A 55360-nucleotide genomic window follows, 5' to 3' on the forward strand; every position below is an offset into this window, starting at 1 on the left:
CCCGTCCTCGGCCATGCCGAAGCGGTCATGCAGGGCCTCGAAATGCGCCGCGAGCTCCCCGACCGCGCTTGGCGTCGCGGAGATCATGCCCTCGAGAGGCGCGCGAAGCTCGCGGGGCAGCGATGCCAGGAAGGCCTCCTGCGCGCCGTAGACGAACCTGTTCCGGTCGCGCCACATGAAGGAGTAGGAGGCGCGCATGCCGATGTCGCGATAGGCGCGCATGATGGCGTCGGGCGCAGCGAGCCAGCCCTCGCGCGGCCCCGTCGGCCCGCCATGGATGTGCTGGACGGCGGTGACGCCGGACTCGACCATCTCGATGGCCGAGTAGAGCGTATCGAGATAAGGGTCGACCGTTCGCCAGCCGATGAAGCGCGGCAGCCAGAGCTCGAGCGGCAGGAAGGGCGTGCCATGCTGGAGCGGGGTGAGCCCGGTATGGTGGTGGGCGTTCACCAGCCCCGGCATCACGATGTCGCCGGCCGATCCGAAGACCTGCGCCGCGGGATGGGCGGTCGACAGCTGCTCGAAGGAGCCGAACCCGGCAATGCGGCCCCCTGTGACCAGCAGCGCGCCGCCCGCATGCAGTTCCGCCCGGTCGTCGCCGTCGATACCGCACAGGATATGCCGCCCGCGCACGATCACCGGGCCGGCGTGGTCCGCCAGTTCCTGCGATGACATGCCCGTCATTCCCTACGAAAGGCCCGGCAATCGGCGGTTCGCCATCCGACCTGCACCGAAGCGTCGCGGGCGAGGCTGACCGGCACCTTCATCGGGTCGCCCTTCGCGATCAGCTCCTGGCCGCCGAGGCTGAAGACGACGCGCGTGGCTTCGCCGAGATAGACCAGCCGTTCGACCTTGAGCGTGAAGGTATTGTCTGCCGCCTCGGGAGCCAGGCTGATCCGCTCCGGACGCAGGCAGAGCACCGCGCGATCGCCGACCGCGAGCGGATCGATCGCGGTCGCCGTCACGAGGACCTCCGGGGCCAGGCGAACGGTGACCATGCGCTGCGCGCTCCCGACGATTTCCCCTTCCAGCGTGTTGTTCTCGCCGATGAAGCCGGCCACGAAAGCGTTTGCCGGGCTTTCGTAGAGTTCCTCGGGAGGGGCGAGCTGCTGGATCCGGCCCTGGTCGAAAACGGCGATCCGGTCGGACATGGTCAGGGCCTCTTCCTGATCATGCGTGACATAGACCATGGTGACGCCGAGCCGCTCATGGATCTGCTTGAGCTCGTACTGCATGCGCTCGCGCAACTGCTTGTCCAGCGCACCCAGGGGCTCGTCGAGCAGAATCAGCTCCGGTTCGAAGACGAGGGCGCGCGCCAGCGCGACGCGCTGCTGCTGGCCGCCGGAGAGCTGGGCCGGCATCCGTGCGCCGAACGGCCCGAGCTTGACCATATCGAGCGCCGCCGTGACCCGCTGCGCGATCTCGGCTTCGGCCATCTTCCGCGCCCGAAGCGGATAGGCGACGTTGTCGGAGACGGTCATGTGCGGAAAGAGCGCATAGTTCTGGAAGACCATGCCGATGCCCCGCTTATAGGGAGGCAAAGCAGTGATCTCGCGGCCCTGCAAGGTGATCCGGCCATTGGTCGGGGCCTCGAAGCCGGCGAGCATCATCAGGCTCGTGGTCTTTCCCGATCCGGACGGTCCCAGCAGCGTCAGGAACTCGCCGCGGGCGATGTCGAGATTGAGATCCTTAACGACCAGCGACTGGCCGTCATAGCTCTTCTGGACATGCGAGAAGCGAACCAGAGGCTCGCTGGCCGGCGCGGCGTCGGTCGCCATGGCTTGGATGCTCATGAGTTACTCCGCCCAGAGGGGCAAGGAAGGGGGGAAGCGCTCGGACACCGTCCGGCCGAGGATGTCGTGGCTGGGATGAGCGTCCCAGACCGCCCGGCTCGATGCGGCGACCTCGGCGAGAATCTCCGCCTCGTCGGCGACGAGCAGGCGCCCGTCTTCGACCAGGACCTTTCCGTCGACGATGACGCTGCTGACGCGATCGGGCCCGGCCAGATGGACCAGCGCCCTGATCGGGTCGGGATTGGCTCCGAACGAAAGCGAGCGCGGATCGACCAGGACGATATCGGCCTTCGCGCCCGGCTGCAGGCGGCCGAGATCGGGGCGGCCGAGCGCCGACGCGCCGGCGAGGTTGCTGGCCCGGAAGACATCGGCGGCAGCGCCCGCCTCGAAATTGCCATCGGCGAGCTTGTTCATCAGCGACGCCATCCGCATTTCCGCGAACATGTCGAGCGGATAGGTGTCGGTCGCGAGCGCGACATTCACACCGGCGCGGCGGAAGCGGTCGAAGCTCTCGAGGGCTATACCGCGGCGCGCGAAGGCCACCGGCGAATGCGCGACGTTGACGCCTGCCGCGCCGAGGATCGCGATGTCGTCCTCGACGGGATAGCCGATGGCGCTGTGCGTGGAGATGTAGACGCAGTGCGCGAGGATCGTGCCGGCGTCGAGGACGCCCTCCTGCGCGAGGCACTGCACCGGGGTCAGGCCGGTCTGGCCCATCGTCTCGTAGAATTCGCGGTGCTGCTCGACGAAATGCAGGGTGAAGGGGACACCAAGGGCGTTGGCGACCTTCTTGGCCTGCTTCCGCAGCTCCGGCGTCGAGAGGTAATATTCATCGAGCGCGACGAGCCCCGAGACGCGCGCGTCTGCCGTTTTCGGCAGGCGTTCGATGAAGCGAGCCGTGGCTTCGAGCGACTGGAAGCCGGCTTTCGTATCGAGCTCGCTCGAAACCTTGCCATCCTCTTCCAGCCAGTAGCGCCCGCCCGTCACGACAGGGCTCCAGACCAGCCGGATGCCGAATTCCCGAGCGGTCTCCAGCATCATCTCGCCATCCCGCGGACCGGCCGGGGCGAAGGCGACCACGGTCGTCACGCCATGGCGCAGCAGCGAGGCGAAACCGTAACGCAGCGAGGCCCGCGCATCCTGGGGCGCGAGAAAGCCGGGGCGGCCGACGCGGTTCTGGGGCAGGAAGTGCAGGAAGCTCGACCTGACGAACTCCCTGCGGCCGCCATCGACCAGAAGGCGCGGGCCCTCATGCGCGCCGATATGGGCATGCGTGCTGATCTGCCCGGGTATCGCGATCAGCCCGCGCGCATCGATCCTGCGCTTGGCCTGGCCCGCGAAATCCTTGCCGACAGCCAGGATCTTGTCGCCGGCGATGGCGATCGAGCCGGCTTCCAGATAGCGATGCTGCTCGCCGTCGAAGGCGACGACCAGGCCTCCGGAGATGACGAGGTCTGCGGTCTCTTCGGTCATTGCTCTGCTCCTGCCGGACGCCGCATCCGCTCCGAGCGGGCCCGGAGCCATTCCATCACCAGCATCAGGACGACCGAGACCAGCAGCAGCACGACGGCCGCAGCGGTGATCGTGGGGGAGATGTTCTCGCTGACGCCGCTGAAGATCTGCCGCGGCAGCGTGCGCTGTTGCGGGCTGGTAATGAACAGGGCGATGACGAGCTCGTCGAACGATGTGACGAAGGCGAAGACGCTGCCCGAGGCCACGCCGGGCGCGATGATCGGCAAGGTCACCGTCCGGAACGTGCGCAGAGGCGAGGCCCCCAGGCTCGCGGCGGCCCGCGGCAGATTGGGGTCGAAGCTCTGCAGCGTCGCCGAGACGGTGATCACCACGAAGGGCAGCGCCAGCGCGACATGGGCCAGGATCAGGCCGATATAGGTGCCGACGAGGTTGACCGCCGCGAAGAAATAGAAGGCCGAGACCGCGATGATGACGACCGGCACGGCGATCGGCGTGACCAGCAGCGCCATGACGAGGGGCTTGAGCCGGAACCGCGCGCCGTGAAGCCCGAGCGCCGCCATCGTGCCGAGCAAGGTCGCGACGATCGTCGTCACGATGCCGACGAACAGGCTGTTGAGCAGCGCGCCGGTCCAGAGCGGGCTGGTGAAGAACTCGCGGTACCATTGCAGGGACCAGCCCGGGAGCGGAAAGACCAGGAGCTGGCCCGCCGTGAAGGACAGCGGGAACACGACGAAGATCGGCGCGACCAGGAAGACCAGGACCGCGACGGCGAAGGCGCGAATCCCGCCGAGAGCCAGCCGCTCGATGAAGGGGGTGGAAGAACCGGATCTCATCTCAGCGCACCCGCAGACGGTTGAAGCCGACGAGCTTGCCCAGAGCCAGATAGATCGCTGCGACGACGATCAGCAGGAAGGCGCCGAGCGCCGAGGCGAGGCCCCAGTTCACCGCAGAATTGGTGAAGTAGGCGATGAAATAGCCGATCATCTGATCGCCCGGGCCGCCGACGAGCGCCGGCGTGACGTAGAAGCCGACGGACAGGACGAAGACCAGCGTCCCGCCGGCCGCCACGCCGGGCAGCGTCAAGGGCAGGTAGACCGTCCGGAAGACGCGCAGCGGCGAGGCGCCGAGCGAGGCGGCCGCGCGCAGATGGTTGCCGGAGATCCCCTTCATCACGCTGTAGATCGGCAGGATCGCATAGGGGAGCAGGACGTGGACCATGGCGATGATCACGCCCGCCCGGTTGAACACCAGCGGCAATGGCGAGCTGATGATGCCGAGCGCCATCAGCGTCTTGTTCACCAGCCCCTCGTTCTGGAGGAGGATGACCCAGGCGGTGCTGCGCACCAGCAGCGAGGTCCAGAACGGCACCAGGACGAGCATCAGCATCCAGCTGGCCGCACGCTTTCCGGCCCTCGCCATCACCGCCGCGACCGGAAAGCCGATGAGCAGGCACAGGGCGGTGACGGTCAGGCTGACCGACAAGGTCCGGCCGTAGAGGTCGATGAAGATGCGCTGGTCCGGGGCGACGCGCTGCAGCTCGCCCTCGGGCGATTTTCGCAGGTCGAGCGCCGTGAGGAGATAGAAGTCGGTCAGGCGCCCGGATTGCTGATGCAGCACGCCCCAGAGGGCCGGGTCGGCCCATTGCTTGTCGATCGCGATCAGCGCTTCCTTCGCGGACGCTCCTTCCGTGATCGGCAGGCGCCGGGCCGTCTTGGTGAGAAGGCCGCGCGCACCGGGCAGGGCGTAGTTGAGCCGCCGCCCGATCAGTCCGAGCGAAGGTTGGCCGCGGAGCGCGCCGAGATCCGCGGCGATGGCGGCGAAGGCCGCCTCGTCGGGCTCGCCCTTCCCCGACCAGCCCTGCATGACCTGCGCCGTACGCGGCAAATGGGTCTGGATCTCGGGATTGTCGACGCTCCTGAACATGAAGAGCGCGAGGGGCAGCACGAAGAACAGCGCGGTGAAGATCACGCTCGGAGCGAGCAGCGCCAGCATCTTGAGCCGATGCTTTCGCTCCGACGCGCTCACCTGGGCCGCGAGGCGCGCGTTGTCGACGGTCGCAACCGGCGCCAATCGGGGGGAAGCGGACGCCATGACCGTCATTGCGCGACGAAGGTCGCAAAGCGTTGACGGATGGCGTCGCCGTTATCGAGCCAGAAATTAATGTATTGCGAGCCGGCCTGCATCATCCCCTTGCGTGACTTTGGATCGGGCAGGCCGGCGCGGCGGCCCTCGCTCAGCAGCGGGTTCGCTTCGGCATTGGCCGGGGGGTTGCCGAGCACTTCCATGTACCGGGCCTGTACAGGGGCCGAGAGCTGATAGGCGATCAGACGGATCGCTTCCTCCTTCCGCGGCGAGCCCTTCAGGACCCCGAGAAAGATGACGGCGTTGGTGTAGCCGGCATCCCAGACGATGCGCAGCCGGCGGTCGTTGGAGCTGTTGGCGGCATTGACGCGGCCGAGCCAGCCATAGCCCATGGAGACCTCGCCGGTGAGGAGGAGCTGCATGGATTCATCGCCGCTCTTCCACCATTTGAGGTGCGGCTTGAGCTCGGCGAGCTTCCTGAAGGCGCGGTCGACCCCGCCCGGCCCGGTGAGGACCTTGACCACTTCGGATGGCGCGACGCCGTCGGCCATCAGCGCAATCTCGAGCGTCTGGTCGGGCTGGTACATCAGGGAGCGCTTGCCCGGGAATTTCTTCACATCCCAGAAATCGGCCCAGCTCTTCGGCGCGGCGTCGCCCTTCAGCCTGTCGGCATCGAAGACGAGGACGCCCGGCGAGGCGAGGTAGGGCGCTCCGCATTCGCCGAAGCCGCCCACGGCCTCGAAGGCCGCGGCCTTGGCATGTTTCGACCAGTCGATCTTCTCGAGCAGACCTTCCTCGCAGCCGGCGACCTCGTTGATGGGATTGAGGCTCGCCGCATCCCAGATGAGGTTGCCCGTCTCGATCTGCGTGCGCAGCCGCGCCAGTTCCTGGTTGAAGGTATCGACCCTGATCTGGATTCCGGTTTCGGCCGTGAAGGGCTCGAAGACCGTCTTCTTCTGGACATCCCCTGGTTGGCCGCCCTGGGTGACGATCGTCAGCGGTTCGGCGCCGAGAGCCGGCGCCTGTGAGAGGGTAAGGGCGATCGCAGTCGCGATCGCAGCATGAAGCGGCCGCATCGGTAACCTCCCTGGATCTCAGTGCTATTGCGCGGCGAAGGTGATGAAGCGCTGGAGCAGCGCATCGCCATTGTTGAGCCAGAAATCGAGATAGACCGTCCCGCTCTGCAGCGAGGCCAGCTTCATATGCCCGGCGGGCAGCGTGGCGCGTTCGGCTTCGGTCAGGAAGGCGTAAGCCTTGGCATTCACCGGGGCATAGTCGATGGCGCGCGCGAAATTCGCCTGCGGCTCCGGCGAGGATGCGAGCTTGATGAAATCGATCGCGACGTCCTTCTTCTTGGTGCCCTTCATGACCGCGATCATCTGGCTGCCGGAGACGTGGCCCGCGCCGAACTCGATCTTGAGCTGCCGGTTGTTGGCGCGGTTCGCCATGCCGACCCGGCCGTTCCAGGCGAAGGTCATGACGACCTCGCCGGTGAGAAGAGCCTGCATGGATTCGTCGCCGCTCTTCCACCATTTGATGTGCGGCTTGAGCTCGGCGAGCTTCTTGAAGGCCCGGTCGGCTCCCCCCGGCGCCGACAGCACCTTCATGACGTCGGCCGGGGGCACGCCGTCGGCCATGAGCGCGACTTCCAGGGTCTGCTCGGCGCGATAGAGCAGGCCGCGCTTGCCCGGGAATTTCTTCACATCCCAGAAATCGGCCCAGCTCTTCGGCGCGTCGCCGCCTTCATAGCGCTTCGAATCGTAGACCAGACCGCCGGAGACGAAATTATTGGGCAGGCCGCATTGGCCGAAGCCGCCGACATCGGCGAAATCCTTGGGGTCGAGATACTTCGACCAGTCGATGCGCTCGAGCAGGCCTTCGTCGCAGGCGGTGGCCTCGTTGATCGCGGTCACGCTGACGACGTCCCAGACGAGATTGCCCGTCTCGACCTGAGAGCGGATCTTCGCGAGCTCCTGGCTGAACTGATCGTCGACGATCGTGTGCCCGGTCTTGGCGGTGAAAGGCTTGTAATAGGCCTCGCGATAGCCGGCCCCGGCGGCGCCGCCATTATTGGCGACCGTGATCGAATCTGCGGATGCGATTTGCGGCGCGATCAGTCCGACCAGCGCCATGCCCAGGCCGAGCATGCTGCGGTTTGCCATGGCGACAACCTCCGTTCCCCGTTGGATTGGTTGCATTATTGGTTGCGATTTTGCTCACACCCAAATTATTGGCGCCTACTTGAATATCTGCAACAGCGGCTGTCAACCGTGAATCTTACGAAAGATTCTTGACTTTACGAACAAGTCTTGAGCATCTGATCTCGACCAAAGCAAATCATTGGTTGCAAATATGACTCGCCAGCGGATCACGAACGAGATTAGATCGGCCCTGGAAGAGGGCATTGAGGCGATGATGGCGGAGGCGGCAGATCGAACGGGGGCGAAGTTGCCCACGGAAAGGGATCTCGCCGAGCGCTTTCAGGTCAGCCGGCACGCCATAAGACAGGCCCTGGAGCGGCTCGAGGCGAAGGGCTCGCTCTGGCGCCATGTCGGCCGCGGCACGTTCCGCGGCCGACGCAGCGAGGCCGAGCCGCTCGCGGCCGACGTCACCGCCTTCTGCAGCCCGCGGCACATCCTGGATGCCCGCCGGATGATCGAGCCATCGCTCGCCTCGCTCGCGGCCGTGAACGCCACCCCCTCGCAGATCGCCGAGATCCAGGCCAGTTGCCGGCGCTGTGCCGCGGCCAGGAACATGGATGACTACGAGGTCTTCGACGAAGCCTTCCATCGGGCGATCGCCCAGGCCAGCGGGAATCCGCTCGCGACCGAGCTGTTCGAGACCGTCAACCAGGCCCGCAAGAAGATCGTCTGGGGAGCCATGCTCCGTGCGGTGCTGCGCCCCGATCGCAGGGCGTTCTTCAGCGAGCAGCACCGCGAGATCGTCGACGCGATCGCCCGGCGCGATGCGCATGCCGCCTGGCAGGCGGTGATGTCCCACATGGAAACGGTCGCGCAGACCTACGAGACCCTGCGGCCGGGTGAACCATTCATCGTCTAGTGTCGAGAGGGCCGAAAAAGTGGAGCTAGAGAGCGTTGACCTCGCGGTGCGCGGTCGCATCGTCACCATGGACAAGGACCGGACGGTCATCGATGACGGCATGGCCGTCTCGCGGGCCGGCCGCATCCTTGCCGTCGGTCCGCGGCAGGAGATCGCCTCGCGCTTCCGCTGCGACCAGGTCGTCGGCGACGCCCATTCCATCATCATGCCGGGCTTCATCGACGCCCATACGCATTGCACCCAGTGCTTCGTCCGCTCCCTGACCAGCGGCGAGCTGCCGATGATCCCGCGCATCTACAGCCCGGCCCAGCGCTCGCTGAACCCGGAGCAGGCCGCCACGACCGTCAGGCTCATCGCCGCGCAGCTGCTGCGATCCGGCATCACGACGATGTGCGAGGGAACCTTGAACCCCGCACATGAGCCGGCGATCGTCGAGGCGATCGAGGAGACCGGCATCCGTTGCGTGATGGCGCGCGGCGCGGCGGACCAGGATTTCCACCATGCGGCGCTCTACAGCCAGATCGCGGACCGCTCCTGGTACAAGGCGCGGGAAGGGCAGGCGGAAAAGGAGCTCATCGCGACCGAGGCGTTCCTGAAGCGGCACCCGGCGCGGGGCGACGGCCTGATCCGGGGGGCGGTCAACGTCTCCGCGCTGATGAATTTCTCCGAGACCTATTTCAAGGGCGGTGCCGAGCTGGCGCGCCGGCACGACGCGACCATCCAGGTCCATATCGGGCGGGATCGCGAGGAGGTCGAGTTCTGTCTCGCCACCTTCGGGCGCCGCCCGATCGAGCAGCTCGCCGAGTTCGGCGTCATCGACGAGCATCTGGTCGCGGTCCACGCCGTGCTGGCGAGCGAGAAGGAGATCGAGCTCCTGGCCCGCGGCAAGGCCGGCCTCGCCCATTCCCCGGTGGAATGCGTCGCCAATCTCAACGCGATCCCCAATCTGCCGCGCTTCCGGGCTTCGGGCATTCGCGTCGCGCTCGGCTGCGACAACCAGGCCAACGACATCTTCGTGAACATGCGGGCCGCCTGGCTCATCCACGGCGCCAAATGGGGCGTTTCAGGCTATGATGCGGAATTCCTGTCCGCTGGCGAGATCATCGACATGGCGACCATCGAGGCCGCCTCGGTGCTGAGATGCGACGATCTCATCGGTTCGCTGGAGGTCGGCAAGGCCGCCGACATGGTCGTGCTCGACGGCAGCGGACCGCATATGATGGCCTCGCAGCATTTGTCCAGCGAGCTGCTGCGCTATGCCTCGCGCGCCGAGGTCAAGACGACGATCGTCGCCGGCAAGATCCTCTATTCCGACGGCGCCTTCCCGACGATCGACATCGAGAGGCTCCGGGAGGAAGCCACGGCCGGCGCGCGCTTTGTGAGCGATGCCGTCGCCGACCGTCGTTACCGCCCGCTTCCGGCCTGGTGATCTGCCGGAGCGGACCCTGCGATCGCGGCCTTTGCCGCGATCGCAGGGCATGCCTCAGGAGCTGAAATGTATCTCGCGGTCGTGCTGATCGGCCTGAATCTCAGGCCCTTCCTCACCGGTGTGGCTCCCCTGGCTTCGGACATGCAGGCGGCGACGGGGCTCGGCGATCAGGGCTTGTCCCTGTTCGCCAGCCTGTCGATGGCCGCCATGGGATTGTGCGCCTTCCTCGGCCCCGCCCTTCAGAGAAACATCGCCGAGGATCGCTGGATCATCATCGGGGCGCTGCTCGCTCTCGGCCTGTTTTCCGGCGGGCGGATGCTGACCGACAGCGGCTGCGTCCTGATCGCCGCCACGATGCTCTGCGCCCTGTCCGTGGCGCTCATCCAGGCGGTCTTTCCGCGGCGCATCAAGGCGCATTTCCGCGACAGGACGCCCTTCGCCATGGGACTGTTCTCGGCCTGCCTGATGGGCGGAGGCGCCGTGGGCGCGCAATTATCGCCGCTGATCGCCGAGGCGAGCGGCAATTGGCGGCTCGGTCTCGGCTGGATGGCGCCCTTCGCCGTTCTGGCCGCGGCCGTCTCCTTCTTCCACCTGCCCTCGAGCATCGGAGGCCCGAGCGGCACGCTGGGACTCCGGGACCTGATGCCCCGGCCGCGAGCCTGGCTGCTGATGGTCGGCTTCGGCATCGTCAATGGCAGCTATGCCTCGATCGTCGCCTGGCTCGCGCCCTATTATCAGCGGATGGGCTGGAGCAGCACCGACAGCGGCAGCCTTCTCGCTGCGCTGGCGACCAGCCAGGCGATCGCCGCGCTCGCGATCCCCGTCCTGGCCTCCAGGAGATTGGATCGGCGCCCCTGGATCGTCCTGTCGCTCGGACTGCAGCTGCTGGGTTTCTGCGGGCTCGCATTCCGCCCCGAGCTCAACCCGGCCTTCTGGGCGATCGTGCTCGGCATCGGCATGGGCGGCGCGTTCTCGCTGTTCATGGTCGTGGCGCTGGACCATCTGGAGAACCCGGTCGACGCAGGCGCCCTTTCGGCCTTCATGCAGGGCGGTGGTTTCCTGATCGCCGGCAGCTTTCCGTGGATCATCGCCGTCCTGGGCGAACGAGCCGGCGGTCTTTCGTTCGGCTGGCTCGTTCACGCCGGGGCCATCGGCCTGGTCGCCATCCTCGCCTGCCGCTTCAGGCCGGCGGGCTATGCGCGTGCGCTGCGGCGGCCAGCATAAGCGATCACGATCCGGGCCTGCGGCGCCATTGCCGATGGCCATCCGATCATTGCGGGGAGCGGCTGGGTTTCATGGTCCGCGCCCTCGCGAAGAGCCGGGCCGAAAGCCAGGGCGGCTCAAAACATCCGCGCGTCCCGGCTCGGCGCCAGCCTCACCTTGAACGGGGTCGACGTGAAACGGCGTCGACCACCGCCCGGCTCACATCATGGTGACCAGCTTGATGAAGGCCGGGGTCATGATCACGATGAACAGCACCGGCAAGAAGAACAGGATCATCGGCACGGTCAGCTTCGGCGGCAGCGCCGCGGCCTTCTTCTCGGCCTCGTTCATGCGCTGGTCGCGGCCCTCCTGGGCCAGCGTCCGCAGGGCCGTACCGAGCGGCGTGCCGTAGCGCTCGGCCTGGATCAGGGCCGTGCAGACCGATTTCACCGTTTCGAGCCCGGTGCGCGCCGCCAGATTCTCATAGGCCTGGCGACGTTCGGCGAGATAGGAGAGCTCCGCCGTGCACAGCGCGAACTCCTCGGCCAGCGGCACCGACTGGCCTCCGATCTCGGTCGAGACCTTGCGAAAGGCGAGCTCGATCGACATGCCGGATTCGACGCAGATCAGCAGCAGGTCGAGCGCGTCCGGAAAGGCCCGCCGCATCGAGAACTGACGCTTGCTGGTCGCATTGGAGAGATAGATCTCCGGGGCCTTGATGCCGAGATAGGCCGCACCGATCGCAACCGCGATCCGGTTGACCTGCGACAGCCCGAAATCATTGACGAAGGAGATATAGAAGAGTGCGAACAGGAAGAGCCCTACCGGCGTGACAGCCCGGAAGAACAGGAAGCCGATCTCCGCCTGCTGGCCGCGAAAGCCGGCCATGGCGAGCTGCCTCTTGGCATGCTCCGTGCCGAGCCAATCGCCGAGCTTGAACTGCTCCACCGTGCGGCGCATGAACTCCTTCGGCTCCTGCCGCAGCGAGACCTTGTCGCCTTGGCGCGCCAGCCGATCGCGTTCGCGGGCCCGGATTTTGTCACGCTCGGTCGCGACACTCTTCATCCGCTTGCCCAGAGCATTGCCCTCGACCAGGGGGGTGCCGACCATGACGACCGTCGCGGCCACGGCGAGCCCGCCCAGCAGGGCCAGCATGAAGTTGAGGTCGGTGAGCTTTTCGATGAGGAGCGCAACCATGTTCTGTCGCCTCAGATGTCGAAATTGATCATTTTCTTCATCACCAGGATCCCGATCGTCATCCAGACCGCCGCACCGAGCAGCGCAACCTGGCCGGTCGAGGTCAGCCAGAGCTGCTCGATGTAACGGGGGCTCGTCACATAGACGAGCAGCGCGACGACGACAGGCAGGCTGCCGATGATCGCCGCCGAAGCCTTGGCCTCCATCGAGACCGCCGCGATCTTGTCGCGCATCTTGCGGCGCTCGCGAATGACGCGGGAGAGATTGGCCAGGGTCTCGGCAAGGTTGCCACCGGTCTTCTGCTGGATCGCCAGCACGATGCCGAAGAAGTTGGCCTCGGGGCAGGGCATGCGCTCGAACAGCTTGGCGGCGGCATCGCTCAGGGCGAGGCCCAGCGCCTGCGCCTCGACGATCAGGCGAAACTCGGTCTTGACCGGCTCCTGCGCTTCATTGGCGATGATGCGCAGGCAGTCGTTCAGAGGCAGGCCCGATTTGATGCCGCGCACGATGACGTCGATCGCATTGGGAAACTCGTTCGAGAAGCGTTTCAGGCGCTTCTTGCGACGCTGGCTCAGGAAGAAGGAAGGCACGCCGAAAAGGCCGACGAACAGGCCGACGACACCGAGCACCCCCTTGCCGGACGCGACCAGCGCGAGCAGGCCGCAGACAAGGCCCGTCACGGCGGCGAAGATGAAGTATTGCCGGCGCGACCAGCTCAGCCCTGCCTGCTGAATTCTGACTTCGAGCGTCGCCTTGTTGCGGGCTTTCTCGCGGTTTTCGATATCCTTCAGGCTCTGCGCCACCTGGCCGCGTTTGGCGCGATTCTGCGCTTCGCGCTCTGCTGCGCTGCGCGTGATCACCGGAGTCGTAAACTCCTTGAGCCGCCGCTCGACCCGGGCCTGGCCGCTGAGCGAGGGGTAGAACAACGCATAGGCGACGCCGCCCGCCGAGATGGCGGCGAGGATGACGGCAGCGATCAGCCCAAGATCCATGGCGTTGCCCCGCTCCCCCGGTTACGCCATGCCGGCGTCGTTCTGGCCCTCGAGTTCATCGAGGGCCGCGGCCAGGCGTTGCTCCTCGCCGAAATAGCGTGCCCTCTCCCAGAAGCGCGGCCGGCCGATCCCGGTCGAGCGGTGGCGGCCGATCAGCTTGCCGTTCGGGTCCTCGCCCAGCACGTCGAAGACCATGAGGTCCTGGGTGATGATGACATCGCCCTCCATGCCCATCACCTCGGTGATATGGGTGATCCGGCGTGAGCCGTCGCGCATGCGCTGCGCCTGGATGATCACGTCGATCGAGGAGCAAATCATTTCGCGCAGGGTCTTCGAGGGCAGGCTGAAGCCGCCCATGGTGATCATCGATTCGATACGGCTCAGGCATTCGCGCGGCGTGTTGGCGTGCAGCGTGCCCATCGAGCCGTCATGACCCGTGTTCATCGCCTGCAGCAGGTCGAAGGCCTCGGGCCCGCGCACCTCGCCGACGATGATGCGCTCGGGCCGCATGCGCAGGCAGTTCTTGACGAGATCGCGCATGGTGACCGCACCGGTGCCCTCGAGATTGGGCGGGCGGGTCTCGAGACGCACGACATGCGGCTGCTGCAATTGCAGCTCCGCCGCGTCCTCGCAGGTGATCACGCGCTCGTCATGCTCGATATAGTTGGTCAGGCAATTCAGCAGCGTCGTCTTGCCCGAGCCGGTGCCGCCCGAGATCACCAGATTGCAGCGGACCTTGCCGATGATCTTGAGAATCTCGGCGCCGGGCGGTGCGATCGCGCCGAAGCGGACCAGTTGGTCCAGGGTCAGCTTGTCCTTCTTGAACTTGCGGATCGTCAGCGCCGGCCCGTCAATGGCGAGCGGCGGTGCGATGACGTTGACGCGCGAGCCATCGGCGAGACGGGCGTCGCAGATCGGCGAGCTCTCGTCGACGCGCCGGCCGACCTGGCTGACGATGCGCTGGCAGATGTTCATCAACTGCGCATTGTCGCGAAAGCGGATATTGGTGAGCTGGATCTTGCCGTCGGTCTCGATGAAGGTCCGGCTCGCGCCATTGACCATGATGTCGGCGATGTCGTCGCGTGCCAGCAGCGGCTCCAGCGGCCCGTAGCCGAGGACGTCGTTGCAGATGTCGTCGAGCAGCTCCTCCTGCTCGGCGATGGAGAGCACGACATTCTTCAGCGAGATGATCTCGTTGATGATGTCGCGGATCTCCTCGCGCGCCGATTCGCCATCGAGCTTGGCGAGCTGGGAGAGATCGATCGCCTCGATGAGAGCACCGAAGATCATGCTCTTCATCTGGTAGTATTCGTCGGACTTGACCGACTCGACCGGGGCCGGCGGTGGCGGCCGGCGGGGCTCGACCGTCCCAGGCCGGGCTTCGGCCACCCGGACAGCCATCGCGGTGGGAGCCGCCTTGGCCGGGGTGACCGGCTGGATCGCGGTTCTCTTGCCGAACATCTCAGGCCTTCCGGCGCATCAGCTTGGCAACCAGCGGCTCGAGCAGGCTGCGCTTGCTGCGTTTGGCTTCGCCGCGCCCGGTCAGCGCCATCGCGATCTGGATGAAGGCCTCGGCGGCCTTGCCGCCGGACTGGACCTCCGCGACCATCTGGCCGTTATTGGCGGCGGTGCCGAAGAGCTGCGCGTCGAAGGGAATCGCATTCAGGACCTCGACGCCGAGCGCCTTGGCGAATTCGGCGGCATCGATCTCCGGCCGCTTGGCGATGCCGACCTGGTTGAGGATCAGCCGCGGCACGGAATCGTTCGGCCGTGCGGCGCGCAGCAGATCCATCATGTTCTTGGCGTTGCGCAGCGAAGCCAGCTCCGGAGCCGCGACGATCACGACCTCATCGGCCCCGATCAGGGTGCGTTTCGCCCAGCCCGTCCAGAGATGCGGCACATCGAGCACGATGCAGGGAACGCTCGCGCGCAGCAGGTCGAGCAACAGGTCGAGCGCATCCTCGCCGAGATCGACGGTGCGATCGAGCACGGCGGGCGCGGCGAGCAGAGCGAGATTCTCGCTGCAGCGCGAGAGCAGCCGGTCGAGCATGTTCGCGTCGAGGCGCTCGGGCGCGAACACCGCCTCGGCAACCCCCTGCGGCGGATCCTGATTGAAATCGAGCCCTGCCGTACCGAAGGCGATGTCGAGGTCGGCGATCACGGTCGAGGCGCCGAGATTGCGGCCGATCGCCCAGGCGAGGTTATGCGCCACGGTCGACGAGCCGACGCCGCCCTTGGCCCCGACCACGGCGATGGTGCGCCCGAGCGTCTGGGCGCCGGGCGTGGCGTAGAGCTCGGACAAGGTCCGCAGCACGTCGAGCACGCCGAGCGGGGCGATCAGATAGTCGCTGACGCCACGGCGGATCAGGTCGCGATAGAGCTGGACATCGTTGACATGGCCGATGACGACGACCTTGGTGCCCGGATCGCAGCTTTCGGCAAGCGCATCGAGGCTGGCGATCAGCCGCCCCGGCTCGGTGACCGTCTCCAGGACGATGACGTTCGGCGTGGGCGCGGCGCGGAACGCTTCCACGGCCGCAGCCGGCCCGCCCATCTGAATGCGGGTCTGCGCCTTGTCCATACGCCGGTCGGCCGTCACCGCCTGCATCGCGGCAGCGACTTCCTGCGTCTCGCAGAAGGCCTGCAAGGTGATGCGCGGCAGCGGTGCGATGATCTCCTCGCCGGGCATTTCCGTCTCGTGAAGCGGTCCAGCTGCCATCACTTGCCTCCGACGGCTGTGCTGATCGCAGTCTGCTCCTGGCGATAAAGGGTCGAGGGATCCTTGCCCTCGCGCAGCTTCTTGATCGCCTCCATGCGCTTCTGGGTGTCGAGCCGACCTTCGCCGCGGGCACGGACGAGGTCGAGCGGGTCGGCGACCTGCGCGGCGAGATTGGCCTGCGTCGAACAGCCGAAATTCCACAGCGGCTCGTTCGAGGCGTCGGTCTTGTAGCTCGAGACGCCGGCATCCTCCGGCCATTGCCCACAGGCATGCGGCAACCCGGCCTGCAGCGAGGCATAGGTCAGGCGGATCGGCGAGGCGAGGCCGGGATCGGCAACCGGATAAGTCCTGACCTGGAGCGCCCCCTGGGACACGCCGGCCTGCGCCAGCGAGCGGCGAATGCCGTCGAGCGTGTCACGCGCGGCGAGCTCGCGCCCGGAGCCGGTCGGCACCTCGGCGACCAGGCCGCCGCGGCCACTGCGGCGATAGTCCTGGCCGAAGCGGGTGACGTCATCGGCCTGACGCGGATCGAGCCCACCGCCGGCGCGGCCGACGAAGACATCGAGCGAGCGCGGAGCGTCGCGCAGCACGATCGGATGGCGCTCGCGCGTATCGAAAGGAGCGCCGCCCGCCGTCAGGTCGCCCTTGGCGCAGGCCCCGAGGGCGAGCACGGTCGCGAGCACGGGAAGCAGACCTGCCGGGCTGCGGCGGCACATCCTGGTTCTGTCCTCTGTCGTCACGCTCACCATCCCTTGCAGATGCATGGCCGCCGCCCTCAGTCGGCGATGAAGCCGACACGGCCGCGATAGGCCTGGGGCACAGGTCCGCCACTTGTCGTTCCGTAGATCTTGTTGAGCCGTCCCATCAGCACGGTCTGGGCATCGTGCGCCTCGACGAAGCCGTCGTCCGGCCGGTTGAGCTGCCCGGGGTCGACCGGCTTCACGATGTAGGGCGTCACCGCGATCATCAGCTCGGTCTCCTCGCGCTGATAGTCGCGCGAACGGAACAGCGTGCCGATGATCGGAATGTTCATCAGGCCGGGCAGGCCGTTGATCGCCTGGCGCGAAACCCGCTGAATCAGGCCCGCCGTCGCCAACGTGCCGCCGGAAGGCAGCTCGACCGTGGTGTCGGATTTGCGGACCCGGAAGCCCGGGGCGTTGACCGCGGTGGTCTCGGTCGGGTTGAGGCGAAGCTGGTTCTCGAAGTCGAGCTCGGTGACCTCGGTGGCGATCCGCATCGAAATCTTGCCTTCCGACATCACGATCGGCGTGAAGTTCAGGGAGACCCCGACCGGCTTGTAGGTGATGTTCAGAACGCAGCGATTGGTCGTGTCGCAGGAATAGCCGTTCGGTATCGGCACCTCGCCGCCCGCGGTGAACTTGGCACTCTCGCCCGAGATCGCCGTTACGGTCGGCTCGGCGAGCACGCGCGACAATCCGGCGCGCTCCAGCGCCCGCAGCGTGAAATTGGTGGAGTTGCCGACGCCGGCTCCGATCGCGGTCGCCGCGAGCTGCTGCGGCTGCAAGGAGAAAGGCGTGTCGATCGACGGCGTGATGCTGAACTTGCCGAGCTTCCATTCACCCGTCGAGTTGATGCCGAGCTGCTTGATCGCCTTGCGCGACACCTCGGAAACGACGACCTTGACCATGACCTGGTCGCGGCCGCGAATGGTCAGCGAATTGATGACCGCGCCCCTGGTGGCATTGGTGCCCTCGCCGGAGATGCCGACGAAGGCGTTGGCGATGTCCATGGCCTGCGTCGCTTCGGAGGCGCTGGCGACATTGCCGACGAGGAGGATCGAGTTGCCGGCCGGCTTCACCTGGATCTGCGCCTGCGGCATCGCCGAGCGCAGGGTCTGCCGCAGCACGTTGAGATCGCGCCCCACCTCGATCTCGAGCGCCGTGATCTGCCTGCCCTCGGCATCCATCACGAACATCGAGGTCGAGCCATCGGCCATCCCGATCACGAAGAGCTTGCGGGCCGAACGCACGACGGCGTTGGCGACCTTGGGATTGGCGACGAAGACTTCCTTGGCGTCGCGCGGCAGCTCCACGATCAGCGAACGCCCGATCGAAAGGTCGAGCCGGCGTGAGATCGCATGCTCGCTGGCCCCGACATTGAGCACCGGGGCGGCGCCCTTGTTCTGCGCCAGCGCCGCCGGGGCCGCGATCAGCGCGCCGAGCGGCAGCAAGGCCAGGGCGAAACGCCGCCGCGGCAAGGCGGGGCGACGGAGACGAAAATCGGTGCTGGCGGGGATCATGGCTTCACGCCCTTGCTGGTGACGCCGTAGCGCACGAGGGTCATCCCGCCTTCGGTGGTCGGGGGGCTCAGTTCGCCCGCATCCTGGAGGCTGCGCAGCGCCAGTGAGAGCGAACTCGTCTTCTGGGCGAGCGCGACGATGTCGACCTGATGCGGGTCGAGCTCCAGGGTCGCGGTCTCGCCCACCACAACCTTCTCGCCGTTCTTTTCCTGGACGTTCTGGCCGATCGCCAGAACACGGACATTGACCAGAACGGCCTCGCTGATGGGCGCCGAGCCGTCTCTGTTGTTGCTGTCGTCGCGGCTGGTGCGGATCACATCGACGCGATCATTGGGCAGGATGAAGCCGCCGGCGGTGTTGGCGCCGCTGCGCTCGGTGGTGATGGCGATGGCGCGCTTGCCGGCGGGGAGGATGGCGGAGAGAAAACCCGAGCCATCGGTGCGGATCAGCTTTTCGCGACGGATCGGCTCGGCGCCGAAGAGCTGTGCCCGCGCGACCTGGCCGACGAACTCCGCCTCGCCCTCGGGTGCATCCTGACGCCGGATCACGCCGGTCGGCAGACTGGCCAGCGGCCAGGCGATCCAGCGCAGATCGCTGGCGGCCAGCCGATTGCCGAGCGGAACATCCGCGGCTGCGACCAGAACCTCGACCGTCGGCGCCGGTTCGTATTTGGTCACCGACGGGCTGGTGATCTTGGGGGGGCGATTGATCAGCAGCGCAGCGCCCAGCCCGGCGACCAGCGCGACTGCGAGGATGACGATTCTGGCGGGACTCATGGCTGGCGATCCTCGGCCAGCACGAGCCAGCCCTCAGACCGATCGTGCCGCCGGAATCGTCAACTTATGGTTAACCCTACGTATCTTTTTGCCGACACCTTCCGCTGGAAGCCGTCGAGCCCCGGTCAAACACCGATCGCAGCCCGCCAGATCGCGGTTTGCGGGAGAACCGCGAGTGCGCCGAACGCCAGCGCCACGCCATAGGGCACGCCTTGCTGAACGCCGTGCAGTCGCTTCGCCCAGGCCCAGTTCTCGGCCCGGCCCGGCAGCGGCGCCTGCCGCAGCTGGTGCAGAAGGAGTGTCAGCACCCCCCCGGCGATCGCCGTCACCAGCAGATAGGACAGCAATGGTTCGAAGCCGAACCAGAGCGCCGTGGCGGCGACGAGCTTGGCGTCGCCGCCACCGACCCAGCCGGCCGCGAACAGGCCGATGCCGAACAAGAGTACGAGAAGCCCGGCGGCGACGTGCGAGCCGATCTGGGACCAGCTCAGACCGAGGCTGGCGGCGCAGAGCGCGAAGGCCGCGACCAGCAGCAGGCAGAGCCGGTTCGAGATCGTCATCGTGACGATGTCGCTAGCCGCGGCATAGGCCATCGCGGCGGGGAAAATGACGAGGATGGCGATCAGCGGCAGCGACATGGCATCCATCCGGTTTCAGCGTTCGGCTGGGATACTGCGGCAACGGGTTGACCAAAGGCTTACCGCCGGCGCAGCAGAGGTTCTTAAAATGAGAACGCCCCGGAATTTCTCCGGGGCGTCTCGACAGATCGTAACTGGCCGGACTTGTCAGCCCGACAGTGTCAGACGAGCTTGCCCGCGATTTCCTGGAACTTGGCGAGCAGGTTGGTACCGACCACTTCCATGCCGGCGATGGCGACGACGGCGATCAGGGCGGCGATCAGGCCGTACTCGATGGCGGTCGCGCCGGATTCGTCCTTGGCGAAGCGAGCGAAAAACTTGGTCATGGTAGTCTCCTTTTGCACCACGGTTTGACTGCTGCCTTGCTCTGGATCGGCTTCGGTCAGCGACAATTGCGAAGCTACACAGCTCGCATTGCTGATCGGTTAAAGTGACTCAAGAATTCGGCAAATTTTCCGGACGCTTCTTGGATGGTTAACACAGCCCTATCTCAACTCGACGGTTAAATATGCGTATAAATATTGCTATAGTTTTACTTATTACAGTATTTGCGTACCATCACTCAAGCTAACAACTTTATTTCTGCCTCCATTCGGGGGGCGTCTCTCCCAATTCTGGCACATTGTCCAAAGCCTTGCCTCAGGAATGGGGCCTATCCGCCCGCGCCAGATCGCCCTTTTAGGGATTGATTCATCATTTTCGGCTTTGCTCGACCCGTTGGAAACCTTGGGGCGCCACCATGTTGATTGCGATGACCGCCTCGCGGCTTGTCCTCATCGCCGCCATCGCGGCCGGCGGCGCCGTCTTCTCCACCGCGATCGCACAGACTCGTCCCGCCCCGGCCCCGGCCGCAGCCCCCGCCGAGAGCCAGCAGGGCGCGGTAGTCGTCACCGTCGATCACGCCAAAGTGGTCCGCCTGCCCGAAAAGGCGCAGACCGTGATCGTCGGCAATCCCGCGATCGCGGATGTCACGGTCCAGCGCAATGGCGTGATGGTGGTCACCGGCAAGAGCTTCGGCGTGACCAATCTGATCGCGCTCGATGCCAATGGCACCTTGCTGGCGGAATCCTTCGTGCGGGTCCGCGCGGCCTCGGATTCGATCCTGACCGTGCAGCGCGGCCTCGAGCGCGAAAGCTATTCCTGCACGCCGGAATGCCAGCCTGCGGCGCAACTCGGCGACGTCAAGCGCTTCTTCGACGAGGTCGGCGGTCAGAACAAGGCCCGCAACGCCGCGGCGACGGACGATAAGCGCTAGTGCGCCGCGCGTCCGTTCGGACGCGGTCACGGTGATCTATTTCAGTGTTGTCGCATCGGAGTTTTCCGAGAAGTGGAGTCCACTTTTCGGTCCGATCCTATAGGAATCCTCGGCTTCCGGGAGAGGCGCGTTCCCGAAGCACGTACCGGGCGGCGAGAGCCGCGCCAAGACATGTCCGCATCCGTTGAAGCGCTGGAATGCTCGGGTTCGTTATTCTAGCTCGGACGGGCTCGAAGGCCCGCCCGGTCGTAGCGCCGTGCCCGCAGACCGGCTTTTCAGCGGATCTGCGGGAGAGCAAGCGGCGAGGCCGCTCAGATCGTCTGGTTATAGGCGCCGACTTCCGGGTTCTCGCGCAGCACGCCGTCGATCGCCTTGAACATTTCGCGCATCCGCGCTTCCGAGACCGGGCTCTCACAGACGACGACCAGCTCGGGCTTGTTCGAGGAGGCGCGGATCAGGCCCCAGGTCCCGTCCTCGTTGACGACGCGAACGCCGTTGACGGTGACGACGTCGACGATCTTCTGCCCGGCGATCTTCTCGCCCGCCGCCTGCATCGCCTGGATTCGCTGGGTGATCTTGTCGCTGACGCCGTACTTGATCTCGTCGGCGCATTTCGCCGCCATGGTCGGCGTGCCCCAGGTCTTGGGCACGGCGGCGTAGAGCTCGGCCATCGACTTGCCCGGATTGCGGTCGAGCATGTCGATCACGGCGATGGCGGTGACGACGCCGTCGTCATAGCCGCGGCCGACCGGCGCGTTGAAGAAGAAGTGGCCCGACTTCTCGAAGCCGGCGAGTGCGTTGAGATCGCGGACCCGGCGCTTGATATAGGAGTGGCCGGTCTTCCAGTAATCGGTCTTGACGCCGAGCTTCTGCAGCTCCGGATCGGTCGAGAACAGGCCGGTCGACTTGACGTCGACGACGAATTGCGCGCCCGGATTGAGCTTGCCGAGATCGCGCGCCAGCATCACGCCGATCTTGTCGGCGAAGATTTCCTCGCCATGATTGTCGACGACGCCGCAGCGGTCGCCGTCGCCATCGAAGCCGAGCGCGACATCGGCGCCGTGCTGCTTCACGGCGTCGGCCATGGCGTGCAGCATCTTCATGTCTTCGGGGTTCGGATTATAGCGCGGGAAGGTGTGATCGAGCTCGGCATCCATCGGGATGACCTCGCAACCGAGCGCCTCCAGGATCTGCGGCGCGAAGGCGCCCGCGGTGCCGTTGCCGCAGGCGGCGATGACCTTGAGCTTGCGCTTGATCTTCGGACGGTTGGTCAGGTCGGCGATGTAGCGTGCCGGAAAATCCGGCACGAACTGGTAGGAGCCGCCGCCCGGCAGGTCGAAGTCGCCGGCGAGCACGATGTCGCGCAGCTGGCCCATCTCGTCCGGGCCGAAGGTGACAGGACGCTGGGCGCCCATCTTGATGCCGGTCCAGCCATTGTCGTTATGCGAGGCGGTGACCATGGCGACGCAGGGCACGTCGAGCTCGAACTGGGCGAAATAGGCCATGGGCGACATGGCGAGGCCGATATCATGGACCTTGCAGCCAGCCGCCATCAGGCCGGTGACCAGCGCCATCTTGATCGAGGAGGAATAGCTGCGGAAATCATGCGCGGTAACGATCTCGGGCTTGACGCCCATGCGCCTGATCAGCGTGCCGAGCCCCATGCCGACGGCCTGGACGCCCATCAGGTTGAGCTCTTTCCCGAAGAACCAGCGTGCATCGTATTCGCGGAAGCCGGTCGGCTTCACCATCGGCAGCGATTCATAGTCGAAGGTGTTCGGGAAAAGCTCGGGCAGCGGCTTCGGAAACATCGGGCCATCCATCTTCGAGGAAAGCGGGCCAGGCAGAGCCCGCAGGAGACATGCTGAGCGGAAAGGCCACAGGCTACATGAATGCAGCCTGAGCATGACAGGGCAGGGACGCAAGCCGGGCATAGCCTAACGGAATGGCGATGGAAACCGGTACTCTCAACCGCGCAGGACCATCCGGCCGCCCTGGACTTCGTAGCCCGAAAGCCTGCGGAGGAAGGAGGTGCCGAGCAGGCTCATGCGGAGCGCACCCGCCGGCAGCACCACCGCCTCGACATCGCGGACCATGATCTCGCCGAGCCGGACCTCGCGCAGCCTGACCTGCGCGCCCCGGACGACGCCATTGGCGGTGCTGAGAGCGTAGGTATAGGCCGAGCGCTCCGGCTTGACGCCCAGCGCCCGCGCATCGGCATCGGTCAGCGCGATGAAGCTCGCGCCGGTATCGACCATCATCTTGACGCGGTAGTTGTCGATCGAGGGATGGACGATGTAGTGGCCGCGATAATCGGCATTGATCGCCAGCGAGCGGCGCTCACCGGCGCCGGCAGCCGGGCGCTCCGGAGCGGCGGCGGCGAGCAGCGGCTCGGCCCGTGACATCTGGTCGAGATCACCGGCGTAGTTCAGCGCCAGCAATCCGGCGGCGCCGGCCATGCCCAGGGACCAGAAGATCGGCCGCGGCGCCATCCAACATCCTTTCGCGCGTTTCCCGGGCGAGATAGCCGCGCAGAGTGCTGACGAAGCATGAATCCGGCGCGCCACGGCACCCTTCAGGGCCCTTGACGGTGCGACAGGCTTAACCGTCGCGGAAGCCGATCGCGACGAATCTACAGGAAACCCTGCCCGACCAGCGCCTCGATCGCTTCGCGGCGCGGCACGCTGGGCTGCGCGCCGGCGACCGTACAGGCGAGCGAGCCGGCCGCGAGACCACGTTGCAATGCGCCCGAAAAGCCGAAGCCGGCCTGCAGCGCCGCGGCGAAGGCGCCGACGAAACTGTCCCCGGCGGCGACGGTGTCGACCACCGCGACCTCCGGCGCCGCAAGCCGGCGGCGAACCCCGCCATACCAGCCGACGGCGCCGTCGGCTCCGAGCGTGACGATACAGGCGATGCCGCGCTCGGCATCGAGCCGCTGCGCGATCGCGTCCGGCTCGCTCTCCTCCCAGCCGAGGCCCTGCGACAGCAGCGCCGCCTCGTGCTCGTTGACGATCAGGATATCGGTCAGGCCGAGCAGTTCCTGAGCCGGCACGCCGGCCGGGGCGAGATTGAGGATCACGCGCCCGCCGGCCGCGCGCATGGCCTGTGCCGCGCGAACACATTCCGGCTCGGGCACCTCGCGCTGGAGCAGCAGGAGGTCGTCCTCGCCCAATGCCATCGCCGCCACCGCGTCGGCGCTCGCCTGCGCGTTGGCCCCGGCAGCGACGACGATCTGGTTCTGGCCCTGCGCATCGACGGCGATGAAGGCGGCGCCGGTCGGCGCGGCGACGCGGGCGAGATAGGTCAGGTCGACGCCGTCGGCGGCGAGCAAGTCCACTGCGAGATCGGCGAAGGCGTCGCGGCCGACGGCACCGACGAGCACGACCGTGGAACCGGCCCGGCGCGCAGCCAGTGCCTGGTTGGCGCCCTTGCCGCCGGGATGGAGGGCATAGCCCGGGCCGAGCACGGTCTCGCCGGGGCCAGGCAGACGCTCGACCGGCGTCACCAGATCGAGATTGAGCGATCCGAAGACGACGATCACGCCGGCAGATCCGCAGCGAGGCGCGCGACGCCGGCGACGAAGGCGGCTTCCGGCGTGACGAGCTGATGATCGAGCCCCGCGGCTGCGAGCGCCCGGCCATAGCTCCGGGCAAGGACGCCGTCGGCGACGAGGTGCAGGTTGTCGAGGCCACCGAACAGGGCGCGGGCTCCGGCGATCTCCTGCGCGACCAGAAGCGCGGAGAGATAGGGGCCGACGGCGCCGCCACTCATCCGCCCGGCCAGCACCTCGGAGCGGGCGGCGAAGGCCGCGTTGAGCAGACCTCCCGGCCGCGCGGCGGCGGCGAGGCCGCGGCGTGCGCCTTCGACGGCGTCTTCCTCGGCTGGTTCCACCGCGAGCCGCGACAGGATCGAATGCTCGCGCAGCAGGCCATAGACCTCGCCGGTCATGAAGCTGGCGAAGCGGGTGATGCGGCCGCCCTCGACCTGCGCCCATTTCGAATGCGTGCCCGGCAGGCAGGCGATGCCGTCGCCGAGGCCGAGCCCGACGACCAGCGTCTCCTCGCCGCGCATCACGTCGAAGGCGCCCTCGTCACAGGAGAGGCCGGGCAGCACGGTCGCGGCGGTGCCGTCGTCGAGCGTCACGCGCAGGCCTGCGGTGGCGATCTCGGCCGGGCTCGCCGGGCAGGCGACATAGGGCGCCTCGATCCAGCCATTGCGGCTGCCGACCATGCCGGCGAGCAGAATGGCGGCCTCCGGGTTGGCCCGGCGCAGATCACCGGCGATCGCCTCGAAGGCGGCGGGGAAGCCGCCTGCCGGCACCGACTGGATACCGCGATCGGCGCTGCGCTTGTCCAGCACATCGCCGTCCTCGCCGATCAGGAAGGCGCGGGCGCGGGTCGTGCCCCAGTCGAGCGCGATCAGGGGTGAGGGCATGACAGGCTCCGGCATGAGCCCCCCGCATCATGGGATGGGCAGGGGTTAAGGCGAATGACCGTGTGAGCGATGCCCCAAGCAGGGCGCCGGATCAATCGTGATCCGTATGCGTCGATGGGCATGCAGGCTATTTCGCGACCAACCCTCGCCGGAGCAATGGTGGAGCGCCGGTCAGAGGTCGAAGAAGACCGTCTCGCCCTCACCCTGGAGCCGGATGTCGAAGCGGAAGACACCGCCGGGGCCACGCTTGGCGATCAAGGTCGCGCGCCGCGCTTCCGGCACCAGGGCCAGCACCGGATCCCCGGCATTGCCGGGCTCATCGTCGAAATAGATCCGTGTCGCCAACCGGATCAGCAGGCCGCGCGCGAAGACCGAAACCGCGAGATGCGGGGCCTGCATCGCGCCGTTCGGCCCCGGCAGGGCACCGGGACGCACGGTCTCGACGAAATAGGCGCCCTCGGCGCTGGTCTCGGCCCGGCCGAAGCCGGTGAAACCGGCATTGCCGGCGGCGTTGAAGCGCCCTTCGGCATCGGCCTGCCAGGTCTCGATCATGGCGTCTCCGACCGGTACGCCGTCGCCGTCATAGACGGTGCCCTCGATGCGGATGCGCTCGCCGGCGACGCCTTCGGCCGCGACCTGCTCGGTGGCGAGCTCCTTGCCGCCATAGGCGCGCGGCGTCAGGGCATAGGCGAAGAACGGCCCGATCGTCTGCGAGGGCGTGAGTGCGAGCGGGGCCTTGCGGTCAGTGCTCATGCGGCTCCTCCGTCGGCGTCATCTCGCGGCCGCGCAGCACGATGTCGAACTGGTAGCCGAGCGCCCATTCCGGCTCGGTGGTGTCGAGGTCGAAGCGCGAGATCAAACGCTCGCGCGCTTTCGCATCGGTGATCGACTGGAAGATCGGGTCGAAGGGGAAGAGCGGATCGCCGGGGAAATACATCTGGGTGATGACGCGCGACAGGAAGCTCGGTCCGAACAGCGAGAAATGGATATGGGCCGGGCGCCAGGCATTGTGGTGGTTGCGCCAGGGATAGGCGCCGGGCTTGATGGTGACGAAGCGATAGCGCCCTTCGGCATCGGTCAGGGCCCGGCCGGCGCCGGTGAAATTCGGGTCGAGCGGCGCCGGATGCTGGTCCTTGACGTGGACATAGCGCCCGCCGGCATTGGCCTGCCAGATCTCGATCAGCGTATGCGGCACCGGCCGGCCATCCTCGTCGAGCACGCGGCCGCTGACGATGATGCGCTCGCCGAGCGGCTCGCCGGCATGCTGGCGGGTGAGATCGGAATCGCCTTCGGCGACCGCCCTATGGCCGAAGACCGGCCCGCTGATCTCCGACAGCGTGTGCGGCAGCAGGATCAGCGGCTGCGAGGGCGCCCGCTTCAGTGTGCTCTTGTACTCCGGCGAGTTGTTGAGCGGATGGGCTTTCAGGCCGCTGCGCGGGAAGATCAGGCTCATGCCGCCACTCCATGGGCTTGCCTGGTGCGCGCATGCAGGCTGCGCAGCACCTCGAGCTCCTCGGCGCTCGGCGCCGGAGTCTCCGTGAGATCGGCGGCGAAGCGCAAGGGCCAGCCGCAGCCGGCCTGGACCTGCTCGCGGGTCACGCCGGGATGCAGCGAGATCACGCTGAGCTCCGCGGTCTCCGGATCCGGCGCCATGATGCAGAGATCGGTCATCACCCGGGCCGGCCCCTTGGTCCTGAGGCCGAGCTTCTCGCGGTCGCCCTTGCCGGTGCCGTGGCCGAAGGAGGTGATGAAGGGCAGCGTCTCGACGAAGGCGCGCGAACCCATCGCCATGGTGATGAAGATCTGCCCGCAATTGCTGGCGATCTCGGGGGCGCCGCCGCCGCCCGGCAGGCGGACCTTGGGCGCGTCATAGTCGCCGACCACGGTGGTGTTGAGATTGGCGAAGCGGTCGATCTGGGCTCCGCCGAGGAAGCCGATGGTGATCCGCCCGCCCTGCAGCCAGTAGCGGAACATCTCGGGCACCGGCACGGTGGTCAGCGCGGTGTCGCAGAGCTCGCCATCGCCGATCGAGAGCGGCAGCACGCTCGGCCGCGTCGAGAGCGTGCCGGATTCATAGATCAGCGTGATGCCGGGCGCATGGGTCAGCCGGGCGAGATTGCAGGCGGCCGAGGGGGCGCCGATGCCGACGAAGCAGATGTCGTCATTGGTCAGCAGCCGGGACGCAGCGATGGTCATCATCTCGGTTGGAGTATGATTCATGACGCTCACTCCGCCGCCTGACGCTGGGGCCGGGCGTATTGCGCGAACGCATCAGGGCCCTTTTCCAGGACGTTCGCCTTGATCCATGACAAGAAGCTGTCGCGCTCGCGCGCGATCTTGTCCCAGCCGATGTAGAACTCGTTGGCGCGCTTGTAGTAGCCATGCGCATAGGACGGGTAGGCGCCGCCCGGGACATGGGCGATGGCGGTGACCGTCCAGGACGGCAGGATCACCGCATTGGCATTGCGCGGCCCGAAATCCTCGACGATCTCCTCGACCGTGACCAGCGAGCGCTTCGCCGCCAGCACCGCCTCCTTCTGCACGCCGACAATGCCCTCGAGCAGGACATTGCCCTCGCGATCGGCGCGCAGCGCGTGGATCACCGCCGCATCCGGACGCAGCGCCGGCACGGTCGCCAGCACCTCGCCGGTATAGGGGCAGGTTACGGAACGGATGTTCGGATTGACCTTGGGCAGGTCGACACCCTTGTAGCCGCGGAACACGGCGAAGGGCAGGTTGGCGGCGCCCGCCTCATAGGCGTTGGCCATGGCGGCGTGACTGTGCTCCTCGATCTCCAGGCGATGCGGCCAGCCATTCTCGATCGCGTCGCGCAGGCGGTGCAGCGAGCCGACGCCGGGATTGCCGCCCCAGGAGAAGACGAGTTTCTCGGCGCAGCCCGTGCCGATCATCTGATCGTAGATCAGGTCCGGCGTCATCCGGATCAGCGTCAGCCGTTTGCGGCCCTGGCGGATCGCCTCATGGCCGGCGGCGTGGGGAATCAGATGGGTGAAGCCCTCCATCGACACCGAGTCGCCGTCGCGCAGGACCTCCTCGATCCCCTCCTGCAGGGAGACGAATTTCGCCACCTTGACATCTCCTCACTAGTTGTGCGTTTATCGCACATCGTTCTCATTTTCGAACTTTACGGATTGGTCTTGGCAGGGTCAAGCAGCGAAGCGGGTCGGCTGCCGCCCTCGCCCGATCACATGGCGGCGCTCGAAAAGGGCCTGGCGGTGATCGAGTGCTTCGATGCCGGGCATGACCGGCTGACCATCGCCGAAGTCGCCCGCGCCACCGATCTCTCGCGCGCCGCCGCCCGCCGCTGCCTGCTCACCCTGACACGCATCGGCTATGCCGAGTTCGACGGAAAATTCTTCCGGCTGACACCGCGCGTGTTGCGGCTCGGCTATGCCTGGCTGTCCTCGACGGCGCTGCCGAAGCTCGTTCAGCCCTTCCTCGAACGCCTCTCGGAAGAGACCCACGAATCCTGCTCGGCCAGCCTGCTCGACGGGCACGAGATCGTCTACATCGCCCGCTCGGCCCAGCGCCGGATCATGTCCGTCGGGCTTTCGACCGGCTCGCGCCTGCCAGCCTTCTGCACCTCGATGGGCCGCGTGCTGCTCGCCGCGCTCGATCCGGAGGAGGCACGCGCCCGCATCCTCGCCGGCAAGCCCAACGCGCTGACGCCGCATACGGTGACCGAAATCGGCAAGCTGATGGAGATTCTTGCGCAAGTGCGGACCGAAGGCCATGCGATCGTCGACCAGGAGCTCGAGCTCGGCCTGGTCTCGCTCGCCATGCCGCTGGTCAATGGCCGCGGTCAGGTCGCGGCCGCCTTCAACCTCTCGGTCCAGTCGCAGCGCGTCGCCGGCGACGAGATCGAGACCAATCTGCTGCCGCGCATGCGCGCCATGCAGAAGCTGCTGCAGCCCCTGATCGCCTGAACGGAGCCATCCCCATGCTCGCCCTCGCAGCCGGCCCCTATGCCGCCCGGATCTCGCCCGCGCATGGCGGCATCGTCGCCGCGCTGCAATGGCACGGCCCCGATGGCCGCTCGCATAGACTGCTGCATGCGCCGGAGGGGCTGGCGCCCTGGACGAACGCACCGAACAAGTTCGGCTGCTGGGCGATGCTGCCCTTCGCCAACCGGGCCTTCGACAGCCTCGTCGACGATGGCGAGAGCCGCTTCATCGTGCCGGCTAACGATCCTTCCGGCACGATTCATGGATTCGGCTGGCAGGCAGCCTGGGAGGTCGTGGAACAGAGCACCGGCCATACCGCGCTGCTCCACCGCCGTAGTGCCGGGGCCGACCCTTATCGTTACCTAGCAAGGCAGGAAATCCACCTCGACGACAGCGGTATGACCATCGTGCTTTCGCTCACCAACGAGTCGGACACGGCCCTACCCTTCGGCATGGGGCTGCATCCCTGGTTTCCCTGCGCGCCCGATACGCGGCTCGGTATGACCGCGACCGGCGCGCTGATCTTCGGCGAGAAATTCCGCGCGACCGGAACACAGACATTCCCGGCCGGCGGCCCCTATGCCGGCAAACCAGTCTTCGCGACCGGGGCCGAGACGGCCTGGAGCTTCCTCGGCTGGGACGGCTCGGCGCGGATCGAGACCCCCTCTGCCGGGCTTGCGATCACGATCAGCGCGAGCGAGAGTCTGCGCTGCCCGGTGGTCTGGGCGCCGGCCGGCGCCGATTTCCTCTGCGTCGAGCCGCAGAGCCACGCCGCCGGAGCCCCGAGCGAGACCGTCGTCCGCACCGCCTCGCCGCTCAGGCGGCTTCAGCCCGGCGAAACGCTCGAAGGCTGGATGCGGGTCTCGGCCGCGGCGCTCTGAGGAGGACCTCAGCGCCAGCCCGAGCCGCCATAGCCGCCGCCATAGGGCTGGTATCCATAGGCGCCCGGCGGCAGGCCCGGCCGCAGCAGGATCTGCTCGCGCGCCTCGCCCCAGCCCGGCGCATTGCGCTGCCTGGCCGCGAACTGCGCCTTCTCCGCCTTGGCCTTGGCCCGGACGATCTGGCTCTTGCTGCTCTTCAGCTTGGCCTTGGCGACCTTGCTGCCGCCCGAGGCGCTGGCGAAGCGCGAGTAGTTGTCGGTCACTGCACCGTTGAGTGCGATGCGGGTCGCGCCGGCGCCGTGCTTCTTGACCAGCGCGAAGAGCTTGGCGGCATTGGCCGGGTGGAGGCGGATGCAGCCATGCGAGGCCGGGCGGCCGAGCGCGCCGACGGCCGTCGTGCCATGGATGGCATAGCCGCCGCGGAAGAAGACCGAATGGGGCATCGCGCCGCCATATTTGCGCGAGTACCAGCTGCGTTCGAGCCGAGTCGGCCGATAGACGCCGTTCGGCGAGCGGAAACCCTTGCGGCCGGAGGAAATCGCCCAGTTGTGGACCTCGCCGTCGCTGGTTTTGACGGTCATGCGCTGGGTGGCGAGATCGATCCGGACATTGACGCCGGCCTGCGCCGTGCCGACGCCGGCGAGCGCGGCAAAGATGAAGGCTAAAATGCCGAGAAGGCGGGACATGACGCTACTCCCGAATGACGCTACCCGAGACGGCTCTCTGCTTGCCGCGCCAGACGGGTCGAACGACCTCATGCGGGCAGCTCCGGCCTTGACCTCAGGGAAAGCCGCGCGCGGGCGCTTGTAAAGAGCAAATCGGGAGAATGGTTTCCGCCGTCGCGCCGCGATCGGTTGGCGTCTCCGATGTTTTGACCGGGCTCCGCCGTCATTCCAGGGCTTCGCGCAAGCGAAGAGCCCGGAATGATGCGATGGTCCCGCCGAAAGCAGGCGCCCCGGGTGCGCTCAGGCCCGGCCGAGCCGAAAGCCGGTGGCGGCGTCGAAGACATGGACGCGATCGGGATCGACGGTGATCCAGAGCCGCCCGGCCTGCGCCGCGACATCGCCGGTCGCCGCCTGCATGACGAAGCCATGCTCGGCGAGCCGGCCGTGGAAGAGCTGGGTCGCGCCGAGCTCCTCGACGAAATCGACGTCGAAGGGCAGCGAGCCGGCGGCGCCTTCCGAGGCGATCTCGACATCCTCGGGCCGCAGGCCAACCTCGACAGCCGTACCGCTGGGCAGATCCTCGCGCAGGTCGCGGGCCTGCAGGATCGCCTCGCCGAGCGCGACGATGCCGGGGCCGTCGACCTTGCCGGGCAGAAGGTTCATCGGCGGCGAGCCGATGAAGGTCGCGACGAACCGGCTCGCCGGCTTGCGGTAGACCTCGGAGGGCACGCCGATCTGCTCGACCTGCCCGCCATTCATCACGACGAGCTTGTCGGAGAGCGTCATCGCCTCGACCTGGTCATGGGTGACGTAGATCGCGGTGACGCCCAGCGCCCGCTGCAGCTTCTTGATCTCAACGCGCATCTGGACGCGCAGTTTGGCGTCGAGATTGGAGAGCGGCTCGTCGAACAGGAAGACCTGCGGCTTGCGCACGATGGCGCGGCCCATGGCGACGCGCTGGCGCTGGCCGCCGGAGAGCTGGCGCGGCCGGCGCTGCAGGAAGGGCTCGATGGCGAGAATGCGGGCGGCCTCGGCGACGCGCTTCTCGATCTCGTCCTTGGGCGTGCCGCGATTGCGCAGGCCGTAGGCCATGTTGTCGTAGACGCTCATATGCGGATAGAGCGCGTAATTCTGGAAGACCATGGCGATGTCGCGGTCGGCCGGCTCGACCTGGTTGACGACACGCTCGCCGATCGCGACCTCGCCGGCCGAGATCGTCTCGAGCCCGGCGACCATGCGCAGAAGGGTCGACTTGCCGCAGCCTGAGGGGCCGACGAGGACGCAGAAGCCGCCATCCGGGATGTCGAAGGAGACGCCCTTAACCGCCTCGACGCCGCCGGCATAGACTTTCTTGACGTTGCTGAGCGTGACCTGAGCCATTGGCGGCTTACTTCTCGGTTTCCACGAGGCCCTTCACGAAGAGCCTCTGCATGGCGATGACGACGAGGACCGGCGGCAGCATGGCCAGCATGGCGGTGGCCATGGCGAGCTGCCATTCGGTCAGGGCGTCGGAGGTGACGATCATCTTGCGGATGCCGATGACGATGGTCTGCATCGAATCCTTGGTGGTGACCAAGAGCGGCCAGAGATACTGGTTCCAGCCATAGATGAACTGGATGACGAACAGCGCCGCGATGGTGGTCAGCGAGAGCGGCCAGACCGTGTCCTTGAAGAATTTGAACGGACCGGCACCGTCGATCTTCGAGGCTTCGAGCAATTCGTCGGGGATGGTCATGAAGAACTGGCGGAAGAGCAGCGTGCCGGTCGCCGAGGCGATCAGCGGCACGGCGAGGCCCTGATAGCTGTCGAGCATGCGCAGATCGGAGACGACCTTGAAGGTCGGGAAGATGCGGACCTCGACCGGCAGCATCAGCGTGACGAAAATGATCCAGAACGCCGCCATCCGGAACGGGAAGCGGTAATAGACGATGGCATAGGCCGAGAGCACGGAGATGAAGATCTTGCCGAGCGCGATCGCCATCGCCATCACGAAGGAGTTGAACATCATCCCGATCACCGGCTCGCGGGTCGTGCCCGACGTGCCGACGAAGAGGATCCGGTAATAGTTCTCGAACAGATGCGGGCCGGGATAGAGCGGCAACTGCCCGTTGATGATGGTGGCGTTGTCCCAGGTCGAGGCGACGAAGGTCAGCCAGACCGGGAAGGCGACGATCAGAACGCCGATCGTCAGGATCGTATAGGCGATCGCATCGCCCAGGCGGCGGTCCTCGACCATCAGGCGTGGTCTCCACGCTCGCGCAGCAGGCGCACCAGCGCGTCCGCCGCCGCATCCAGGAAGGCGCGGCCCTTTTCCGGCGTCGCCTTGCGGGCATCGCCGATCACCCCGGTCTCGGTCATCTCGCGGAAGGGCCGGTAGCGCGCCACCGTCGGCCGCATCAGCGCCGCCGGGTCGGCGTCGCGCATGCCGAAGGCCTCCGGCAGCCGCTCGTTGCGGACAAGGTCGGGGGCGATCGCCATCATCATCGCGCTTTCGACCTCGCAGGCGTGCATCACGCTGGTCTGGTCTTCCATGAACGGCGCCATCTCCTGCTGCGCCAGCAAGAAGTAGGTCGTCGCCCGGATCGAGAGCGAGGTCTCGCGGGCGAAATCCGGCAGGAAGGCCGAGAGCGCAGCGATGTTGCCGCCATGGCCGTTGACGATCACGACGCGGTGGAAGCCGTGCCGCTCCAGGCTCTTCAGCAGCGAGAGCAGCACGGCGCGATAGGTCGGGATGTCGAAGGTGAAGGTGCCGCCGAAGGCCATGTGGTGCTCGGCCATGCCGCACCAGAGCGTCGGCGCCACCACGACCTCGAGATCCCCGGCGCGCTCGGCCGCGAGCTTGCAGACGGCGCCGCAGAGCACGGTGTCGACGCCAACGGCGAGATGCGGCCCGTGCTGCTCCATCGAGGCGACGGGGAGCACGACGACGGCGTCGCTCGCCGCCTTGGCCCGCAATTCCTCGGCGGTGAGTTCCTGCCAGAGCACGGAGGCCATCAGCGCGCGCCTCCGCTCGTCCAGCCGTCATGCTCGCCCTTGCGGCGAGCATCCACGTCTTGAACACGGCCCTCGACCACCAAAGGCGTGGATGGTCGGGACAAGCCCGACCATGACGGGAGGGTGAGCACGGAGGCCATCAGTAGTTCACCTTGCGCTCGATGAAGCGGAACTGGAAGGCGGTCATCGCGATCACCATGATCAGCAGCACGACCGATTGCGCGGCCGAGCCGCCGAGATCGGAGCCGCCCTTGCCGTCGGAGAAGACCTTGTAGACCAGGGTGGTGGTGGCGCCCGAGGGGCCGCCGCCGGTGACGGTGTCGATGATGCCGAAGGTGTCGAAGAAGACGTAGACGAGGTTGACGACCAGCAGGAAGAAGGTGGTCGGCGAGAGCAGCGGGAAGATGATCGTCCAGAAGCGGCGCATCGGCCGGGCGCCGTCGATCACCGCCGCCTCGATCACGCTCTTCGGGATCGACTGCAGGCCGGCGAGGAAGAACAGGAAATTGTAGCTGATCTGCTTCCAGGTCGCGGCCATGATCACCAGCGTCATCGCGTCGGTGCCGTCGAGCTTGGGATTCCAGGCGATGCCCAGGCTGCGCAGGCCGCGCGCCAGCATGCCGAGCGAGGGATCGAACATGAAGATCCAGAGCACGCCGGCAATGGCTGGCGCCACCGCATAGGGCCAGATCAGCAGAGTCTTGTAGATCTCGGCGCCACGGATCGCCCGGTCGGCCATCACCGCGAAGAGCAGGGCGATCGACAGCGACAGGCCCGCGACGAAGACCGAGAAGATCGCGGTATTGATCAGCGCCTTGTAGTATTCCGGGCTGGAGAAGAGCAGGCGATAATTCTCGAACCAGACGAATTCGGTCGAGATGCCGAAAGCGTCCTGCAGCAGGAAGCTCTGCCAGACCGCCTGGCTCGCCGGCCAGTAAAAGAAGACGAGCGTGATCGCGAGCTGCGGCAAGAGCAGAAGCAGCGGGATCGTCAGGCCCTTGAAGTGAGCGTATTTCTGCATCGGCCGCCCTGGCAGGAAGAAGAAGGCCGGGACGGGCGTCCCGGCCTCCGGTCAGCGGCCTTACTTGGCCGTGCGCTCGAACTGGCGCAGCATCTGGTTGCCACGCTCGGCCGCGGCATCGAGCGCCGCCTGCGGCGACTTCTGGCCGTTCAGCGCCGCCTCCAGCTCCTCCGACCAGATGTCGCGGATCTGGACGAGGCTGCCATAGCGCAGGCCCTTGGAGTTGTCGGTCGGCTCCTTGTTGTTGAGCTCGAGGATCGGGGTCTCGAGATAGGGCTTGTCCTTGTAGAAGCCCGAAGCCTTGACCTTCTCATAGGCGGCCTTGGTGATCGGCAGATAGCCGGACTCGGTGTGCAGCTTCACCTGGCGGTCGACATTCGACAGGAAGGTGAAGAACTTGGCGACGCCCTTGTACTCCTCGGCCTTCTTGCCGCCCATCACCCAGAGCGAGGCGCCGCCGATGATCGAGTTCTGCGGGGCGCCGGCAGCCTCCGGATAATACGGCATCGGCGCATTGGCCCAGTCGAACTTGGCGTTCGCCTTGACGTTGCCGAAGAAGCCCGAGGAGGTCAGCATGATCGGGCATTCGCCCGAGGTGAAGCGGCCCTCGCCGGTATTGGTGCGGCCGGAATAATCGTAGGTCTTGTCCTTCTGCAGCTCGACCAGATTGGTCCAGTGCTTCAGGAAGATCGGGCTCTTGTTGAAGTTGAGGACGGCGTCGAAACCCTCCATGCCGTTGACCTTGGTCGACAGCGGAATGTTGTGCCAGGCGCCGAACTGCTCGATGTTCGCCCAGGTCGCCCAGGCATTGGTGAAGCCGCATTTGTCGAAGCCGGCGGCCTTCAGCTTCTTGCCGGCCTCGAAGACTTCCGGCCAGGTCTTGGGCGGCGCGTCGGGGTTGAGGCCGGCCTTCTTGAAGGCGTCCCTGTTGTACCACATCACCATGCTCGACGAATTGAACGGCATGGAGAGCATCTCGCCCTTGGGGGTCGAGTAATAGCCGGTGATCGCCGGCAGATAGGCCTTGGGATCGAAGGCTTCGCCGGCGTCCTTCATCAGCTCGTGCACGGGCTTAACCGCGCCCTTGGCCGACATCATCGTGCCGGTGCCGACCTCGAAGACCTGGAGGATGTGCGGGGCGTTGCCGGCGCGGAAGGCGGCGATGCCGGCGTTCAGCGTGTCCGGATAGGAGCCCTTATAGGCGACGACGACCTTGTAGTCCTTCTGCGAGGCGTTGAACTCCTCGGCGAGCTTGACGACCACGTCGTTATTGGCGCCGGTCAGCGCGTGCCACCACTGGATCTCGGTCTGGGCTAGGGCCGGCGAAGCCGCGGCCAGAGCAAAAGCAGCCACCGAGGCAAGCGTCGTCAGTTTCACGGTCATGGCATTCTCCCTTCCCGCCCTGCCACAGCGTGCAGGCGGCTCTTGTCGTTGGTGCGCAAGCTAGCATGAAGCCGGGGCGACGTTTCAATGACAAAACGATGACATCGCCGCCCTGCGATGGAAGCAGCCCCCAGGTCTTGCACAATCCTGCGGAAGCGGCTGTTCTGCCCGGCCAGTACGCCCTTCTCGATGGATCCGATCCCGATGCCGACGCTCTCGCTCACGCCCGCCAACACCTTGCCGGCCGATGCCGCCCGCGCCGCGCTGGCCGGCCGCGTCTGGCGGCCCGAACTCGGGGGGCCGTCGGTCGTCGTCCTGCGCGGCGACGACCTCGTCGACATCAGCTCGGCCTTCGCGACGATGCGCGATCTCTGCGAGAGCACGGATCCGGCAGCGGCGCTCGCCGCGGCGAAGGGCGAGCGGGTCGGCAGTCTCGCCGAGATCCTCGCCAACACCCCGGCCGAGGGCCGGGACGCGAGCAAGCCCTGGCTGCTTGCCCCGGTCGACCTGCAGGCGGTCAAGGCCGCCGGCGTCACCTTCGCGATCTCGATGCTGGAGCGGGTCATCGAGGAAAAGGCCCGCGGCAATCCGGCCGCCGCCGCCGCGATCCGCGGCGAGATCGGCAAGCTGATCGGCGACGACCTCTCCAAGCTGAAGCCGGGCTCGCCCGAGGCGATGCGGCTGAAGGAGGTGCTGATCGCCCAGAACGCCTGGAGCCAGTATCTCGAGGTCGGCATCGGCCCGGATGCCGAGATCTTCACCAAGGGCCAGCCGCTCTCGGCGGTCGGTACCGGCGCCGATGCCGGGCTGCATCCGGGCTCGACCTGGAACAATCCCGAGCCCGAGATCGTGCTGATCGTCGCCTCGGACGGCCGGATCGTCGGCGCCAGCCTCGGCAACGACGTCAACCTGCGCGATGTCGAGGGCCGCTCGGCCCTGCTGCTCGGCAAGGCCAAGGACAACAACGCCGCGGCGGCGATCGGCCCGTTCATCCGCTTCTTCGATGCCGGCTTCTCGCTCGATCATATCCGCCGGACCACGGTGACGCTGAGCGTCGCGGGCGATGACGGCTTCAAGCTCGAGGGCGCGTCCTCGATCGCCAAGATCAGCCGCGACCCGGCCGATCTCGCCGCGCAGATGCTCAACCCGCACCACCACTACCCGGACGGCGCGGCGCTCTATCTCGGCACGATGTTCGCTCCGATCCAGGACCGCGATGCGCCGGGCGGCGGCTTCACCCATAAATACGGTGACGTCGTCACCATCGCCGCCCCCGAGCTCGGCGCGCTGATCAACCGCATGCGCCGCACCGACGAATGCGAGCCCTGGCGCTTCGGCGCCTCGCATCTGATGCGCAACCTCGCCAAGCGCGGCCTGCTTTGAACGCTGGGCGACCACTGGCCATTGCCGACTTGGCGTCATCCCGGGCCTGCCCCGGAATCCATCGTAAAGCTCAGCAGCCCTACGATGGATCTCGGATCAGCGCCGCTTCGCGGCTTGTCCGGGATGACGCAGCGGTTTCCAGAGAATACGGCTGCGTTCAATAGCCGACGGTGAAGCGCTGGCGCGAATGCGCCGGCTTTTCCAACTCGTCGACCAGCGCGATCGCATAGTCCTCGGCAGAGATCGCGCTGTTTCCGTTCGCGTCGACGAGGAGCTGATCCTTGCCGAGGCGGAATTTGCCGGTGCGCTCGCCGGGCTGGATCAGCGCCGAAGGCGAGAGGAAGCTCCAGTCGAGCGCCGTCTCGGCCTTCAGCAGGTCGAGGAAGTCACCGCCCTTCCTTGCTTCGTCGAGATACATCGCCGGGAAGTCCGGCGTGTCGAACAGCTTCACGCCGGGCGCGACTTCGAGGCTGCCGGCACCGCCGACCACGAGATAGCGCTTCACGCCCGACTGCTTCACTGCCGCGAGCAGCCCGGCCGGGTCGCTGGCGGAAAAGTGAACGGCGCTGATCACGGCGTCATGGCCGGCGATCAGGGCCGCGAGCCCATCGCGATCGAAGACGTCACCCTTCCGCGCAGTGACGCTTGGGCCTGCCAGTACCTTCTCGGGATTGCGGACGATGGCGGTGACCTGGTGGCCGCGGCGGGTCAGTTCGGCGAGCAGGCGCGAGCCGATGAAGCCGGTCGCGCCGATCAAAGCGATATTCATGTCGATCTCCTGGTATCCATTGGGAACCTGCATCCCAGTGGACACCAGATGGCGCCTGTGCGATTTTCGCTCAAGAAGGCACTTTCGCCGCACAAGGTCACCTGCCGGAAACCGCCATGCTGCAGCGCCCCGATCCGTTCAACGCCCAATGCCCGACCCGGCGCGTGCTCGACCGGATCGGCGACAAATGGGCGGTTCTGATCCTGATCCTGCTTGAGAAGGAGACGCTGCGCTTCAATGAACTGCGCCGGCGGATCGACAGCATCTCGCAGAAAATGCTGTCGCAGACGCTGAAGAGCCTGGAACGCGACGGGCTGATCTCGCGCCGCGTCTTCGCGACGGTGCCGGTCACCGTCGAATATGCGCTGACGCCGCTCGGGCGGACGCTCGCCAGCACCGTGCAGGCGCTGACACACTGGGCCGAGGCCCATATCGGCGAGGTCGAGGAAGCCCAGCGGCGCTATGACCGTGGCGAGGTCGCGGCCTGATCGGCCTTGCTTCGGGTCAAGGGCACTGCCCAGCCGCCCTTTCCGGCGTACCGCTAGCCTTTCCGGCGTTTTCGTGTATATGCCGCTGCCAACCGGCCTCTGCTGCCGGCGGCGCATCCCCTCCGCGATGAGGCGATGCGGGCTTCGGACCCTGCTGGACGACATCCCGGCTAAGGCCCGCCAGATCAACATTCGAACCGAAGGAAAGCACGATGTCGATCACTGCTGAGCGCAAGACCGCGCTCGTGAAGGAACATGCCACCAAGCCGAACGACACCGGCTCGCCGGAAGTCCAGATCGCGATCCTGACTGAGCGCATCAACAATCTGACCGGCCACTTCAAGTCCCATCACAAGGACAACCATTCGCGTCGCGGCCTGCTCAAGATGGTCTCCCAGCGTCGTTCGCTGCTCGACTATCTCAAGGGCAAGAGCGAAGCGCGCTATCGCTCGCTGATCGAGAAGCTCGGCATCCGCCGCTGATCGCCGAATGAGTTCCCGCCCGGTGCCTCGCCGCTCCGGGCGGTTCTTCTAAGGGGGCCGCCGCAATGGTGCGGCATTGCCCTTCTCAATGCGGCGGCCGCATGGGGCGGCTTTCCGCATGATCCACCGGGCGTCGCCGACGCCCATGGCAGGATCGCCGAGCGCTCGGGCGCGGCTGCAATGTACGACCGAGCGTTTTGCCGTCTTGCCCATGGGCCAAAGGGCGCCGGGCGGGTCGCATCCGACCGAAAGAAAATCCATGTTCGACATCCAAACCGAAGAGCTGATCTGGGGCGGGCGCAAGCTCGTGCTCGAAACCGGCAAGATCGCCCGCCAGGCCGACGGCGCCGTGCTCGCCACCTATGGCGAGACCGTGGTTCTCGCCACCATCGTCTCGGCCAAGGAGCCGAAGCCGGGCTTCGACTTCTTCCCGCTGACGGTGAACTACCAGGAGAAGACCTTCGCGGCCGGCCGCATCCCCGGCGGCTACTTCAAGCGCGAGGGACGCCCGACCGAGAAGGAGACGCTGGTCTCGCGCCTGATCGACCGGCCGATCCGCCCGCTCTTCGCCGAAGGCTACAAGAACGACACCCAGGTGATCGTGACCGTGCTGCAGCACGATCTCGAGAATGATCCCGACATCGTCGCCATGGTCGCCGCCTCCGCCGCGCTGACGCTCTCCGGCGTGCCCTTCATGGGCCCGGTCGGCGCCGCCCGCGTCGGCTATGTCGACGGCGCCTACAAGCTCAACCCGCTGATCGACGAAGTGAAGGAATCGGCGCTCGATCTCGTCGTCGCCGGCACCCAGGACGCCGTCCTGATGGTCGAGTCGGAGGCCAAGGAGCTCTCCGAGGAGATCATGCTCGGCGCCGTGATGTTCGGCCACAAGCACTTCCAGCCAGTGATCGACGCGATCATCCGCCTGGCCGAGAAGGCCGCCAAGGAGCCGCGCGAGTTCAACCCGCCGGACGACCAGGCCGTGCTCGACGCGATCATGAAGATCGGCGAGGCCGAGCTGCGCGCCGCCTACAAGATCACCGCCAAGGCCGAGCGCTATGCCGCGGTCGACGCCGTCAAGGCCAAGGTCGTCGCCGCGCTGGTCTCGGACGCGCCGGATGGCGTTTCGACCTTCAGCAAGGAGAAGGTCGGGGCCCAGTTCAAGGAAGCCCAGGCCAAGATCGTGCGCTGGAACATCCTCGACGACGGCATCCGCATCGACGGGCGCGACGTCAAGACGGTGCGCAAGATCGTTGCGGAAGCCGGCGTCCTGCCGCGCACCCACGGCTCCTCGCTGTTCACCCGCGGCGAAACCCAGGCGCTGGTCGTGACCACGCTCGGCACGGGCGATGACGAGCAGTTCATCGACTCGCTGGAAGGCACCTACAAGGAGACCTTCCTGCTGCACTACAACTTCCCGCCCTATTCGGTCGGCGAGACCGGCCGCATGGGTTCGCCCGGCCGCCGCGAGATCGGCCATGGCAAGCTCGCCTGGCGCGCCATCCGCCCGATGCTGCCGGCCAAGGCGGAGTTCCCCTACACGATCCGCGTCGTCTCGGAGATCACCGAGTCGAACGGTTCCTCCTCGATGGCCACCGTCTGCGGCACCTCGCTGGCGCTGATGGATGCCGGCGTGCCGCTGAAGGCGCCGGTCGCGGGCATCGCCATGGGCCTGATCCTGGAAGGCGAGCGCTTCGCGGTGCTCTCCGACATTCTGGGCGACGAGGACCATCTCGGCGACATGGACTTCAAGGTCGCCGGCACCGCCGAGGGCATCACCTCGCTGCAGATGGACATCAAGATCGCCGGTATCACCGAGGAGATCATGAAGGTCGCCCTCGGCCAGGCCAAGGGCGGTCGCGACCACATCCTCGGCGAGATGGCCAAGGCCCTCTCGGCCTCGCGCACCCAGCTCGGCGAGTATGCGCCGCGCATCGAGACGATGAAGATTCCGGTCGACAAGATCCGCGAAGTCATCGGCTCCGGCGGCAAGGTCATCCGTGAGATCGTCGAGAAGACCGGCGCCAAGGTCAACATCGAGGACGACGGCACCATCAAGATCGCCTCGGCCGACGGCAAGTCGATCGAAGCGGCGATCAAGTGGATCAAGTCGATCGTCTCCGAGGCGGAGCCGGGCATGATCTATGACGGCACCGTCGTGAAGATCATGGAGTTCGGCGCCTTCGTGAACTTCTTCGGCGCCAAGGACGGGCTCGTCCACATCTCCGAGCTCGCCGCTCAGCGCGTCCAGAAGGTCTCGGACGTCGTCAAGGAAGGCGACAAGGTCAAGGTCAAGTTCCTCGGCCAGGATGATCGCGGCAAGATCCGCCTCTCGATGAAGGTTGTCGACCAGCAGACCGGCGAGGACATCACCGAGAAGCTGAAGGCCGCCCGCGACGCCGAGAAGAGCCGCGAGAAGCAGCAGGCCGAGTAAGGCCTGCAGCGCTCAGCGTTTCACGTGAATCAGGACGCCCCCCGCATCGCAGGATGCGGGGGGCGTTTTCTTTTGCCGATCCCTCTGGTGCGACGCAGCGAACTCAAATAGTCTAGACTTATCTGCCTCGGAGACCGGCATGACCGCCCATCGCATCACCTCGCTGGACCAGCTCGCCTCGCTCTATCCGAACCCCGTCGCACCGGCCTCGCTCCTCAAGGAGATCGACCATGTCGATGCGAACTATGCCGCGCTGATCGCCGCCTCGCCGTTTTTCGTGCTCGCGACCAACGGTCCGGACGGGCTGGATTGCTCGCCGCGCGGCGATCAGCCGGGCTTTGTCACGGTGAGCGACGCCAAAACGCTGCTGATTCCCGACCGAAGAGGCAACAACCGCCTGGATTCGCTCAAGAATATCCTGTTCGACAATCGAATCGGAATGCTCTTTCTGGTCCCGGGCTACGGCGAAACCCTGCGCGTCAACGGCACGGCGGTGCTTTCGAGCGATCCTGCGCTCTGCGCGCGCTTCGACATGGCCGGCAAGCTCCCCGCCTGCGTCATGGTCGTCTCGGTGGAGTCGGTCTACTTCCAGTGCTCGCGCGCCGTGGTCCGGGCCGATCTCTGGAATCCGGCGACCCAGGTCGACAAGCGCAGCCTGCCGAGCGCCGGCACGATCCTGCGTGAGATCACGGCGCGGGCGCCGGCGGTCGAGACCTTCGATGGCGAGGCCTATGACAAGGCGCTGCCGGAGCGGGTCAGGGCGACGCTGTATTGAATTGAACCACGAGACCGCGACGACAAGACCGCGGGAACCCCTCTCCTGTAAGGAGAGGGTAGGGTGAGGTGTGGGCCGTCAGACCAGTCCGGTTCCGCATTCACCGCGCGGTCAGGCCCAAGCCAACGTTTTCGGTCCGAACACCTCACCCCTGCCCCTCTCCTTCCAGGAGAGGGGTTCTCCGGAGCTCTACTCCAGCGCCCCGACCGCCGCCTCGACGGCCTCGACGATCGCGCCGGAGCGGACCAGCGCCGTCGCCTGGTTCATCTCGGCGGCGTACCAGCGGTCGCCGTCGAGCGCCGGGGGAATCGTCTCGCGGACCGAATCCAGCGCCGCCTGCGTGCCCTTGCCTAGCGGATGGGCCTTGGCGGTCTCGGCGATCAGCGACAGCGCCTGACAGGCCATCAGGATCTCGCCGGCGATGATCATCTCGACATTCTCGACGATCGTGCGGGCCTTGCGGCCGCACCAGGTCGAGTTCGAGACATGGTCCTCGGCATTGGATTTGCCGGGAATCGAATCGACCGAGCCCGGCGAAGACAGGGTGCGGTTCTCCATCACCAGCGCCGAGAGCGAGCACTGCACGGTGGCGAAGCCGGTGTTCAGGCCGCGCTTGCCGGCAAGCAGATTGCGCGGCAGGCCGTAGCTCAGCGTCGGGTCGATCAGCCGGGCGAGACGGCGTTCGCAGATCGAGCCGAGATCGGTCATCGCGATCGCCAGCAGGTCCATGGCCTGCGCCACGTACTGACCGTGGAAATGGCCGCCGGAGATCACCTGGTAGCCGCCGCCATCGGGGAAGATCAGCGGGTTGTCGGTGGCCGAGTTGGTCTCGGTCGCGATGATCCGGGCGACATAGTCGAGCGCCTCGCGGGCCGGTCCGTGGACCTGGGGCGCGCAGCGCAGCGAGTAGACGTCCTGCACGCGCGGCGCCGGCGGCTTGCCGGGCGTGCGGCCGATCTCATCGGGATAGATCGTCTCGCGCGCCGCGGCCGAGCAGCGCTGCGAGCCCTGCGTCAGCTTCAGCACATTGCGCGCGACCAGCGCCTGGCCGGGATGCGGGCGCGCGGCATGGACGCGCGGATCGAAGGCGGCGAGCTCGCCGCGCATCGCCTCGAGCGAGAGCGCAAGCCCGATATCGGCGGCCTTGATCAGGCGTTTGGCATCCTCGGTGGCGAGCACGCCCAGCGCGAGCGAGACCGTCGAGCCATTGATCAGGGCCGAGGCATCCTTGGCGCCGAGCGGGAAATCGGGCGCGAGGCCGGCCTTGGCCAGCGCTTCGCGCGCCGGCATGCGCCTGCCCTTGTAGACCGCTTCGGCCTCCGCGAAGCCGCAGATCGCGGCCGCCATATGGGCGAGCGGGGCAAGATCGCCGGAAGCGCCGACCGAGCCCTTCTGCGGGATGACCGGGTGGACCCCGGCATTCAGGCAAGCGAGCAGACGCTCGACCAGTTCGACCTGCGGGCCGGAATAGTTCGAGGCGAAGGCATTGGCGCGCAGCAGCATGGTGGCGCGGGTGACGTCCTCGGCGAAGGGCTCGCCGACGCCCGTGGCATGGGCGTAGACGCTTTTGCGCTGATATTCGGTCATCTCCGCCATCAGCACGCGCTGGTCCTTGAACAGGCCGACGCCGGTATTGAAGGAGTACATGAACGGCGCCTCGTCGTTCATGAAGTTCGCGTCGATATGCGCCCGCGTCGCGGCGATGGCGGCGCGGGCGGCAGGGGCGAGGCTCGCCTTCTCATAGCGGCCGGAGGTACCCGGCCGCGCCACGCGCAGCACCTGCCTGCCCTTCAGCGTGCGTCCATCGATCGTTACGGCCATGGCCAGTCCCCGTTTCAGCAGATCCCGATCTAGAACCGGATCGCAGGAAATGGGAAGCTGGTTGCGGCCGGTTATCGGCGCCTGCAAGCGCTTTGCCGGCCCAACCCGCGACATTGCTGCGCCTTTACCTGCGGCGCGCAATGCACAATGAAGGCGGCGCAGGAGGTTGCGATGGATTTCGAGAGCTTTTTCCGCGAGGAGTTGAGCCAGCTCCGCAAGGAAGGCCGCTACCGCGTTTTCGCCGATCTGGAGCGCTGCGCCGGCAGGTTTCCGCGCGCGATCTACCATGGCGACGGCACGCCGCGCGAGGTCACCGTCTGGTGCTCGAACGACTATCTCGGCATGGGCCAGCACCCGGTGGTGATCGCCGCCATGCACGAGGCGATCGACGGCTGCGGCGCCGGCGCCGGCGGCACCCGCAACATCGCCGGTACCAATCACTACCATGTCCTGCTCGAGCGCGAGCTTGCCGATCTGCACGGCAAGGAATCGGCGCTGCTGTTCAATTCCGGCTACATGTCGAACTGGGCCTCGCTCTCGACGCTGGCCTCGCGCATTCCCGGCTGCATCGTACTGACCGATGCGCTGAACCACGCCTCGATGATCGAGGGCATCCGGCATTCGCGCGCCGACAAGGCGATTTTCGCCCATAACGACCCCGCCGACCTGCGCCGCAAGCTGCAGGCGATGGATCCGGCCCGGCCGAAGCTGATCGCCTTCGAATCGGTCTACTCGATGGATGGCGACATCGCCCCGATCGCCGAATTCTGCGACATCGCCGAGGAATTCGGCGCGATGACCTATATCGACGAGGTCCACGCCGTCGGACTCTACGGGCCACGCGGCGGCGGCGTCAGCGAGCGCGATGGCCTGACCCACCGACTCGACCTGATCGAGGGCACGCTGGCGAAGTCCTTCGGCGTGATGGGCGGCTACATCACCGGCTCGGCCGCACTCTGCGACTATATCCGCAGCTTCGCCTCCGGCTTCATCTTCTCGAGCTCGCTGCCGCCGGCGCTCGCCGCCGGGGCGCTCGCCGCCATCCGCCATCTCAAAGCGAGCTCGGCCGAGCGCGAGGGCCAGCAGGATCGGGTCGCCACCTTGCGCCGGCGCCTCGACGAGGCCGGCATCCCGCATCTGCCCAATCCCAGCCATATCGTGCCGGTGATGGTCGGCGATGCCGCGCGCTGCAAGCAGATCAGCGACGAGCTGCTGGCGCGCTTCTCGCTCTATGTCCAGCCGATCAACTATCCGACCGTGCCGCGCGGCACCGAGCGGCTGCGGATCACGCCGACGCCGCTGCATTCGGACGAGGATATCGAAGGGCTGGTCCAGGCCCTGAGCACGATCTGGGGCGCACTCGGATTGCAGCGCGCCGCCTGAGACGACCTCCGTTTCGCAAACAGAAAGCCCGGGCCTCGCGGCCCGGGCTTTCTCGTTCTGCAGACGGCATCAGACGATGCGTGGAGCCGTTCGAAGTCTCAGAGCAGGCCGTTATTGCTGGCGAGCGTCTTCAGACCGACATCCGGCCTTGCCCCGACATGGCTGATGATCTCGGCCGCGGCGAGGGCGCCGAGGCGCAGGCAGTCGCGGGTCTCGCGGCCCGAGGTCAGGCCGAAGAGGAAGCCGGCGGCGAAGAGATCGCCGGCACCGGTGGCATCGACCAGCCGCTCGATCGGGAAGACCGGCTCGGCGACGACGCCGTCCGGCGTCACGGCAAGCGCGCCGTTCTCCGAACGGGTGACGACGGCGAGCACGTTCTCGGCACGCAGGCCTGCAAGCGCCGTGTCGAAATCGGAGGTTTCGTAGAGGCTCTTCAGTTCGTGCTCATTGGCGAAGACGAGATCGACCATGCCATTGCGGACGAGGCCGATGAACTCGTCCCGATAGCGATCGACGCAGAAGGAATCGGAGAGGGTAATGGCGACGCGGCCGCCGGCCTTGTGGGCGATCTCGGAGGCCTTGCGGAATGCGTCCTTGGCCGCCGGCGGATCCCAGAGATAGCCTTCGAGATAGACGATGTCGGCGTTTTCGATCGCAGCGGCGTCGACATCGGCCGGGGAGAGGCCCTGGCAGGCGCCGAGATAGGTGTTCATGGTGCGTTCGCCATCGGGCGTGACGATGATGAAGGAGCGCGCCGTCGCCGGCCCGTCCGCCGCTGCCGGCGTGTTGAAGGCGACGCCGAGCGAGGTCAGATCGTGCCGGTAGAGCTTGCCGAGCTCGTCAGCCTTGACCTTGCCGATGAAGGCGCCCTTGCCGCCGAAGGAGGCGAGGCCGGCGATGGTGTTGGCGGCCGAACCACCGGAGATGACCTTGCCCGGGCCCATCGCGGCATAGAGCGCCTCGGCCCGTGCCTCGTCGATCAGGGCCATCGAGCCCTTCACTAGTTCGTGGCTGGCGAGGAAATCCTCCTCGGCCGTGGCGATGACGTCGACAATGGCATTGCCGAGAGCGAGCACGTCGTAGCGCTTGGAGGTCATGAGGCTTTCCGGAGGTTGAGGGATTTGCGGGCGTGTCGCATCGGGCGCAGGTTCGGTCAAGCGCCGCCGCGGCGGCGGGCGGCGCTGTCGAGGATCGAGGACAGCGCCGCGAGATCGGACGGACCGAGCCATTCGATCTCGCGGGCGAGCCGGTTGGCGAACAGCGTCGCTTCCGGTTCCAGCCCGGCGGTGTCGACGGTGACGCGCGGATGCGAGAGATCGGCGAGGCGGATCAGCTCGTCGGCCTCGTCCCAGATGATGCCGAGGACGTGGATCGCGCCCTGGATCAGGGTGAAGGTCGGCTGGCCGCGCTTGCCGTGCTCGAGCGCCGAGAGATAGGCCGGGGTGACGCCGAGCGCCTGCGCCATCTGGGCGAGGGTGACGCCGCGGGCGGCGCGCAATTCGCGGACGCGGCGGCCATAGGGCGTCATGGCTGCGGCCCGCGGGCCCGGCGCAGGCGGATATAGAGCGCACCCGAACCGCCATGGCGCTGCTCGGCCTCGTCGAAGCCGAGCACCAGCGGCCGCAGATCGGCGAGGCTGAGCCAGTGCGGCACATTGCGGCGCAGGACGCCGCGTTCCGAGCCGAAGCCGAAATCGCCGGCGCCGCCCTTGCCGGTCACCACCAGGACGAGCTTGGCCCCGCGCATCTGCTGGACCCGGAGGAAGCCACGCAGGGCCGCATGGGCTTCGTCCTGACGCATGCCGTGAAGATCGATCGCAGCCTCGACGCCCTGCTGGCCGCGGCGCAGCTGGGTGCGCAGCCGCCTTTCCAGCGGCGCGAGAGGCGGCGGCGCCGGTTTCGCCGCGATCGTCTTCGGCGCGGCCATGGCCGGCGCCTGCCGCGGCGGCTCGGGCTGGAGCACCGGGAGCTCGGGTTCCGGCTCCGCTTCGACCGGCTTGCGGCCGGCGAGTGGCGTCACCGTGCGCGCGACCTGGCGCCAGAGCGCGATCTCGGCCTCGGACAGCAATTTGCCACGGCGGCGGGGCATCGCCTCAGCGCTCCCGCCCGCGCGGCCAGAGCACGATCAGGTCGAAGGGGTGGCGGATCAGGCCGGCGCGATGGCCGGCTTGCGGGCCGGAGCCGACGAAAAGGTCGATCCGGGCGGGACCGAGGATCGCCGAGCCGGTATCCTGCGCCAGGACGAGCCGCGACAGCGCTTCCGCCCCCCCCGTCCCGTCCGGGATCTCGCCGGCGATCCAGGCCGGCATGCCATAGGGCCAGACACTGCGATCGACCGCGATGCTGCGCAACGGCGTCAGCGGCAGGCCGGCGGCGCCGATCGGCCCCGCCTCCGGCGGCAGGTCGTCGCGCCTTGCGTAGAAGACGAAGGAGCGGTTCAGGCGGATCAGCTCGCGCGCGAAACCGGCATCGGCCTTCAGCCTCGCGACCAGCCGGTCCATGGTCATCTCTGCCGGCGGAATATTCTCGCGGCGGCTGAGCTCGCGGCCGAGCGAGGTGTAGGGGTGGCCATTGCGTCCGGCATAGACCAGCCGCGTGACCCTGCCGTCCGGCAGGCGAATCCGCCCCGAACCCTGGACCTGCAGCACGAAACGGTCGACCGGATCGCGCATCCAGAGGATTTCGAGGCCCTGACCGTCGAGTGCGCCGTCATCGATGGCAGCACGGTCCGGGAAGGGCTCAAGGCCGCGCTCGCCGCGGCGGGCCGAGGAGAGCGTCGGATCGAAGCCGGGCCAGTCATCCCCGGGAATCTTGGTGACGAGGTCGACGGGGCGGCCATAGAGCGGTGTCGGGAAGGCGGCGCTTTGCGTCAGCGAGCCCTCGAATTCCGGCTCGAAATAGCCGGTCATGAAGCCGCGCGGCGTCTCGGCGGGGCGGACCCGCCAGAACGAGAACCGGTCCTCGAAGAATTTTCGGGCAGTGGCCCGATCCGGCTCGCCCGCCTTCAACAGGGCAGCGGCCTCGGTGCAGAGCGCCGGCAGACCGGGCGGCGGCTTGATACCCTGGCGCAGCGGCGGATCGGTCTCGCAGCCCTGTGCGAAAAGACGCAGCACGACCCGGTGGTCGTCCTGCGCCCAGCCGGCGATCTCGCCTGCCGTCACGGGCTCGATGCGTGCGCCGGCGGGAGCGGGTGGGGCGCTGGCCGTCACTGCCGATACGCCTGCGGCCCAGAGCCCCAGAACGAGACCGGCGGCACGGATCACGCGGCCGATTCGGTCGCGACCAGCAGCCAGTTCGGATCGCGGCTGCCGAGCTGACGCGAGAAGGTCCAGACGTCGTTGACCTCGGAGACGCTGTCGGCGCTGCCGTCGACGACATTGCCCTGCGCATCGCGGACGACGCTGATCAGCTGCGAGACGAAGGCGATGGTGACCTGGCCGGTCTTGCCCTTGACGTCGACCGCGGTGATCTCGGCCTTGTCGATCGAGACGAAATTCGACTCGGCCTTCTCGCCGCGCTTCTCGCGCTCGCTGATCGCCTGCTCGAAGCCTTCATAGACCTCCTTGGCGAGCAGCCCCTTCAGCATCTTGCGATCGCCGCGGGCGAAAGCGGTGACGATCGTTTCATAGGCAGCCTTGGCACCGCCAAGGAAACCGCGCGGATCGAAACCGGGCTCCTGGCGCGCGATCTCCTCGAGACCTGCGATGATCGGCGAACCGTCGGGCGCGATGTCCTTCCAGCGATCGGCATCCGCGACCTCCGCGGCGGCGGGATCATTGGCCGCACCGGGCAGGCGGATGACATTGTCGCGGCGCGCTTCGGCCGGGGACGCCTGGTCGGGCCGCAGCGGCGGCGTCTCGCGGCGCTGGAACGGATCGGCCGGCGGCTTTTCATGCCCGGTCTTCTGACCGAGCACGGAACGCAGCTTCCAGGCGACGAAAACCGCCAGGGCCAGGAAGACCAGTGTCGTCATATCGAAGTTTTGCATCGACGGCTGATCCGAACCTCAAAGAATACGATCGCATGACGGGCGCGCGACCACAGCACCATCTCCCGGCGGGATATGGTGACTGAGGCTCGTAACATCCACCCCCCGGGGCGACAAGCGTTCTCGGCGAGCCTTTGCTTGTGCCGGCACGGCCGCCATGGTAGCCGACGCGAGTCCGGCGCTTGCGGCGCGACGGACCGTTTCCGCCAGAGAGCGGGGTTTTCTGTCAGAGCCGCCGGAAGACGATGGGACCGATGGCCAACGAAAACGGCAATGGCGCGGGCGACGCCAACCAGCAGGGGCCGAGCCTCAACACGCTCGTCCAGTACATCAAGGACTTCTCCTTCGAGAATCCGAACGCACCGCGCTCGCTCTCGGGCCAGCAGCAGCAGGGCCCGCAGATCGGCCTTCAGGTCAATGTCACCGCCAATGCGATCGGCGAGGCCGAGTTCGAGTCGATCCTGACGCTGGAAGGCAAGGCGACCGTCGGCAACGACACGCTGTTCGCGTTCGAGCTGAGCTATGCCGGCGTGTTCCGCATCGTCGGCGTGCCGCAGGAGCAGCTTCATGCGGTGGTCATGATCGACTGCCCGCGGCTGCTCTTCCCCTTCGCCCGGCAGATCGTCGCCGACGCCGTGCGCAATGGCGGCTTCCCGCCGCTCTATATCGACCCGATCGATTTCGCGACGCTCTATCGCCAGCGCGTCGAGGAGATGCAGGCCCAGCAGGGCGCGGCCGGAACGCCGGTGTCCTGAACGCCAGTTTCAGAACGACGACATGAAAGAGCCCTTCGGGGCTCTTTTTTTGTCGCTTTTTTTCGCCAGCCTGCCTTGCATCGCAAGAGAGGCCGCCCATTTCGGCAGGACCCAGAAGCGCGCGCCGTCCCGGACCGCGCGGGTAAGACCATGCCGGAGCATCGATGGACGCCCTGATGACATTAGCCGCCGACCCCACCGTCTGGGCGGCTCTCGGGGCACTGATCGCGATGGAGGTCGTGCTCGGCATCGACAATCTGATCTTCATCTCGATCCTGACCAACAAGCTGCCCGAACACCAGCGCGCCCGCGGCCGGCGCATCGGCATCGGCCTCGCCCTGATCCTGCGCCTCGGCCTGCTCTCGACCGTCGCCTTCATCGTGCAGCTGACGACGCCGGTGATCTCGGTCTTCGGCAAGGCCTTCTCCTGGCGCGACATCATCCTGATCGCCGGCGGCCTGTTCCTGGTCTGGAAGGCGACCAAGGAGATCCATCACAAGGTCGACCCCAATCGCGGGCCCGACATCTTCGACGGCAGCGGTGCGGCAGCCATCACCTTCGGCGGCGCGATCTTCCAGATCCTGCTGCTCGACCTGGTGTTCTCGATCGACAGCATCATCACCGCGGTCGGCATGACCGACCATGTTCCGGTGATGGTCATCGCCGTCGTGGTCGCCGTGCTGGTGATGCTGCTCGCGGCCGACCCGCTGGCGCGCTTCATCGACAAGAACCCGACCATCGTGATGCTGGCGCTGGGCTTCTTGCTGATGATCGGCACGACGCTGATCGGCGAGGGCTTCGGCGCGCATGTGCCCAAGGGCTACATCTATGCGGCCATGGCCTTCTCGGCGCTGATCGAAGGGCTCAACATGCTCTCGCGCCGCGCCGACCGGAAACAGGGTCGGTAAGTCGCTGCGCCGGCGACCATCGTCATTGCGAGGCGGCCTTCGCCGCCAAAGCGATCCACGGGCAGCGGAGCCTGACCTTCTCGACGGCTTCGCTCGGCTTGCAATGACGGCGGAGGATCACGCTTCCTCTGGCAGGCCGAGATAGCCCCGCCAGAGTGGTGCGGCCTTGAACTTGCCGACGAAAGCCTCGTGCGCCGCGCGCTCCTCATCCGAGAGCCGCGGCGCCAAGGGACGCAGCCTGACCGGCCGCTCGATGACCGCGGCAAGGCCGGCGCCCGGGCCTCCGACCATGCTGGTGCCGAGACCGAGGCTGGTCTGCTTGCCGCCGATCAGTTCGATATAGACTTCGGCCAGGATCTCGGAGTCGAGCAGCGCGCCGTGCTTGGTGCGGCGGCTGTTGTCGATGCCATAGCGCGAGCAGAGCGCGTCCAGGCTGTTGCTGGCGCCGGGGTGCTTGCGCCGCGCCATGGCGAGGGTGTCGACGACGAGTGCCGGAACGATCGGCGGGATGCCGAGCCGTCCGAACTCCATATTGATGAAGCCGACGTCGAAGGCGGCGTTGTGAATGACCAGCTTGGCATCCGCGATGAAGGCAGCGAACTCACCGGCGATGGCGGCGAAGACCGGCTTGTCGGAGAGGAAGGCCTCGGACAGCCCGTGCACCCGGAAGGCGCCGTCCGGCATGTCTCGCTCGGGATTGATGTAGACGTGGTAGTTGCGGCCGGTCGGGCAATGGTTGAGGAGCTCGACGCAGCCGATCTCGACGATGCGGTCGCCCTTCAGCGCTTCGACGCCGGTGGTCTCGGTATCGAGGACGATTTCGCGCACGTTCAGCCTCTCCGTTCGCCGCGGCCGGGACGGCCGGCGAGCGCCACGAGGATAGAATGGACCTGCCGCCGCGCCGCCAGAAGGCCGCGGGAGGTGTCCACAAGGAAGTGGGCGCGCTGACGCTTCTGCGCATCCGGCATCTGCCGGGCGAGGATCGCCTCGAGCTTGTCCTCGGTGATGCCGGGCCGGGCGAGGACGCGGGCTCGCTGGACCTCGGTCGCAGCGGTGACGACGACCACGGCGTCGCAGCGGCTCTCGCCGCCGGTCTCGAACAGCAGGGGAATGTCGAGCACGGCGAGGTCAGCCCCATCCTTGCGGCATTGCGCCAGAAAGGCCTGTTCCTCGGCCCGGACGAGCGGATGGATGATCGCCTCCAACCGGGCCAGCGCCTCGGCCCGGCCGAGCACCGCGGCCGAGAGCTTCGTCCGGTCGACCGCGCCATCGGCGACGACGCCGGGAAAAGCCGCCTCGATCTCGGATGCGGCCGCACCGCGATAGAGCCGATGGACCGCCTGATCGGCATCGTAGACCGGCACGCCCTCGGCGCGGAACATCTCCGCGGTCGTCGACTTGCCCATGCCGATCGAACCGGTCAGTCCGAGCAGAAAGGTCATCGTGGCCTCCTATCTCAGCGGAATATCGGCTTCGAGTCGGGCCCGCAGTGCCGGCGTCACCTCTGGACGTACGCCGAACCAGCGCTCGAAGCCCGGGATCGCCTGATGCAGGAGCATGCCGAGTCCGTCGACCGGAACGCCACCACGAGTCCGTGCCTCCGCGAGCAGGGCTGTCTCGAGCGGGACATAGACGATGTCGTCGACAATGGTTCCGGGCCGCAGGCCCGCAAGGTCGAGATCGAGCGGCGGCTGGCCCTGCATGCCGAGCGACGTCGTATTGACGATCAGGTCGCTCGTCGCGACCAGGGCCGCCGCCTCCGAGCGCCCACGTGCTTCGACACCCACTCCGAACTCGGCCGCGAGGTCCTCGGCCCGCGCCATGCTGCGATTGACGAGAATGATCCGGCCGACGCCGCGCGAGACGAGACCGTGAACCACGGCCCGCGCGGCACCGCCCGCCCCCAGGATCAGCGCGCTGGCAGTGCGTGCGTCCCAGCCGGGGACGCGGTCGTCGAGATGGGCGAGGAAGCCGAAGGCGTCGGTATTGTCGCCGTGGAGCTTGCCGTCCTCCATCCAGATCGTATTGACGGCGCCCATGCGCCGCGCGGTTTCGCTGACATGGTCGAGCAGCGGCAGCACCGCCTCCTTGTTCGGCACGGTGACGTTGCCGCCGGCGAACTCCCCCGAACGGATGCGATCGAGGAAGGCGGCGACCGCGTCCGGCGGCACGTCGACCCGCTCATAGCTGCCATCGAGGCCGTGCTCGGCCAGCCAATGGCCATGGATGATCGGCGAGCGCGAATGGGCGACGGGATGGCCGATGATGAAGCAGCGTGTCATGGGGCGGAGCCGTTGGTTCAGGCAAGAAGCTCGAGCTCGCGCAGAACCGCGAGCAAGTCGAGCAGGGGCAGGCCGAGAATGGTGAAATAGTCGCCATCGATGGCGCTGAACAGCTGCGCGCCCAGGCCTTCGATCTGATAGCCGCCGACGCTCGCCGTGGCTGCAGGACCTGCCTGCGCGACATAGCTCTCGATGAAGGCGGCATCGAGCGGGCGCATCTCCATGCCGACCCGACGGACGCCGCCGCGAATCACCGCGCCATCACGAGCGAGCGCGAAGGCCGAGCTCAGTTCATGGCGCTTGCCGGACAGTGCGGCGATCTGGAGCAAGGCCGCGTTCTCGTCCTCGGGCTTGTGGAAGGCGGTGCCCTCGCAGGTCAGGGTCTGGTCGGCACCGAGGACCCAGCGGCCGGGCGCTTGTCTGGAAACGGCGAGCGCCTTGGCGGCGGCGAGCGCGGCGGCGACGCCGGAGATCTCGCCGCCCGCTGCCAGGAAATCCGCCTCGACCGCACGCTCGTCAATATCGGGGCGAATCGCCTCGATCGCCAGGCCGGCATTCTCCAGCATGCTGCGCCGCGTCGCGCTGCCGGAGGCGAGGATCAGCTCCCGGTCGCCGAGCCAAAAGGAAGCCGGCGGTTTCACGTCGCGATGAACTTCATGCGGTGGTCGCGCAGCAGATCGAGAATCGCCGCGGCCGTCTCCTCGATCGAGCGCCGGGTGACGTCGATCACCGGCCAGCCCTTGCGGGCACAGAGCCGGCGCGACTGGACGATCTCGTCGGCGACGGCATCGGGATCGACATAGGGCGTCTCGTCATCGGCCCGCATCGAGAGCAGCCGGTTCTGCCTGATCTGGATGATGCGCTCGGCGCTGGCGACGAGGCCGACGATCAGGGGGCGCTTCAGCCTCTCGATCTCGGCCGGCAGCGGCACATGCGGCACGAGCGGGATATTGGCGGTCTTGATGCCGCGATTGGCGAGATAGATGCTGGTCGGCGTCTTCGAGGTCCGGCTGATCCCGACCAGGATGACGTCGGCGCTTTCGAGATCGCCGCCGAGCTGACCGTCATCATGCATCAGCGTGTAGTTCATCGCGTCGATGCGGCGGAAATACTCGGCGTTGAGGACGTGCTGGGCGCCCGGTCGTGTCGCCGAAGCCTGGCCGAGATAGGACTGGAACAGCGAGAGGACCGGCTGCAGCACCGAGAGACAGGGGCAACCGATCTCTTGGCAGAAGCTCTCGAGCCGCTCCGCCCATTCAGGCTCGACCAGGGTATAGAGCACGACGCCGGGCGAGGATTCGATCTCGGCGAGCACGCGAGAGAGCTGATTTTCGGAGCGCACCAGCGGGTAGACATGCTCGATCGCCGATACCGCCTCGTATTGTGCGGCGGCGGCGCGGCTGACCGCGATCAGGGTTTCGCCGGTCGCATCGGAGACCAGGTGCAGGTGAAAATAATTGCGCGGCACGACTGCTCCCAGCCCTGTCAGGCCCCTTGAAGCGTCTGGTCTAGCGCGCGAGGCCGGCAATTGGAATCGCCTGCAGACGGCGAAGGCAAGCGAATCAGCCCTGGGGAAGGCTGGGGACAAGTCGGACTTTCCCCCACGCATCCGGATGACCCCGGGATAACCACCTTGCGCCCTCAACAGGCCACGGCTTGTGGACAGGAACCGAATGTTT

Annotated in this window: 56 protein-coding genes (1 of these 56 cut by a window edge); 14 read left to right on the forward strand and 42 right to left on the reverse strand. The window is 66.9% G+C overall.

Translation table 11 applies throughout. From position 1 onward, the window contains the following. The 7 genes in view from AC3RCC_RS01590 to AC3RCC_RS01620 are tightly spaced (at most 24 nt apart) and all read right to left on the reverse strand, a layout consistent with a single transcriptional unit that may run on beyond the window. Window positions 1–675: the 5' portion of an amidohydrolase family protein gene (locus AC3RCC_RS01590; protein ID WP_492257392.1), read on the reverse strand. It extends 897 nt beyond the left edge of the window; the window shows 675 of its 1572 coding nt (coding positions 1–675); it begins with the start codon at window positions 673–675; the stop codon falls past the left edge of the window. Between the two features lie 5 nt (window positions 676–680). Continuing rightward, on the reverse strand, window positions 681–1793 hold the full coding sequence (locus tag AC3RCC_RS01595) for an ABC transporter ATP-binding protein (RefSeq protein WP_492257393.1): 1113 nt from the start codon (window positions 1791–1793) through the stop codon (window positions 681–683). A 3-nt stretch (window positions 1794–1796) separates the two neighbouring features. Next, window positions 1797–3266 carry an amidohydrolase family protein gene (locus AC3RCC_RS01600; RefSeq protein ID WP_492257394.1) on the reverse strand — a complete coding sequence of 490 codons (1470 nt, stop codon included), beginning with the start codon at window positions 3264–3266 and terminating at the stop codon, window positions 1797–1799. Next, window positions 3263–4099: an ABC transporter permease gene (locus AC3RCC_RS01605; RefSeq protein WP_291648007.1), complete on the reverse strand. Its 837-nt coding sequence runs from the start codon at window positions 4097–4099 to the stop codon at window positions 3263–3265. The genes AC3RCC_RS01600 and AC3RCC_RS01605 overlap by 4 nt, the downstream gene beginning before the upstream one ends. A 1-nt stretch (window position 4100) precedes the next feature. Continuing rightward, window positions 4101–5357: an ABC transporter permease gene (locus AC3RCC_RS01610; protein WP_492257395.1), complete on the reverse strand. Its 1257-nt coding sequence runs from the start codon at window positions 5355–5357 to the stop codon at window positions 4101–4103. A 5-nt stretch (window positions 5358–5362) separates the two neighbouring features. Further along, entirely contained in the window at window positions 5363–6424 is a 1062-nt protein-coding gene (locus AC3RCC_RS01615; protein ID WP_291640245.1) for an ABC transporter substrate-binding protein, read from the reverse strand. 24 nt (window positions 6425–6448) lie between these two features. Continuing rightward, window positions 6449–7510 (reverse strand): ABC transporter substrate-binding protein, encoded by a 1062-nt coding sequence (locus AC3RCC_RS01620; protein WP_291640243.1) that lies wholly within the window; start codon window positions 7508–7510, stop codon window positions 6449–6451. Window positions 7511–7700: 190 nt separating this feature from the next. Between AC3RCC_RS01620 and AC3RCC_RS01625 the strand changes: the two genes are divergently transcribed. The 3 genes from AC3RCC_RS01625 (at window position 7701) to AC3RCC_RS01635 (ending at window position 11061) form a co-directional block, all read left to right on the forward strand. Further along, window positions 7701–8408, forward strand: coding sequence for a FadR/GntR family transcriptional regulator (locus tag AC3RCC_RS01625; RefSeq protein WP_291640241.1), 708 nt, complete (start codon window positions 7701–7703; stop codon window positions 8406–8408). 19 nt (window positions 8409–8427) lie between these two features. Next, window positions 8428–9837, forward strand: coding sequence for an amidohydrolase family protein (locus AC3RCC_RS01630; protein ID WP_492257396.1), 1410 nt, complete (start codon window positions 8428–8430; stop codon window positions 9835–9837). A 66-nt stretch (window positions 9838–9903) separates the two neighbouring features. Next, window positions 9904–11061: a cyanate transporter gene (locus tag AC3RCC_RS01635; protein WP_492257397.1), complete on the forward strand. Its 1158-nt coding sequence runs from the start codon at window positions 9904–9906 to the stop codon at window positions 11059–11061. A gap of 198 nt (window positions 11062–11259) precedes the next feature. Here the strand turns inward: AC3RCC_RS01635 and AC3RCC_RS01640 are convergent, their stop codons facing one another. The 9 genes from AC3RCC_RS01640 to AC3RCC_RS01680 form a co-directional block, all read right to left on the reverse strand. Further along, window positions 11260–12237, reverse strand: a complete 978-nt coding sequence (locus tag AC3RCC_RS01640) for a type II secretion system F family protein (RefSeq protein ID WP_492257398.1) — start codon at window positions 12235–12237, stop codon at window positions 11260–11262. A gap of 11 nt (window positions 12238–12248) precedes the next feature. Next, window positions 12249–13229 (reverse strand): type II secretion system F family protein, encoded by a 981-nt coding sequence (locus AC3RCC_RS01645; RefSeq protein WP_492257399.1) that lies wholly within the window; start codon window positions 13227–13229, stop codon window positions 12249–12251. Window positions 13230–13250: 21 nt separating this feature from the next. Then, on the reverse strand, window positions 13251–14690 hold the full coding sequence (locus tag AC3RCC_RS01650; protein WP_492257400.1) for a TadA family conjugal transfer-associated ATPase: 1440 nt from the start codon (window positions 14688–14690) through the stop codon (window positions 13251–13253). A gap of 1 nt (window position 14691) precedes the next feature. Next, window positions 14692–15948, reverse strand: a complete 1257-nt coding sequence (locus AC3RCC_RS01655) for a CpaE/TadZ family protein (protein ID WP_291637576.1) — start codon at window positions 15946–15948, stop codon at window positions 14692–14694. Next, entirely contained in the window at window positions 15948–16688 is a 741-nt protein-coding gene (locus AC3RCC_RS01660; RefSeq protein WP_492257401.1) for a CpaD family pilus assembly protein, read from the reverse strand. Before AC3RCC_RS01660 ends, AC3RCC_RS01655 begins: the two co-directional genes overlap by 1 nt. A 35-nt stretch (window positions 16689–16723) precedes the next feature. After that, window positions 16724–18208: a type II and III secretion system protein family protein gene (locus tag AC3RCC_RS01665; RefSeq protein WP_492257402.1), complete on the reverse strand. Its 1485-nt coding sequence runs from the start codon at window positions 18206–18208 to the stop codon at window positions 16724–16726. After that, complete coding sequence (cpaB, locus tag AC3RCC_RS01670; protein ID WP_291647994.1) at window positions 18205–18984, reverse strand: Flp pilus assembly protein CpaB; 780 nt, start codon at window positions 18982–18984, stop codon at window positions 18205–18207. The genes AC3RCC_RS01665 and cpaB overlap by 4 nt, the downstream gene beginning before the upstream one ends. A gap of 125 nt (window positions 18985–19109) precedes the next feature. After that, a complete protein-coding gene (locus AC3RCC_RS01675) occupies window positions 19110–19622 on the reverse strand; it encodes an A24 family peptidase (protein WP_291637567.1) in 513 nt (170 codons plus the stop codon). Between the two features lie 161 nt (window positions 19623–19783). Further along, complete coding sequence (locus AC3RCC_RS01680) at window positions 19784–19948, reverse strand: Flp family type IVb pilin (protein ID WP_291637565.1); 165 nt, start codon at window positions 19946–19948, stop codon at window positions 19784–19786. A 413-nt stretch (window positions 19949–20361) separates the two neighbouring features. Between AC3RCC_RS01680 and AC3RCC_RS01685 the strand changes: the two genes are divergently transcribed. Then, window positions 20362–20877: a pilus assembly protein N-terminal domain-containing protein gene (locus AC3RCC_RS01685; protein WP_291637563.1), complete on the forward strand. Its 516-nt coding sequence runs from the start codon at window positions 20362–20364 to the stop codon at window positions 20875–20877. Window positions 20878–21188: 311 nt separating this feature from the next. Here the strand turns inward: AC3RCC_RS01685 and AC3RCC_RS01690 are convergent, their stop codons facing one another. From AC3RCC_RS01690 to AC3RCC_RS01725, 8 genes are all read right to left on the reverse strand, one after another. After that, window positions 21189–22688 carry a phosphomannomutase/phosphoglucomutase gene (locus AC3RCC_RS01690; RefSeq protein ID WP_291647989.1) on the reverse strand — a complete coding sequence of 500 codons (1500 nt, stop codon included), beginning with the start codon at window positions 22686–22688 and terminating at the stop codon, window positions 21189–21191. A 156-nt stretch (window positions 22689–22844) separates the two neighbouring features. Continuing rightward, the gene (locus AC3RCC_RS01695) at window positions 22845–23369 is read right to left on the reverse strand and encodes a retropepsin-like aspartic protease family protein (RefSeq protein WP_291637559.1); all 525 of its coding nucleotides are present in this window, start codon (window positions 23367–23369) and stop codon (window positions 22845–22847) included. Window positions 23370–23509: 140 nt separating this feature from the next. Next, window positions 23510–24418 carry a ribokinase gene (locus tag AC3RCC_RS01700; protein WP_492257403.1) on the reverse strand — a complete coding sequence of 303 codons (909 nt, stop codon included), beginning with the start codon at window positions 24416–24418 and terminating at the stop codon, window positions 23510–23512. Beyond that, window positions 24415–25311, reverse strand: a complete 897-nt coding sequence (locus AC3RCC_RS01705) for a 2-dehydro-3-deoxygalactonokinase (protein WP_492257404.1) — start codon at window positions 25309–25311, stop codon at window positions 24415–24417. Before AC3RCC_RS01705 ends, AC3RCC_RS01700 begins: the two co-directional genes overlap by 4 nt. A gap of 171 nt (window positions 25312–25482) precedes the next feature. After that, window positions 25483–26064, reverse strand: a complete 582-nt coding sequence (gene pcaG / locus AC3RCC_RS01710) for a protocatechuate 3,4-dioxygenase subunit alpha (protein ID WP_492257405.1) — start codon at window positions 26062–26064, stop codon at window positions 25483–25485. Continuing rightward, on the reverse strand, window positions 26054–26764 hold the full coding sequence (gene pcaH, locus AC3RCC_RS01715) for a protocatechuate 3,4-dioxygenase subunit beta (RefSeq protein ID WP_291637551.1): 711 nt from the start codon (window positions 26762–26764) through the stop codon (window positions 26054–26056). Before pcaH ends, pcaG begins: the two co-directional genes overlap by 11 nt. Then, on the reverse strand, window positions 26761–27531 hold the full coding sequence (locus AC3RCC_RS01720; protein WP_492257406.1) for a CoA-transferase subunit beta: 771 nt from the start codon (window positions 27529–27531) through the stop codon (window positions 26761–26763). Before AC3RCC_RS01720 ends, pcaH begins: the two co-directional genes overlap by 4 nt. A 5-nt stretch (window positions 27532–27536) precedes the next feature. Continuing rightward, entirely contained in the window at window positions 27537–28397 is an 861-nt protein-coding gene (locus AC3RCC_RS01725) for a CoA transferase subunit A (RefSeq protein WP_492257407.1), read from the reverse strand. A gap of 120 nt (window positions 28398–28517) precedes the next feature. On the opposite strand from AC3RCC_RS01725, the gene AC3RCC_RS01730 reads away from it, so the two are divergent. Beyond that, entirely contained in the window at window positions 28518–29255 is a 738-nt protein-coding gene (locus tag AC3RCC_RS01730) for an IclR family transcriptional regulator domain-containing protein (RefSeq protein ID WP_291647981.1), read from the forward strand. Window positions 29256–29269: 14 nt separating this feature from the next. Further along, a complete protein-coding gene (locus tag AC3RCC_RS01735; protein ID WP_492257408.1) occupies window positions 29270–30154 on the forward strand; it encodes an aldose epimerase family protein in 885 nt (294 codons plus the stop codon). Window positions 30155–30162: 8 nt separating this feature from the next. Here the strand turns inward: AC3RCC_RS01735 and AC3RCC_RS01740 are convergent, their stop codons facing one another. The 6 genes from AC3RCC_RS01740 to ugpB all read right to left on the reverse strand — a co-directional run bounded on the left by AC3RCC_RS01740 (window position 30163) and on the right by ugpB (window position 36211). Further along, window positions 30163–30840, reverse strand: a complete 678-nt coding sequence (locus AC3RCC_RS01740; RefSeq protein WP_492257409.1) for a L,D-transpeptidase — start codon at window positions 30838–30840, stop codon at window positions 30163–30165. 279 nt (window positions 30841–31119) lie between these two features. Continuing rightward, window positions 31120–32199 (reverse strand): sn-glycerol-3-phosphate import ATP-binding protein UgpC, encoded by a 1080-nt coding sequence (locus AC3RCC_RS01745; protein ID WP_492257410.1) that lies wholly within the window; start codon window positions 32197–32199, stop codon window positions 31120–31122. A gap of 7 nt (window positions 32200–32206) precedes the next feature. Next, window positions 32207–33055: a sn-glycerol-3-phosphate ABC transporter permease UgpE gene (gene ugpE / locus AC3RCC_RS01750; RefSeq protein WP_452117652.1), complete on the reverse strand. Its 849-nt coding sequence runs from the start codon at window positions 33053–33055 to the stop codon at window positions 32207–32209. Further along, a complete protein-coding gene (locus tag AC3RCC_RS01755) occupies window positions 33055–33813 on the reverse strand; it encodes a creatininase family protein (RefSeq protein ID WP_492257411.1) in 759 nt (252 codons plus the stop codon). The genes ugpE and AC3RCC_RS01755 overlap by 1 nt, the downstream gene beginning before the upstream one ends. Before the next feature lie 139 nt (window positions 33814–33952). Next, window positions 33953–34834 carry a sn-glycerol-3-phosphate ABC transporter permease UgpA gene (gene ugpA, locus AC3RCC_RS01760; protein WP_291647973.1) on the reverse strand — a complete coding sequence of 294 codons (882 nt, stop codon included), beginning with the start codon at window positions 34832–34834 and terminating at the stop codon, window positions 33953–33955. A 60-nt stretch (window positions 34835–34894) separates the two neighbouring features. Then, the gene (gene ugpB / locus AC3RCC_RS01765; RefSeq protein ID WP_465247223.1) at window positions 34895–36211 is read right to left on the reverse strand and encodes a sn-glycerol-3-phosphate ABC transporter substrate-binding protein UgpB; all 1317 of its coding nucleotides are present in this window, start codon (window positions 36209–36211) and stop codon (window positions 34895–34897) included. 210 nt (window positions 36212–36421) lie between these two features. On the opposite strand from ugpB, the gene AC3RCC_RS01770 reads away from it, so the two are divergent. Continuing rightward, complete coding sequence (locus tag AC3RCC_RS01770) at window positions 36422–37600, forward strand: fumarylacetoacetate hydrolase family protein (protein ID WP_492257412.1); 1179 nt, start codon at window positions 36422–36424, stop codon at window positions 37598–37600. A gap of 157 nt (window positions 37601–37757) precedes the next feature. On the opposite strand, the gene AC3RCC_RS01775 is transcribed toward AC3RCC_RS01770, so the two are convergent. Beyond that, the gene (locus tag AC3RCC_RS01775; RefSeq protein WP_492257413.1) at window positions 37758–38369 is read right to left on the reverse strand and encodes an NAD(P)-dependent oxidoreductase; all 612 of its coding nucleotides are present in this window, start codon (window positions 38367–38369) and stop codon (window positions 37758–37760) included. Window positions 38370–38485: 116 nt separating this feature from the next. Between AC3RCC_RS01775 and AC3RCC_RS01780 the strand changes: the two genes are divergently transcribed. The 4 genes from AC3RCC_RS01780 to AC3RCC_RS01795 all read left to right on the forward strand — a co-directional run bounded on the left by AC3RCC_RS01780 (window position 38486) and on the right by AC3RCC_RS01795 (window position 42545). After that, a complete protein-coding gene (locus tag AC3RCC_RS01780) occupies window positions 38486–38857 on the forward strand; it encodes a winged helix-turn-helix transcriptional regulator (protein ID WP_492257414.1) in 372 nt (123 codons plus the stop codon). A 212-nt stretch (window positions 38858–39069) separates the two neighbouring features. After that, window positions 39070–39339 carry a 30S ribosomal protein S15 gene (gene rpsO / locus AC3RCC_RS01785; RefSeq protein ID WP_291637523.1) on the forward strand — a complete coding sequence of 90 codons (270 nt, stop codon included), beginning with the start codon at window positions 39070–39072 and terminating at the stop codon, window positions 39337–39339. A gap of 259 nt (window positions 39340–39598) precedes the next feature. Continuing rightward, window positions 39599–41770 carry a polyribonucleotide nucleotidyltransferase gene (gene pnp / locus AC3RCC_RS01790; RefSeq protein ID WP_291637521.1) on the forward strand — a complete coding sequence of 724 codons (2172 nt, stop codon included), beginning with the start codon at window positions 39599–39601 and terminating at the stop codon, window positions 41768–41770. Between the two features lie 139 nt (window positions 41771–41909). Next, the gene (locus AC3RCC_RS01795; protein WP_492257415.1) at window positions 41910–42545 is read left to right on the forward strand and encodes a pyridoxamine 5'-phosphate oxidase family protein; all 636 of its coding nucleotides are present in this window, start codon (window positions 41910–41912) and stop codon (window positions 42543–42545) included. A 189-nt stretch (window positions 42546–42734) separates the two neighbouring features. Here AC3RCC_RS01795 and AC3RCC_RS01800 read toward each other — a convergent pair whose 3' ends face one another. Continuing rightward, the gene (locus tag AC3RCC_RS01800; protein WP_492257416.1) at window positions 42735–44366 is read right to left on the reverse strand and encodes an HAL/PAL/TAL family ammonia-lyase; all 1632 of its coding nucleotides are present in this window, start codon (window positions 44364–44366) and stop codon (window positions 42735–42737) included. Window positions 44367–44537: 171 nt separating this feature from the next. Here AC3RCC_RS01800 and hemA point away from each other — a divergent pair, with 171 nt between their 5' ends. After that, entirely contained in the window at window positions 44538–45749 is a 1212-nt protein-coding gene (gene hemA, locus AC3RCC_RS01805; protein WP_492257417.1) for a 5-aminolevulinate synthase, read from the forward strand. A gap of 98 nt (window positions 45750–45847) precedes the next feature. On the opposite strand, the gene AC3RCC_RS01810 is transcribed toward hemA, so the two are convergent. From AC3RCC_RS01810 to AC3RCC_RS01830, 5 genes are read right to left on the reverse strand one after another with little or no spacing between them, the layout of a single operon-like run. Then, window positions 45848–46846: an adenosine kinase gene (locus tag AC3RCC_RS01810; protein ID WP_492257418.1), complete on the reverse strand. Its 999-nt coding sequence runs from the start codon at window positions 46844–46846 to the stop codon at window positions 45848–45850. Window positions 46847–46902: 56 nt separating this feature from the next. Continuing rightward, window positions 46903–47277 carry a helix-turn-helix domain-containing protein gene (locus tag AC3RCC_RS01815; RefSeq protein ID WP_291637511.1) on the reverse strand — a complete coding sequence of 125 codons (375 nt, stop codon included), beginning with the start codon at window positions 47275–47277 and terminating at the stop codon, window positions 46903–46905. Beyond that, a complete protein-coding gene (locus tag AC3RCC_RS01820) occupies window positions 47274–47837 on the reverse strand; it encodes a Smr/MutS family protein (RefSeq protein ID WP_291650292.1) in 564 nt (187 codons plus the stop codon). Before AC3RCC_RS01820 ends, AC3RCC_RS01815 begins: the two co-directional genes overlap by 4 nt. A 4-nt stretch (window positions 47838–47841) precedes the next feature. Beyond that, complete coding sequence (gene mltA, locus AC3RCC_RS01825) at window positions 47842–49011, reverse strand: murein transglycosylase A (protein ID WP_492257419.1); 1170 nt, start codon at window positions 49009–49011, stop codon at window positions 47842–47844. Continuing rightward, complete coding sequence (locus AC3RCC_RS01830) at window positions 49008–49736, reverse strand: Tim44/TimA family putative adaptor protein (RefSeq protein WP_492257420.1); 729 nt, start codon at window positions 49734–49736, stop codon at window positions 49008–49010. The genes mltA and AC3RCC_RS01830 overlap by 4 nt, the downstream gene beginning before the upstream one ends. Window positions 49737–49981: 245 nt before the next feature. Here AC3RCC_RS01830 and secB point away from each other — a divergent pair, with 245 nt between their 5' ends. Both secB and AC3RCC_RS01840 read left to right on the forward strand, forming a co-directional pair. Beyond that, entirely contained in the window at window positions 49982–50491 is a 510-nt protein-coding gene (secB, locus tag AC3RCC_RS01835) for a protein-export chaperone SecB (protein WP_452119749.1), read from the forward strand. A 164-nt stretch (window positions 50492–50655) separates the two neighbouring features. Beyond that, the gene (locus AC3RCC_RS01840; protein ID WP_291637501.1) at window positions 50656–51399 is read left to right on the forward strand and encodes a TerC family protein; all 744 of its coding nucleotides are present in this window, start codon (window positions 50656–50658) and stop codon (window positions 51397–51399) included. A 117-nt stretch (window positions 51400–51516) separates the two neighbouring features. Here the strand turns inward: AC3RCC_RS01840 and dnaQ are convergent, their stop codons facing one another. From dnaQ to AC3RCC_RS01865, 5 genes are read right to left on the reverse strand one after another with little or no spacing between them, the layout of a single operon-like run. Next, window positions 51517–52227 carry a DNA polymerase III subunit epsilon gene (gene dnaQ, locus AC3RCC_RS01845; RefSeq protein ID WP_291637500.1) on the reverse strand — a complete coding sequence of 237 codons (711 nt, stop codon included), beginning with the start codon at window positions 52225–52227 and terminating at the stop codon, window positions 51517–51519. A gap of 2 nt (window positions 52228–52229) precedes the next feature. Beyond that, window positions 52230–52841 (reverse strand): dephospho-CoA kinase, encoded by a 612-nt coding sequence (gene coaE / locus AC3RCC_RS01850; protein ID WP_492257421.1) that lies wholly within the window; start codon window positions 52839–52841, stop codon window positions 52230–52232. 9 nt (window positions 52842–52850) lie between these two features. Then, window positions 52851–53681, reverse strand: a complete 831-nt coding sequence (locus tag AC3RCC_RS01855; protein WP_492257422.1) for a shikimate dehydrogenase — start codon at window positions 53679–53681, stop codon at window positions 52851–52853. Between the two features lie 17 nt (window positions 53682–53698). Next, window positions 53699–54322, reverse strand: a complete 624-nt coding sequence (locus AC3RCC_RS01860; RefSeq protein WP_492257423.1) for a Maf family protein — start codon at window positions 54320–54322, stop codon at window positions 53699–53701. Beyond that, a complete protein-coding gene (locus AC3RCC_RS01865) occupies window positions 54319–55149 on the reverse strand; it encodes a pyruvate, water dikinase regulatory protein (RefSeq protein ID WP_291637491.1) in 831 nt (276 codons plus the stop codon). Before AC3RCC_RS01865 ends, AC3RCC_RS01860 begins: the two co-directional genes overlap by 4 nt. Window positions 55150–55360 lie beyond the last annotated feature (211 nt).

This window comes from Allobosea sp. GW823-FHT01F03 (assembly GCF_058798075.1).

Excerpts from the sequence above, each read along its gene's own strand:
- AC3RCC_RS01595 (WP_492257393.1), bottom strand. The coding sequence starts at position 1,793 with ATGAGCATCCAAGCCATGGCGACCGACGCCGCGCCGGCCAGCGAGCCT.
- AC3RCC_RS01600 (WP_492257394.1), bottom strand. The coding sequence starts at position 3,266 with ATGACCGAAGAGACCGCAGACCTCGTCATCTCCGGAGGCCTGGTCGTC.
- AC3RCC_RS01605 (WP_291648007.1), bottom strand. The coding sequence starts at position 4,099 with ATGAGATCCGGTTCTTCCACCCCCTTCATCGAGCGGCTGGCTCTCGGC.
- AC3RCC_RS01610 (WP_492257395.1), bottom strand. The coding sequence starts at position 5,357 with ATGGCGTCCGCTTCCCCCCGATTGGCGCCGGTTGCGACCGTCGACAAC.
- AC3RCC_RS01615 (WP_291640245.1), bottom strand. The coding sequence starts at position 6,424 with ATGCGGCCGCTTCATGCTGCGATCGCGACTGCGATCGCCCTTACCCTC.
- AC3RCC_RS01620 (WP_291640243.1), bottom strand. The coding sequence starts at position 7,510 with ATGGCAAACCGCAGCATGCTCGGCCTGGGCATGGCGCTGGTCGGACTG.
- AC3RCC_RS01625 (WP_291640241.1), top strand. The coding sequence starts at position 7,701 with ATGACTCGCCAGCGGATCACGAACGAGATTAGATCGGCCCTGGAAGAG.
- AC3RCC_RS01635 (WP_492257397.1), top strand. The coding sequence starts at position 9,904 with ATGTATCTCGCGGTCGTGCTGATCGGCCTGAATCTCAGGCCCTTCCTC.
- AC3RCC_RS01640 (WP_492257398.1), bottom strand. The coding sequence starts at position 12,237 with ATGGTTGCGCTCCTCATCGAAAAGCTCACCGACCTCAACTTCATGCTG.
- AC3RCC_RS01645 (WP_492257399.1), bottom strand. The coding sequence starts at position 13,229 with ATGGATCTTGGGCTGATCGCTGCCGTCATCCTCGCCGCCATCTCGGCG.
- AC3RCC_RS01650 (WP_492257400.1), bottom strand. The coding sequence starts at position 14,690 with ATGTTCGGCAAGAGAACCGCGATCCAGCCGGTCACCCCGGCCAAGGCG.
- AC3RCC_RS01655 (WP_291637576.1), bottom strand. The coding sequence starts at position 15,948 with ATGGCAGCTGGACCGCTTCACGAGACGGAAATGCCCGGCGAGGAGATC.
- AC3RCC_RS01665 (WP_492257402.1), bottom strand. The coding sequence starts at position 18,208 with ATGATCCCCGCCAGCACCGATTTTCGTCTCCGTCGCCCCGCCTTGCCG.
- cpaB (WP_291647994.1), bottom strand. The coding sequence starts at position 18,984 with ATGAGTCCCGCCAGAATCGTCATCCTCGCAGTCGCGCTGGTCGCCGGG.
- AC3RCC_RS01675 (WP_291637567.1), bottom strand. The coding sequence starts at position 19,622 with ATGTCGCTGCCGCTGATCGCCATCCTCGTCATTTTCCCCGCCGCGATG.
- AC3RCC_RS01680 (WP_291637565.1), bottom strand. The coding sequence starts at position 19,948 with ATGACCAAGTTTTTCGCTCGCTTCGCCAAGGACGAATCCGGCGCGACC.
- AC3RCC_RS01685 (WP_291637563.1), top strand. The coding sequence starts at position 20,362 with ATGTTGATTGCGATGACCGCCTCGCGGCTTGTCCTCATCGCCGCCATC.
- AC3RCC_RS01690 (WP_291647989.1), bottom strand. The coding sequence starts at position 22,688 with ATGTTTCCGAAGCCGCTGCCCGAGCTTTTCCCGAACACCTTCGACTAT.
- AC3RCC_RS01695 (WP_291637559.1), bottom strand. The coding sequence starts at position 23,369 with ATGGCGCCGCGGCCGATCTTCTGGTCCCTGGGCATGGCCGGCGCCGCC.
- AC3RCC_RS01705 (WP_492257404.1), bottom strand. The coding sequence starts at position 25,311 with ATGCCCTCACCCCTGATCGCGCTCGACTGGGGCACGACCCGCGCCCGC.
- pcaG (WP_492257405.1), bottom strand. The coding sequence starts at position 26,064 with ATGAGCACTGACCGCAAGGCCCCGCTCGCACTCACGCCCTCGCAGACG.
- pcaH (WP_291637551.1), bottom strand. The coding sequence starts at position 26,764 with ATGAGCCTGATCTTCCCGCGCAGCGGCCTGAAAGCCCATCCGCTCAAC.
- AC3RCC_RS01720 (WP_492257406.1), bottom strand. The coding sequence starts at position 27,531 with ATGAATCATACTCCAACCGAGATGATGACCATCGCTGCGTCCCGGCTG.
- AC3RCC_RS01730 (WP_291647981.1), top strand. The coding sequence starts at position 28,518 with ATGGCGGCGCTCGAAAAGGGCCTGGCGGTGATCGAGTGCTTCGATGCC.
- AC3RCC_RS01735 (WP_492257408.1), top strand. The coding sequence starts at position 29,270 with ATGCTCGCCCTCGCAGCCGGCCCCTATGCCGCCCGGATCTCGCCCGCG.
- AC3RCC_RS01740 (WP_492257409.1), bottom strand. The coding sequence starts at position 30,840 with ATGTCCCGCCTTCTCGGCATTTTAGCCTTCATCTTTGCCGCGCTCGCC.
- AC3RCC_RS01745 (WP_492257410.1), bottom strand. The coding sequence starts at position 32,199 with ATGGCTCAGGTCACGCTCAGCAACGTCAAGAAAGTCTATGCCGGCGGC.
- ugpE (WP_452117652.1), bottom strand. The coding sequence starts at position 33,055 with ATGGTCGAGGACCGCCGCCTGGGCGATGCGATCGCCTATACGATCCTG.
- AC3RCC_RS01755 (WP_492257411.1), bottom strand. The coding sequence starts at position 33,813 with ATGGCCTCCGTGCTCTGGCAGGAACTCACCGCCGAGGAATTGCGGGCC.
- ugpA (WP_291647973.1), bottom strand. The coding sequence starts at position 34,834 with ATGCAGAAATACGCTCACTTCAAGGGCCTGACGATCCCGCTGCTTCTG.
- AC3RCC_RS01770 (WP_492257412.1), top strand. The coding sequence starts at position 36,422 with ATGCCGACGCTCTCGCTCACGCCCGCCAACACCTTGCCGGCCGATGCC.
- AC3RCC_RS01775 (WP_492257413.1), bottom strand. The coding sequence starts at position 38,369 with ATGAATATCGCTTTGATCGGCGCGACCGGCTTCATCGGCTCGCGCCTG.
- AC3RCC_RS01780 (WP_492257414.1), top strand. The coding sequence starts at position 38,486 with ATGCTGCAGCGCCCCGATCCGTTCAACGCCCAATGCCCGACCCGGCGC.
- rpsO (WP_291637523.1), top strand. The coding sequence starts at position 39,070 with ATGTCGATCACTGCTGAGCGCAAGACCGCGCTCGTGAAGGAACATGCC.
- pnp (WP_291637521.1), top strand. The coding sequence starts at position 39,599 with ATGTTCGACATCCAAACCGAAGAGCTGATCTGGGGCGGGCGCAAGCTC.
- AC3RCC_RS01795 (WP_492257415.1), top strand. The coding sequence starts at position 41,910 with ATGACCGCCCATCGCATCACCTCGCTGGACCAGCTCGCCTCGCTCTAT.
- AC3RCC_RS01800 (WP_492257416.1), bottom strand. The coding sequence starts at position 44,366 with ATGGCCGTAACGATCGATGGACGCACGCTGAAGGGCAGGCAGGTGCTG.
- hemA (WP_492257417.1), top strand. The coding sequence starts at position 44,538 with ATGGATTTCGAGAGCTTTTTCCGCGAGGAGTTGAGCCAGCTCCGCAAG.
- AC3RCC_RS01810 (WP_492257418.1), bottom strand. The coding sequence starts at position 46,846 with ATGACCTCCAAGCGCTACGACGTGCTCGCTCTCGGCAATGCCATTGTC.
- AC3RCC_RS01815 (WP_291637511.1), bottom strand. The coding sequence starts at position 47,277 with ATGACGCCCTATGGCCGCCGCGTCCGCGAATTGCGCGCCGCCCGCGGC.
- AC3RCC_RS01820 (WP_291650292.1), bottom strand. The coding sequence starts at position 47,837 with ATGCCCCGCCGCCGTGGCAAATTGCTGTCCGAGGCCGAGATCGCGCTC.
- AC3RCC_RS01830 (WP_492257420.1), bottom strand. The coding sequence starts at position 49,736 with ATGCAAAACTTCGATATGACGACACTGGTCTTCCTGGCCCTGGCGGTT.
- secB (WP_452119749.1), top strand. The coding sequence starts at position 49,982 with ATGGGACCGATGGCCAACGAAAACGGCAATGGCGCGGGCGACGCCAAC.
- AC3RCC_RS01840 (WP_291637501.1), top strand. The coding sequence starts at position 50,656 with ATGGACGCCCTGATGACATTAGCCGCCGACCCCACCGTCTGGGCGGCT.
- coaE (WP_492257421.1), bottom strand. The coding sequence starts at position 52,841 with ATGACCTTTCTGCTCGGACTGACCGGTTCGATCGGCATGGGCAAGTCG.
- AC3RCC_RS01855 (WP_492257422.1), bottom strand. The coding sequence starts at position 53,681 with ATGACACGCTGCTTCATCATCGGCCATCCCGTCGCCCATTCGCGCTCG.